This window comes from Pseudomonas flavescens, from assembly GCF_013408425.1.
Classification (GTDB): domain Bacteria; phylum Pseudomonadota; class Gammaproteobacteria; order Pseudomonadales; family Pseudomonadaceae; genus Aquipseudomonas; species Aquipseudomonas fulva_A.
In genome coordinates this window covers 4,520,185-4,577,136 of record NZ_JACBYV010000001.1, presented here as the reverse complement: position 1 = coordinate 4,577,136, position 56,952 = coordinate 4,520,185, and the positions used below count along the sequence as shown (strand labels likewise).

Annotated in this window: 48 protein-coding genes and 2 riboswitches (2 of these 50 cut by a window edge); of the genes, 20 read left to right on the top strand and 28 right to left on the bottom strand. The window is 64.9% G+C overall.

The features are described from left to right. Positions 1–1,210: the 3' portion of a patatin-like phospholipase family protein gene (locus tag FHR27_RS20520; RefSeq protein ID WP_042555852.1), read on the top strand. 977 nt of this gene lie to the left of the window's left edge; only the last 1,210 of its 2,187 coding nucleotides appear in the window; its start codon lies beyond the left edge, outside the window; the stop codon is at positions 1,208–1,210. A gap of 6 nt (positions 1,211–1,216) precedes the next feature. Here FHR27_RS20520 and FHR27_RS20515 read toward each other — a convergent pair whose 3' ends face one another. Continuing rightward, complete coding sequence (locus FHR27_RS20515) at positions 1,217–3,931, bottom strand: DEAD/DEAH box helicase (protein ID WP_042555853.1); 2,715 nt, start codon at positions 3,929–3,931, stop codon at positions 1,217–1,219. A gap of 211 nt (positions 3,932–4,142) precedes the next feature. Between FHR27_RS20515 and FHR27_RS20510 the strand changes: the two genes are divergently transcribed. The 3 genes from FHR27_RS20510 to FHR27_RS20500 are packed head-to-tail and all read left to right on the top strand — an operon-like array spanning position 4,143 to position 9,723. Further along, the gene (locus tag FHR27_RS20510) at positions 4,143–5,279 is read left to right on the top strand and encodes an efflux RND transporter periplasmic adaptor subunit (RefSeq protein ID WP_156152773.1); all 1,137 of its coding nucleotides are present in this window, start codon (positions 4,143–4,145) and stop codon (positions 5,277–5,279) included. After that, positions 5,279–8,362: an efflux RND transporter permease subunit gene (locus FHR27_RS20505; RefSeq protein ID WP_179540130.1), complete on the top strand. Its 3,084-nt coding sequence runs from the start codon at positions 5,279–5,281 to the stop codon at positions 8,360–8,362. The genes FHR27_RS20510 and FHR27_RS20505 overlap by 1 nt, the downstream gene beginning before the upstream one ends. Next, a complete protein-coding gene (locus FHR27_RS20500) occupies positions 8,359–9,723 on the top strand; it encodes a TolC family protein (RefSeq protein ID WP_179539416.1) in 1,365 nt (454 codons plus the stop codon). The genes FHR27_RS20505 and FHR27_RS20500 overlap by 4 nt, the downstream gene beginning before the upstream one ends. Positions 9,724–9,792: 69 nt before the next feature. On the opposite strand, the gene FHR27_RS20495 is transcribed toward FHR27_RS20500, so the two are convergent. Then, positions 9,793–10,182, bottom strand: coding sequence for a response regulator (locus FHR27_RS20495; RefSeq protein ID WP_042555856.1), 390 nt, complete (start codon positions 10,180–10,182; stop codon positions 9,793–9,795). A 28-nt stretch (positions 10,183–10,210) separates the two neighbouring features. Continuing rightward, positions 10,211–10,444: a Flp family type IVb pilin gene (locus FHR27_RS20490; protein WP_042555857.1), complete on the bottom strand. Its 234-nt coding sequence runs from the start codon at positions 10,442–10,444 to the stop codon at positions 10,211–10,213. A 394-nt stretch (positions 10,445–10,838) separates the two neighbouring features. Here FHR27_RS20490 and cpaB point away from each other — a divergent pair, with 394 nt between their 5' ends. The 8 genes from cpaB to FHR27_RS20450 are packed head-to-tail and all read left to right on the top strand — an operon-like array spanning position 10,839 to position 19,092. Further along, a complete protein-coding gene (gene cpaB, locus FHR27_RS20485) occupies positions 10,839–11,789 on the top strand; it encodes a Flp pilus assembly protein CpaB (RefSeq protein ID WP_179539415.1) in 951 nt (316 codons plus the stop codon). An 18-nt stretch (positions 11,790–11,807) separates the two neighbouring features. Then, positions 11,808–13,055: a type II and III secretion system protein family protein gene (locus FHR27_RS20480; protein WP_179539414.1), complete on the top strand. Its 1,248-nt coding sequence runs from the start codon at positions 11,808–11,810 to the stop codon at positions 13,053–13,055. A gap of 9 nt (positions 13,056–13,064) precedes the next feature. Then, complete coding sequence (locus tag FHR27_RS20475; RefSeq protein ID WP_042555860.1) at positions 13,065–14,234, top strand: pilus assembly protein; 1,170 nt, start codon at positions 13,065–13,067, stop codon at positions 14,232–14,234. Then, a complete protein-coding gene (locus tag FHR27_RS20470) occupies positions 14,231–15,472 on the top strand; it encodes a CpaF family protein (RefSeq protein ID WP_042555861.1) in 1,242 nt (413 codons plus the stop codon). Before FHR27_RS20475 ends, FHR27_RS20470 begins: the two co-directional genes overlap by 4 nt. A 31-nt stretch (positions 15,473–15,503) precedes the next feature. Beyond that, complete coding sequence (locus FHR27_RS20465) at positions 15,504–16,385, top strand: type II secretion system F family protein (RefSeq protein WP_042555862.1); 882 nt, start codon at positions 15,504–15,506, stop codon at positions 16,383–16,385. Continuing rightward, complete coding sequence (locus FHR27_RS20460; protein WP_042555863.1) at positions 16,385–17,275, top strand: type II secretion system F family protein; 891 nt, start codon at positions 16,385–16,387, stop codon at positions 17,273–17,275. The genes FHR27_RS20465 and FHR27_RS20460 overlap by 1 nt, the downstream gene beginning before the upstream one ends. Continuing rightward, positions 17,272–18,777, top strand: coding sequence for a tetratricopeptide repeat protein (locus FHR27_RS26735; RefSeq protein ID WP_218878508.1), 1,506 nt, complete (start codon positions 17,272–17,274; stop codon positions 18,775–18,777). The genes FHR27_RS20460 and FHR27_RS26735 overlap by 4 nt, the downstream gene beginning before the upstream one ends. 36 nt (positions 18,778–18,813) lie before the next feature. Then, a complete protein-coding gene (locus FHR27_RS20450) occupies positions 18,814–19,092 on the top strand; it encodes a DUF3613 domain-containing protein (protein ID WP_179539413.1) in 279 nt (92 codons plus the stop codon). Between the two features lie 122 nt (positions 19,093–19,214). Here FHR27_RS20450 and FHR27_RS20445 read toward each other — a convergent pair whose 3' ends face one another. Further along, a complete protein-coding gene (locus FHR27_RS20445) occupies positions 19,215–19,931 on the bottom strand; it encodes a response regulator transcription factor (protein ID WP_042555865.1) in 717 nt (238 codons plus the stop codon). Positions 19,932–20,114: 183 nt separating this feature from the next. Further along, positions 20,115–20,588 carry a prepilin peptidase gene (locus FHR27_RS20440; RefSeq protein WP_179539412.1) on the bottom strand — a complete coding sequence of 158 codons (474 nt, stop codon included), beginning with the start codon at positions 20,586–20,588 and terminating at the stop codon, positions 20,115–20,117. 103 nt (positions 20,589–20,691) lie between these two features. On the opposite strand from FHR27_RS20440, the gene FHR27_RS20435 reads away from it, so the two are divergent. Together FHR27_RS20435 and FHR27_RS20430 are read left to right on the top strand one after the other, a co-directional pair. Next, positions 20,692–23,415, top strand: a complete 2,724-nt coding sequence (locus FHR27_RS20435) for a PAS domain-containing protein (RefSeq protein ID WP_179539411.1) — start codon at positions 20,692–20,694, stop codon at positions 23,413–23,415. Position 23,416: 1 nt separating this feature from the next. Continuing rightward, on the top strand, positions 23,417–23,731 hold the full coding sequence (locus FHR27_RS20430) for a hypothetical protein (RefSeq protein WP_179539410.1): 315 nt from the start codon (positions 23,417–23,419) through the stop codon (positions 23,729–23,731). On the opposite strand, the gene cobM is transcribed toward FHR27_RS20430, so the two are convergent. The 4 genes from cobM to FHR27_RS20410 form a co-directional block, all read right to left on the bottom strand. Further along, complete coding sequence (gene cobM, locus FHR27_RS20425; protein WP_179539409.1) at positions 23,694–24,467, bottom strand: precorrin-4 C(11)-methyltransferase; 774 nt, start codon at positions 24,465–24,467, stop codon at positions 23,694–23,696. The genes FHR27_RS20430 and cobM overlap by 38 nt on opposite strands. Before the next feature lie 127 nt (positions 24,468–24,594). Next, complete coding sequence (locus tag FHR27_RS20420; RefSeq protein ID WP_042555870.1) at positions 24,595–25,002, bottom strand: cobalamin biosynthesis protein; 408 nt, start codon at positions 25,000–25,002, stop codon at positions 24,595–24,597. Next, a complete protein-coding gene (locus FHR27_RS20415; RefSeq protein ID WP_179539408.1) occupies positions 24,999–25,718 on the bottom strand; it encodes a CbtA family protein in 720 nt (239 codons plus the stop codon). Before FHR27_RS20415 ends, FHR27_RS20420 begins: the two co-directional genes overlap by 4 nt. Positions 25,719–25,728: 10 nt before the next feature. Then, positions 25,729–25,914: a CbtB domain-containing protein gene (locus FHR27_RS20410; protein ID WP_179539407.1), complete on the bottom strand. Its 186-nt coding sequence runs from the start codon at positions 25,912–25,914 to the stop codon at positions 25,729–25,731. Between the two features lie 100 nt (positions 25,915–26,014). Next, positions 26,015–26,216: riboswitch (cobalamin riboswitch) on the bottom strand. Positions 26,217–26,334: 118 nt separating this feature from the next. Further along, positions 26,335–26,518, top strand: a riboswitch (cobalamin riboswitch). Between the two features lie 96 nt (positions 26,519–26,614). On the opposite strand from FHR27_RS20410, the gene cobW reads away from it, so the two are divergent. Together cobW and cobN are read left to right on the top strand one after the other, a co-directional pair. Beyond that, entirely contained in the window at positions 26,615–27,664 is a 1,050-nt protein-coding gene (gene cobW / locus FHR27_RS20405; protein WP_179539406.1) for a cobalamin biosynthesis protein CobW, read from the top strand. Between the two features lie 72 nt (positions 27,665–27,736). Continuing rightward, on the top strand, positions 27,737–31,465 hold the full coding sequence (gene cobN / locus FHR27_RS20400) for a cobaltochelatase subunit CobN (RefSeq protein ID WP_179539405.1): 3,729 nt from the start codon (positions 27,737–27,739) through the stop codon (positions 31,463–31,465). Between the two features lie 333 nt (positions 31,466–31,798). Here cobN and FHR27_RS20395 read toward each other — a convergent pair whose 3' ends face one another. From FHR27_RS20395 to FHR27_RS20385, 4 genes are all read right to left on the bottom strand, one after another. Then, positions 31,799–32,887, bottom strand: a complete 1,089-nt coding sequence (locus tag FHR27_RS20395; protein ID WP_042555875.1) for a 3-deoxy-7-phosphoheptulonate synthase — start codon at positions 32,885–32,887, stop codon at positions 31,799–31,801. Between the two features lie 271 nt (positions 32,888–33,158). Then, positions 33,159–33,290, bottom strand: a complete 132-nt coding sequence (locus FHR27_RS26995; RefSeq protein WP_013793507.1) for a hypothetical protein — start codon at positions 33,288–33,290, stop codon at positions 33,159–33,161. Between the two features lie 27 nt (positions 33,291–33,317). After that, positions 33,318–33,746 (bottom strand): NUDIX hydrolase, encoded by a 429-nt coding sequence (locus tag FHR27_RS20390; protein ID WP_179539404.1) that lies wholly within the window; start codon positions 33,744–33,746, stop codon positions 33,318–33,320. After that, positions 33,746–34,324 (bottom strand): LOG family protein, encoded by a 579-nt coding sequence (locus FHR27_RS20385; protein WP_179539403.1) that lies wholly within the window; start codon positions 34,322–34,324, stop codon positions 33,746–33,748. Before FHR27_RS20385 ends, FHR27_RS20390 begins: the two co-directional genes overlap by 1 nt. Before the next feature lie 122 nt (positions 34,325–34,446). Between FHR27_RS20385 and FHR27_RS20380 the strand changes: the two genes are divergently transcribed. The 3 genes from FHR27_RS20380 (at position 34,447) to FHR27_RS20370 (ending at position 37,899) form a co-directional block, all read left to right on the top strand. Continuing rightward, on the top strand, positions 34,447–35,454 hold the full coding sequence (locus tag FHR27_RS20380) for an ATP-binding protein (RefSeq protein WP_179539402.1): 1,008 nt from the start codon (positions 34,447–34,449) through the stop codon (positions 35,452–35,454). Between the two features lie 26 nt (positions 35,455–35,480). After that, the gene (locus FHR27_RS20375) at positions 35,481–36,164 is read left to right on the top strand and encodes a vWA domain-containing protein (RefSeq protein WP_179539401.1); all 684 of its coding nucleotides are present in this window, start codon (positions 35,481–35,483) and stop codon (positions 36,162–36,164) included. 367 nt (positions 36,165–36,531) lie between these two features. Then, positions 36,532–37,899: a leucine-rich repeat-containing protein kinase family protein gene (locus FHR27_RS20370; protein ID WP_179539400.1), complete on the top strand. Its 1,368-nt coding sequence runs from the start codon at positions 36,532–36,534 to the stop codon at positions 37,897–37,899. Positions 37,900–37,909: 10 nt separating this feature from the next. Here the strand turns inward: FHR27_RS20370 and FHR27_RS20365 are convergent, their stop codons facing one another. From FHR27_RS20365 to FHR27_RS20315, 11 genes are all read right to left on the bottom strand, one after another. Beyond that, positions 37,910–38,668, bottom strand: coding sequence for a hypothetical protein (locus FHR27_RS20365; RefSeq protein WP_156152775.1), 759 nt, complete (start codon positions 38,666–38,668; stop codon positions 37,910–37,912). A 45-nt stretch (positions 38,669–38,713) separates the two neighbouring features. Beyond that, entirely contained in the window at positions 38,714–40,030 is a 1,317-nt protein-coding gene (locus tag FHR27_RS20360; protein ID WP_179539399.1) for an MFS transporter, read from the bottom strand. 430 nt (positions 40,031–40,460) lie between these two features. Next, positions 40,461–42,041, bottom strand: coding sequence for an aldehyde dehydrogenase (NADP(+)) (locus FHR27_RS20355; RefSeq protein ID WP_179539398.1), 1,581 nt, complete (start codon positions 42,039–42,041; stop codon positions 40,461–40,463). A 316-nt stretch (positions 42,042–42,357) separates the two neighbouring features. Next, on the bottom strand, positions 42,358–43,305 hold the full coding sequence (locus FHR27_RS20350; protein ID WP_179539397.1) for a dihydrodipicolinate synthase family protein: 948 nt from the start codon (positions 43,303–43,305) through the stop codon (positions 42,358–42,360). A gap of 356 nt (positions 43,306–43,661) precedes the next feature. Continuing rightward, positions 43,662–44,699 carry a trans-3-hydroxy-L-proline dehydratase gene (locus FHR27_RS20345; RefSeq protein WP_042555883.1) on the bottom strand — a complete coding sequence of 346 codons (1,038 nt, stop codon included), beginning with the start codon at positions 44,697–44,699 and terminating at the stop codon, positions 43,662–43,664. Between the two features lie 13 nt (positions 44,700–44,712). After that, positions 44,713–45,435 carry an amino acid ABC transporter ATP-binding protein gene (locus FHR27_RS20340; protein WP_042555884.1) on the bottom strand — a complete coding sequence of 241 codons (723 nt, stop codon included), beginning with the start codon at positions 45,433–45,435 and terminating at the stop codon, positions 44,713–44,715. After that, on the bottom strand, positions 45,428–46,078 hold the full coding sequence (locus FHR27_RS20335) for an amino acid ABC transporter permease (protein WP_042555885.1): 651 nt from the start codon (positions 46,076–46,078) through the stop codon (positions 45,428–45,430). Before FHR27_RS20335 ends, FHR27_RS20340 begins: the two co-directional genes overlap by 8 nt. A gap of 12 nt (positions 46,079–46,090) precedes the next feature. Further along, on the bottom strand, positions 46,091–46,756 hold the full coding sequence (locus FHR27_RS20330; RefSeq protein WP_042555886.1) for an amino acid ABC transporter permease: 666 nt from the start codon (positions 46,754–46,756) through the stop codon (positions 46,091–46,093). Further along, on the bottom strand, positions 46,749–48,560 hold the full coding sequence (gene lhpI / locus FHR27_RS20325; protein WP_257026959.1) for a cis-3-hydroxy-L-proline dehydratase: 1,812 nt from the start codon (positions 48,558–48,560) through the stop codon (positions 46,749–46,751). The genes FHR27_RS20330 and lhpI overlap by 8 nt, the downstream gene beginning before the upstream one ends. A gap of 136 nt (positions 48,561–48,696) precedes the next feature. Beyond that, positions 48,697–49,515 (bottom strand): ABC transporter substrate-binding protein, encoded by an 819-nt coding sequence (locus tag FHR27_RS20320; RefSeq protein ID WP_042555888.1) that lies wholly within the window; start codon positions 49,513–49,515, stop codon positions 48,697–48,699. Between the two features lie 219 nt (positions 49,516–49,734). Next, the gene (locus tag FHR27_RS20315) at positions 49,735–50,484 is read right to left on the bottom strand and encodes an AraC family transcriptional regulator (protein WP_042555889.1); all 750 of its coding nucleotides are present in this window, start codon (positions 50,482–50,484) and stop codon (positions 49,735–49,737) included. A gap of 211 nt (positions 50,485–50,695) precedes the next feature. On the opposite strand from FHR27_RS20315, the gene FHR27_RS20310 reads away from it, so the two are divergent. Continuing rightward, positions 50,696–53,113 carry a glucose/quinate/shikimate family membrane-bound PQQ-dependent dehydrogenase gene (locus FHR27_RS20310; RefSeq protein ID WP_042555890.1) on the top strand — a complete coding sequence of 806 codons (2,418 nt, stop codon included), beginning with the start codon at positions 50,696–50,698 and terminating at the stop codon, positions 53,111–53,113. Between the two features lie 925 nt (positions 53,114–54,038). Here the strand turns inward: FHR27_RS20310 and FHR27_RS20305 are convergent. The 4 genes in view from FHR27_RS20305 to FHR27_RS26990 are tightly spaced (each overlapping or abutting the next) and all read right to left on the bottom strand, a layout consistent with a single transcriptional unit that may run on beyond the window. Continuing rightward, positions 54,039–55,301 (bottom strand): NAD(P)/FAD-dependent oxidoreductase, encoded by a 1,263-nt coding sequence (locus tag FHR27_RS20305; protein ID WP_179539396.1) that lies wholly within the window; start codon positions 55,299–55,301, stop codon positions 54,039–54,041. Further along, a complete protein-coding gene (locus FHR27_RS20300; RefSeq protein ID WP_042555892.1) occupies positions 55,298–55,534 on the bottom strand; it encodes a 2Fe-2S iron-sulfur cluster-binding protein in 237 nt (78 codons plus the stop codon). The genes FHR27_RS20305 and FHR27_RS20300 overlap by 4 nt, the downstream gene beginning before the upstream one ends. Continuing rightward, positions 55,527–56,651, bottom strand: a complete 1,125-nt coding sequence (locus tag FHR27_RS20295; RefSeq protein ID WP_179539395.1) for an NAD(P)/FAD-dependent oxidoreductase — start codon at positions 56,649–56,651, stop codon at positions 55,527–55,529. The genes FHR27_RS20300 and FHR27_RS20295 overlap by 8 nt, the downstream gene beginning before the upstream one ends. After that, on the bottom strand, positions 56,648–56,952 hold the 3' portion of the coding sequence (locus FHR27_RS26990; RefSeq protein WP_042555894.1) for a proline racemase family protein. 769 nt of this gene lie beyond the right edge of the window; the window shows 305 of its 1,074 coding nt (coding positions 770–1,074); its start codon lies beyond the right edge, outside the window — the gene reads right to left on this strand; the stop codon is at positions 56,648–56,650. The genes FHR27_RS20295 and FHR27_RS26990 overlap by 4 nt, the downstream gene beginning before the upstream one ends.

Here is a 56,952-nt window from a genome sequence, read left to right as displayed (position 1 = left end):
CAGTGCCGAGCGGCGCACCCCGGTGATCAACGCGATCCAGGTGGATAACGATTCCAAGGTCGGCGACGAGGTGATCCGCAACTACATCCGCCAGCCCCTCGGCGAGCCTCTGGACATGGCCGGGCTGCAGCGTGACATGGGCACGCTGTACGGTCTCGATTACTTCGAGCGGGTGCAGTACCGGGTGGTCAGCCACGAGGGAGAAAACACCCTGGTGATCGATGCGCGGGAGAAACGCACTGGCACCGATTACCTGCGCCTGGGCCTGAATCTCTCCGACGACTTCAATGGCGACAGCGTCTTCAATCTGGGCGCCAGCTTCCGCAAGAACGGCATCAACCGGCTGGGTGCCGAATGGCTGACCCGGGTGCAACTGGGCGATCGCCAGGAGCTTTACAGCGAGTTCTACCAACCGCTGGACGTCGGTTCGCGCTGGTTCGTGGCGCCCAACCTGTATGCCGAAGCGTGGAACGTCGACGCCGTGCTCGACAATGACCCGATCGCCGAATACCGGGTGCAACGCTACGGCTACGGGCTCAATGTGGGCCGGCAGATCGCCAACAACGGCGAGATCCGTTTCGGTATCGGCCAGGCCTGGGGGGAAGCGGAGGTACGTATCGGCGAGCGCGATCAGCCGGAGTTCAGCTTCACCGAGGGCTACTACGAAATGCAGTACTCCTTCGACACCCTCGACAACGTCGACTTCCCCCACGACGGCGAAGAGATCGGCCTGCACCTGCGCCAGTACGATGCCAGCCTCGGTGCCGACGACCGCTATCGGCAATGGGAGTTGAAACTGGACAAGGCCTTCAGCCAGGGGCCACATAGCCTGCTGCTTGGTGGCCGCTACGGGCGCACGCTGGACGACGCCGAGGTGGTCACCTCGAGCTTTCAGCTGGGCGGCGCCCAGCAGTTGTCCGGTTTCCGTCAGGATGCCCTGGCGGGGCAGAACATCAGCCTGGCACGGGCGGTGTACTACCGGCGCATGACGCCGCGCTCGTTCCTGCCGCTGGACTTCCCGATCTACCTCGGTGCCTCCCTGGAGCGCGGCCGGGTGTGGAACAACGACAATGCCTTCGACAGCGGCTACATCAATGCGGCAAGCGTTTTCCTCGGCTACGAAACGCCGCTGGGGCCGCTCAACTTCAGCTACGGGCTGAATGACCAGAACGAAAAGGCGCTGTACCTGAATCTGGGCAGCAGCTTCTGATTCCGCCTAGAGGCGCTGCAACAGCGCCTGCAGGGCCAGCTCCGGTTCCTGGCGCCACAGGCCATAGCTCAGTGGCACGATTTCCAGGCCTGCGCGCGCCAGCACACGGTAGCGCTCGAGCTCGAGGAAGCCCTCGCCTTCGCCCGGAAAGCCGATCAGGTCGATGGCCAGGCACTTGTCGCCGCGCTGGCAGAATACGTCGAGAAGCAGGCCGGCCAGGGGATAACGCGTCCAGGTGGAGACGCCCTGCGCCTGCAGCGCCGTGCACAGGGCGCGTTGGAAGTCGTCCTGGTCGGGCTGGCCATGCGGCGCCACCGCCTGATCGGCCAGGCTTTCCAGATAGCGGCGCAGCAGGTGTTCGCTCGGTAACTGACGCTCGTCGCCGCTGAACAGCAGCACCTGGCGCTCCCGGGCACGGGTGATGGCGACGTTGAACATGTCCTGGCGGTTCAGATAGGCCGCGGCCTGGCTGGAGCTGGCATCGATGGCGAAGCTGATGATCATCAGGTCGCGTTCCTCGCCCTGAAAACCGTAGGGCGTATCCACCAGCAGGCGAAAGTCGCGCAGGCGCTGCAGGTCGAGGCCGGCGATACCCTGACGGATCGCCTCGACCTGATCGCGAAACGGCGACAGTACGCCAATCGCCGGTTTGACCGGGCTGTCGGCGTAGCGGCTCATGTGTTCGTCGATCAGTTGCAGCACGCGCTGCACTTCCTGTTCGTTGACGCCGTTGTGCCCGCGTTCGCCAGGCAGGCGCTGCAGTTGCAGACTGTCGCAGTGGCTCAGCCCCGGGCGCTCCTTCATCACCCGCAGGCGGCTGTCGTAGAAGCGCTGGTTGCTGAACCGGATCAGTGCCGGGCGACTGCGGAAGTGCTCGTCGAGAAAGGTCAGCGCGGCCTGCTCGGGGAGGTGCAGGCCAACCAGATCCAGCACACTGTTGTCGCGGTAGCTCCAGCGCTCGCGCTGGTCGACCGGCAACCCGCAGCGCTGCAGCAGTTGCGTTTCACGATTGCGCGAGAGGAACGACAGGTGCCGCAACTGCCTGGCGTCCCCGGTGATCACCGCTCGACGGCAGCGCTGGAAGGCCGGCAGCGCCGAGGCGATATCGCACTGGGTGGCTTCGTCCATGACCATCACGTCGAACAGGCCGGCCTTCAGGGGCAGCAGGCGGTGCAATTCATCCAGCGTCACCACCCAGATAGGGAAGGCAGCCAGCAGCCGCTGTGGATCGATGTCCTCGAACAGCGCCAGCTGGCGTTGCGACTGGCGTGCGCGAATCGCCTGGTTGTACTGCACGAACAACTGCCGATCGGTTGCCAGCAGACGCTGCAGGCGCGAGGTGCGGCGGGTATTGAGGTAATCGCGGCTGAGGCGCTCGCGGCGCTGCTGACATTCGCGCAGTTCATCGAGCAGTAGCCAGGGCCGTACGCTGTCACGCACGCGCCGACGCACCCAGGGCAACAGCAGGTGGCGACGCCAGAACCCCAGGGCGCCGCGATCGGCACGCAGAATCAGCCGGCTCCAGCGCAGCGCCTGGTCACCACGCTTGCCGAGCGCCGCTGCCAGACGGCGTTCTTCGTCGATCAGGCGCCGCAGCGCCTGCTCCTGTTGGCGTTCCGCATCCTGATCGATTGGCGTCAGTTCGCCCTGCAAAAGGCTGCTCAGACGCTCGCGCAGGTTTTGCTGAAGGCTGCGGCCATCGCCCTCGAGTACCGCATCACGCAGGCCGAAGTCTTCACGCAGCTTCTGCCCGATGACCCGCACCGCCTGCTCGCTGCGACTGACCAGCAATACCGTTTCACCGTGCAGATAACGATCCAGGGCCAGTGCAGCCAGGGTGTAACTCTTGCCGGTTCCGGGTGGGCCGGATACCTGGCTCAGCGGATAGCGAGCCGCGTTGGCCAGGGCCTGGCTCTGTGCGTTGCTGAGCTGGGCCGGCAATGCGTAAGGGCTGCTGGCGCCCTGGCTTGCGCTGGGCACCGGTGCCCCGAGCAGTTGGCGCAATGGCGCAGACCAGTCCTTGCCCTCCTGCAATTGCTGCAACTCGTGGACGATGCCACGGCTGCCGCTGCCCCGCGGGACCAGCGCGACCATGGCCGCCGAGCGCAGTGACAGGCTGCGACGACGCAGCGCCTTGTCCACCGCCTGCTGGTCCTCCAGGGCTGGAAAGCCACTGGCGGCGAGCACATCGGCAACCCGGGTGCGGCGGCTGATCCAGCCGAGCAGATCGCCGAGCCCGTGAGCATCGAGTGGTGCATCGGCCAGTGGCAGGTCATCGAGCGAGCCGCTGTCGTCGTCGGCCAGCAGCTGGCGCAGCAGCCGCCAGTTCGCCAGAGGCTGCGCGGTATCGATGGCCAGCAGGTGCGCATCGCCTTCGCTGCCGTTGCTCAGGTTGGCCTCGTAGTACACCAGCGGAGCGCAGAACGCGGTGGCCGGCCCTGTGCCCGTGCTCAGCCGACCGCATACCGGCAGTACGCCGTAGATCAGTTGCAGCTCGCGCTGATAAAGCTGCTGCTGACGCTCCAGCTCGGCGCCGATACCCGGCGGCAGTGCCAGCAGCGGCAGGGCGCCGCTGGCCAGCTCTTCGCGGCCGTCCAGCCAGGCACGGCGCTCGGCGGGCAGAGCGACCAGATTGTCGAGGTTCAGGTCACGGCTGTCGGCCAGGTAGGCGCTGCGATAGAAGGTCAGCAGTTGGGCGATCCGTACGTCGTGTTCCTGCATCGTGTTTCCGTCGCGGCCGGTATGGTCAGGCGGCGACTCTACAGCCGTGGCCGCGCTGGTGTCACCGATGCGCATGCAGGCGCTGTAACTCGCGGTTATGTAAATTCGGCAAGCGATAGGGATATTGCCGGAGAAATCCGTTAAAACGTTTGATCCTGAGCGGATCTGCCTGTGCCGCCGGCTCCCCGCTCCCTGACTGTGAAGAAACGGCATGCTCCTGTCCCGAACATCGTTGCTCGTGGTTTCCGTCCTGCTGCTGGGCGCCCTGATCGGGTGGTGGCTGCGCCCGACCACGGCCATTACCGATCAGGCCCCCGGCGCAGTGCCGGTGGTGGTCCACGAAGTGACCCCGGCCGACATCCCGGTGCTGCTGCGAACGCTGGGCCGTGTGCGGGCGCTGAACAGCGTGGAAATTCGTGCCCAGGTCGATGCCACCCTGGTCGAACTGCCGGTTGCCGAAGGGCAGCAGGTGCGCAGGGGCGAGCTGCTGGCGCGCCTCGATGATCGCAGCCTGCGCGCCGCCTTGCAGCAGGCGGAGGCCGAGCGCGGGGTGACCCGTGCGGAGCTGGATATCGCCCGTCTCGATCTGCAGCGCTACCAGAATCTGGTTCGCGAGCGTGCCTCGCCAGCGCAGACCCTGGATCAGCAGAAGGCTCTGGTCGCGCGCCTGCAGGCCACGCTGGCGACCCGCGAGGCGGCGGTGACTGCCGCTCAGGTGCAGCTTTCCTATACACGCATCCAGTCGCCCATCGATGGTCGCCTGGGCATCCGCAACGTGGATGTCGGCAGCCTGCTCAGGGCCAATGACACAGCCAGCCTGTTCTCGGTGGTGCAGACCAACCCCATCGATATCGAGGCGACCCTGCCGCAGCGGCGCCTGCCGGAGCTGCAGCGCCTGCTCGCCGCGGCGGACAGAACCCCGGTTCAGGCATTTCGCGAGGAGGGCGGCACGCTGCTCGGTACCGGCCAACTGGCGCTGATCGACAACCGTGTCGCGCTGGATACCGGCACGCTGCGCTTCAAGGCCCGCTTCGATAACGCCAGTGAGCAGCTGTGGCCGGATCAGTCTGTGGTGGTCACCCTGCAGACCGATCTGCTCGCCCAGGCGTTGTCGGTCCCGCTGGAGGCGATCCGTCAGCGTACCGAGGGCACCTTCGTGTGGCGTTTGCAGGGTGACAAGGTGCAACCGGCAGCGGTGAAGGTGCTGCACGAAGACGAGCAGCGCGCGGTGGTCGAAGGACTGGCTGCAGGTGATCGGATCGTCACCGATGGCCAGTCGCGGCTGCGCCCGGGCGTTACCGTCAGGCGCGTCGAGCCGGCGCCTGTCGCGTCTGGAGATGTACCTTGATGCAGCCGCGCGGGTTCTACGCGCTGTGCATCGCTCATCCGGTCGGCATGATTCTGCTGTCCCTGGCGCTGATTCTCGGTGGCATCATCGCCTTCGTTCGCCTGCCCCTGGCGCCACTGCCGGAGGTGGATGCGCCGACCATCGAGATCTCCGCGCAGATGCCCGGTGCCAGCGCTGAAACCATGGCTTCCTCGGTGGCCACGCCACTGGAAGTGCAGCTCAGCGCCATCCCTGGCGTCGACGACATGACCTCGACCAGCTCGCTGGGCCGTGTCGAGCTGATCCTGCAGTTCAATCTCGACAAGGACATCGACGCCGCTGCCCAGGAGGTCCAGGCCGCGATCAACGCCGCTTCGTCACGCTTGCCCAGCCAACTGCCGGAGTTACCGGTGTGGCGCAAGATCAACCCGGCAGACACGCCGATCCTGATCCTTTCGGTCACCTCCGATACGCTCTCGCCCTACGAAGTCAGCGATCTGGCCGAGTCGGCCATCGCCCGCCAACTGAGCCAGATCGAAGGTGTGGGGATGATCCGCCTCAACGGCCTGCAGCGTCCTGCGATCCGCATCCAGGCACGGCCGGAGCGGCTGGTGGCGGCCGGCGTCACCCTGGCCGACATACGCGCGGCGGTGCAGCGTGCCAGCGGCAATCGGCCTACCGGGGCGCTGGTCGGCGAACATCGGTTGTCGACCCTGGACAGCAATGGCCAGTTGTTCGAGGCCGGCGATTACGCCGAGCTGATCGTCGCCTACCGCAACGGCGCCGCGGTGCGCCTGGGCGATGTGGCGAGCGTGGTAGCCGGCGCGGAAAACGCCTACACCCAGGCCTCGCCGGATGGCAAACCAGGTGTCGCGGTGGTCGTGCGCCGTCAGCCGGGTGCCAACATCGTCGCCACCGCCGATGCGGTGACGGCAGCGCTACCGGAGCTGACTGCCGGCCTGCCGGCGGATCTCGAGGTCAAGGTGCTCAACGATCGCACCCGAACCATCCGTGCGTCGCTGCACGAGGCCGAGCTGACCTTGTTGATCGCCGTGGCCCTGGTGATCGGCATCATGGCGCTGTTCCTGCGCCAGTGGTCGGCGACCCTGGTGGTGTTCGCCGTGCTGGCGACCTCGGTGATCGGCTCCTGCGCGGCCATGCTGGCGTTCGGGTTGTCGCTGAACAACCTGACGCTGGTGGCGATCATCGTCGCCGTGGGTTTCATCGTCGATGACGCCATCGTCGTGGTGGAGAACATCCACCGGCATCTGGAGCGCGGCGTCGGCCGGGTCCAGGCGGCCCTCGACGGGGTGCGCGAGATCGGCTTCACCGTGGTGTCCATCAGCCTGTCGCTGGTGGCGGTGTTCATTCCGCTGTTCTTCATGAGTGGCTATGTGGGCCGGCTGTTTCGCGAATTCGCCCTGGCGGCCACCTCGGCGATCATGATTTCCGTGGTCATCTGCCTGACCCTGGCGCCCGCCCTGGCCGCGTTGTGCATGCGCCCGCTGGCCAACCATGGCGGCCCGGGGCCGACCATGCGCCGCGTGCTCGGCGGTTACGAGCGCGTGCTGGTCTGGGCACTGGATCACCCGCGCAGCATCCTCACGGTGTTCTTCGCCTGCATCGCCATCAGCGTGGGTGGTTTCGCGCTGATGCCCAAGGGCTTCTTTCCGCTGCAGGACACCGGCTTCATGAATGGCACGGTGCAGGCTTCGGCGGACATTTCCTACGAGGCGATGCGTACCAAGAACCGGCAACTGGTGGACATCCTGCGCAACGACCCCGACATCGTCGCCTTCAATACCGATATCGGTAACGACGGCAGCTACAGCGTCGGCGGCCTCGCCGTGGTGCTCAGCGACCCGGACGACCGTGACGTCAGTGTCGAACAGATCATCGACCGGCTGCGTCCGCAGTTCGCCGCCATCCCCGATCTGCGCGTGACCCTGCGCGCCGCTCAGGACATCAACCTCGGTTCGCGGGCATCGCGGGCCCAGTATCAGTACGTGTTGCGCAGCCGCTCGCTGGAGGAGCTGGCCACCTGGACGCCACGCCTGACCGAAAGGCTGCAGGGCCATGCGCTGTTTCGCGACGTCAACAACGACCTGCAGTTCGACGCCTCGGTAACGCCGGTGCAGATCGACCGCGAGGCGGCCTCGCGCTATGGCTTCTCGGCAGCGGATGTCGATGAAGCGCTGTACGACGCGTTCGGGCAGCGCCGAATCAACGAGATCCAGACCGCGTCCAACCAGTATCAGGTGGTGCTTGAGCTGAGCAGCAGCCAGCGCCAGCGGGTGCAGAGCCTGGAGCTGTTCCAGCTGCGTTCGCCGGCAACCGGGCAACTGGTGCCGCTGAGCACCTTCGTGCGGATATTGCCGGCCAAGCCGGCGCCGGTGAGCATCAACCACAGCGGCATGCTGCCGTCGGCCAACCTGTCGTTCAACCTGGCGCCCGGCGTGGCCTTGGGCGACGCGGTGGCGGTATTGCGTCAGATCGAGCAGGACATCGGCATGCCGGCCAGCATCGGCGGGCGCTTCAGCGGTGCCGCCCAGGCATTCCAGCAGACCCTGGCCTCGCAGCCCTGGCTGATCCTCGCGGCGCTGATCGCGGTGTACATCATCCTCGGGGTGCTCTACGAGAGCCTGGTGCACCCCTTGACCATCCTGTCGACCATTCCTTCAGCGGGCATCGGTGCCTTGTTGCTGCTCTGGTTGTGGGGCCTGGATTTTTCCATCATGGCGCTGATCGGCCTGATTCTGCTGATCGGTATCGTCAAGAAGAACGGCATCCTGCTGGTCGATTTCGCACTCCAGGCCCAGCGTCAGGGCATGGCGCCGCGGGAGGCGATCCATCAGGCCTGCATGACGCGCTTCCGGCCCATCCTGATGACCACCCTGGCCGCCATGTTCGGAGCGGTGCCGCTGATGCTGGCGTTCGGCACCGGTGCCGAGTTGCGTGAACCGCTGGGCGTTGCCGTGGTGGGTGGCCTGCTGTTCAGCCAGGTGCTGACGCTGCTGACCACGCCAGTGGTTTACCTGATGATGGATCGCCACCTGGCCAGACGCCGTGGGCCGGTTGCCCGACATCAGGAGCTCGCGCCATGAAGCCGCTGCTGCTGATCCTCGTCTGTTTCTCACTGCTGGCCTGTAGCAGCCGCGAGCCGTTGCCGCCTGCGCAATTGCCGGCGCAGGCCGTGGCAGCCCTGCCGCAAGCCTGGTGGCAAAGCCTGCAGGACCCTGCCCTCGATCAACTGATCGCACTGGCGCTGCGCGACAACCTGGATCTGGCGACCGCAACACAGCGTATCCGCGAGCAGCGTGCGCTGCGTCGTCAGGCGACCGGCAACCGTTATCCGAACCTGAGCATCACCGGCAGCCACGAAAAGGGTCGCAGTGCCAGCGATGGCCATGACGAGGACTATTTCTACGGTCTCGACCTGAGCTGGGAGGCCGACCTGTTCGGGCGCCTGAGCGCCTTGCAACGGGCTGCCGATGCCAATCTGCAGGCGGCGGCTGCAGACTATCAGGCGCTGCGCGTCAGCCTGATTGCCGAGGTGGCAGGTACTTATTTGAACTATCGCCTGGCCGAGCGTGAGGCAGAGATCGCTGGGCGTGCCGCCGACAGCCAGGCGCAGATCGCCCGTATCACCCGGGTACGCTTCGATCAGGGCACAGCCAGTGGTTTCGATGTCGAGCGCCTCGATACCCAGCTCGCGGTAACCCGGGCGGCCATCCCCGAAGCGCGGCAGCGTGCTGACGCGGCGCGCTACTCGCTGGCCTATCTGCTCAACGCCGAGCAACCGCGCATCGACGCGCTGCTGGCCGAACAGGCGACTGCGCAGGCGCCCCGTGACGAGCGCCTGCTGCCGCTGCTCGAACTACCCGCCAGCAGCCTGCGTGCTCGCGCTGACGTGCGCGCCGCCGAACTGCGCCTGCTGGCCGCCGACAGCAGTCTGGATGCGGCCAAGGCGTTGCGTTATCCACAGCTGACCCTGGGTGCCCTGGTGGGTTTCGAGCAGGGGATCGGCGTGCCCGCCTGGACCCTCAGCGGGCAGGCATTGCAACCGCTGTTCGACTTCGGCCGGATTACCGCCGGTATCGAAGCCGGCGACGCGCTGCGCGAGCAGGCCTGGCTGGGCTATCAGGCGAGCCTGATTCAGGCGCTGCGAGAAACCCGCAGTGCGATCAGTGCCTATGTGCAGGGGCTCGATCGTCAGCGTCTGCTGGACAATGCCGGTCGCTCCGCTGCCAACGCCACGGCGCTGGCGCAACGGCAATACGACGCCGGTACCGTGTCCCTCATCGAGGTGCTGGATGCCGAGCGTACCCAGTTCGACACCCAGCTCGAACAGCAGCGTGCCTTCACCGATGTGGCGTTGCGATGGGTGGAGATCTATCGAACGCTGGGGCTGGCACCCGCAGAGCCGGCAGATTCGTCAGGCGAGTCGCTACGGACGCGGGAGTGAGCGGTGCCACCGAGAAGAGGCGATAGGGCGGGGCATGGTTGCTGAAAGCTAAAGATCTTTCTGTGGCGCTCAGGAATTGACGGCCTGGGAGACCGGGAAACGCTGATTGAGCACTTCGATCAAGCGCTCCTGATAGATGGGTTTGGGCAGGAAGTCGACCACCTGCAGTGGCAGCAGGCCAATCACATCGTTCATGTCGGCATGGCCCGACATGACGATCACCGGCAAGGTCGCATAGTGCGGATTGGCACGCAGATTCTGGATCAGACGCAGGCCGCTTTCCTCGGGCATGCGCAGATCGGTGATCACCAGTGCGATGGCGGGCCAGGTGGCCAGGCACAGCATCGCGGCGCTGACGCTGTTGGCGCAATGACAGTGGAAACCCTCACCCTCGAGCAACTCACCGAGTTCTTCGAGGGCTTCGGTCTCATCATCTACGAGTAAAATATGTTGGCGCATATCGGCTACTCACAATGAATGATGAATATTAGCCGCCACCACCAGCAGCGGCACCGCCACCCGTGCCGGTCCCCGTTGCACCCGGCAAGGTATTCGCTATCGATGTAAACACCGCATTTATATCGGTGCCCAGCGCTGTAGCACCGCTGACGATAACTACCGCGATCAAGGCCGCAATGATCGAATATTCAATAGCCGACGCGCCGTCTTCGTTAGCGAAGAACTCGCGGACTCTTTCACGAAGGATAATGAGTTTTAACATGTTGGTACTTCCTCTGTAGCCATGCAGGCAGGGACGCCTGTTCATGGGGCTTGCAAGGGGAAGTGTAGAAATGGCGTGCGGCAGTTCGCAAACTCACCTTGGTATTATATAGAAAGTATTAATTACAAGTATAAGTCCTAATGAATTCAAGGCTTAAGATCATAGTCATGAAGCGCTATTGTATAAGCGTCAGTGCTCTGACTACTATGCAGCGACGAACGGCATGATCTATTGATAGTTGGGTTCGCTATAAGTTTCCGGAAAATCTTATTAAAGTGGAAAGCCGAGTTGCCGATATTCAACACGGTTCGATTTCCCCGCCTATCGTTATCCAGCATGAACATCGCGTTGTGCCGAGGTCTTGCAGTTCTATGGCTACAAGGAGTGTGCTGTCATGAATAGCCGATTGACGCTGGTGCTGGCCGGCGTGCTGCTGGTCGGTGCCGTAATCACCGGGTATTGGGGGCTGAGCCTGAGCCGAGGCCCCGTGCAGCCAGCGCCCGCGCCAGAGGCTTCAACCGCGCCCGTTCCGACCGAGGTCAGGAGCCAACTGCAGACCCAGGTCGACGATCAGCAGCGCAGCAGCGTCGTGGTGCTGGCTCGTGATGTACAGCCAATGACCCCGATCACCCGCGACGATCTCGCCGTGGAACGTCTGCGCATCGCGCCGCCGGGAAGTTTCGCCAAGCCGGAGGCGTTGCTGGGGCGTACGTTGTGGCGACACACCACGGCCGGTACGGTCTTGAATCAGGCCACGTTCGAGATGGGCGGGCCGCTGGCCCGCATGATTCGCCCTCAGGAACGGGCCATTGCCGTGGCGGTGGATGAAGTCATCGGTGGCGGTGGGCATCTGAGCCCCGGCGATTACGTGGACGTGCTGCTGTATCTGCGCCAGGACGAGAACAATCAGGACCAGACCGCTCAGGTGCTGATCCCGGCGCTGCGGCTGCTTAGCGTAGGGGGCGTACTGGGGGCCACCAATCAGGGGGAGGCGGCGCAACCGCCGGTGGACGACGATGAAGAGCGCCGCCGGCGTCGTTCACCCACCACCGCCGTTCTGGCCGTTCCCGAGGCGCTGCTGACACGCTTCATGCTGGCCACTCAGGTCGGCAGCCTGCGCCTGGCCGTGCGCAGCGCGGATGAAAAACTGCTCGCCGGTTACTACGCGGGTGATGAGCCGAAGGCGGCAATCGCCGAGGCGCAACGGCAACTGTTCCAGTTCGAGAAACTGGCGCTACGTGGCACGACGCCTCAACCGCAGCCTGGGGTGGCGGTACAGCGTGCCTCCGCGCCTGCCGGCATTCCGGTGTATCGCGGCAATGATGCCACTCGGCAAACTCCCTGACGGGCAAGGACTCGACCCATGAACGATGCCAACCGTAGTCCGTGCCGCTCGCACCTGGCGTTATGCCTGGTGGGCGCGCTGCTGGGCCTGCCATCCGGGGCATTCGCTTCCTGTGCGGGCCTCGAGCCGGTGCCGGCGGTGCTCGAGGTGACACAGGGCATGCAGCGCGAGCTGCGCTTTGCGGTCCCGATCACGCGCCTGGCCATCGCCGATCCGGAGGTCGCCGATGTGAGCCTCAATGGCAAGGACAGCTTTCTGCTACTGGGCAAGCGTGGCGGCACTACCAGCCTGATGGTATGGACACGTTGCGACCTCGAACCCAGGCAGAGCATGGTGGCCGTGCAGGGCGCGGCGACCGCTGCGGTCGCCGAGCCGGTTGTGCGTCACGATGACGACATGGTGCCGAGCCAGGTGCAGACCGATATCCGCTTCGTCGAGGTCAGGCGCAGCAAGCTGCGTGAAGTCGGGCTGCGTATCTTTGGCACGGCCTCGAACAACTTTCTGATCGGCGCCCCCGGTACCGGGCCGGCGACGGTGCCCGTAGGTGGGGTTGGTGGAGTGGGGCCTGGGGCTGCTTTCCCGCTCTCGCGCGATGGCTTCAATATCGTTTGGGGCGGTGGCAGCAGCAAATTTCTGCTGGGGTTGGATGCGTTGGAGAACAGCGGCTTCGCTTACACCCTGGCTCGCCCGAGCCTGGTGTCTCTCAATGGCCAGAGCGCGAGTTTTCTCGCTGGCGGCGAATTTCCCATACCGGTGCCCAGCAGCGGCAGCGATTCGCTCTCCATCGAGTACAAGGAGTTCGGCGTACGCCTGACGCTCACGCCGACCGTGGTCGGCCGCAACCGTATCAGCCTCAAGGTCGCCCCCGAAGTCAGCGAACTGGACTTCACCGCCGGCATTACCATCGCCGGTACGCAGGTGCCTGCGCTGAACGTACGGCGCACCGACACCAGCGTTTCCCTGGCCGATGGCGAGAGCTTCATCATCAGCGGGCTGATCTCCACCAACAGTTCCTCGACTGTGGATAAGTTGCCTTTCCTTGGTGACGTGCCAGTGCTCGGCGCGTTCTTTCGCTCCTCGCGAATCGAGCGCGAGGAGCGTGAATTGCTGATGGTGGTCACGCCGCGTCTGGTGCAACCGATGGCGGCCGACGCCGAGCTACCGGAATTGCCGGGCGAGCAATTGCGTAACTACGACCCGGGCGTGTTCCGGCAACTGTTCCTCGAGAACGGCGACTTTCACCGGGCTGACGGCTTGTCGCGTTAGGGAGTGGGCATGGAACAGATTTTTCTCGCACAGACCCGCCGCAAGCAGGACCTCGAATGGCTGCAGGCCGCCCTGGCTGGTCAGGGGCAGGTGCTCAATGTCGGCGAGACGCTCGACGAAGTGCTCGGGTTGATGGACATGACCGGCAGTTGCCTGGTGTTCGTCGGCCTCAGTCGTGAAGGGCAGACGGCCCAGAGCGCGCTGATCGAATCGCTGCTCGACGCGCGGCCGATGGTCGTGGTGGTGGCCCTGGGCGATGGTCTGGACAACCAGCTGGTACTCAACGCCATGCGAGCCGGAGCCCGGGATTTCATCGCCTACGGTTCACGCAGCAGTGAAGTGCTGGGGCTGGTTCGCCGTCTGACGCAGCGCCTGCCGCAATTGCCGCCGTCCCGCGACCAGGGCGAACTGACGCTGTTGTGTGGCCTGCAACCGGATGCCGACGCCGCGCTGCTGGCCGTGCACCTGGCGCTACAGGTTCAGGCTCGCGGCCAGCGCACGTTGTTCATCGACCTCGGGGTGCCGAGAGGAGAGAGCCTGGAGCTGTTCGGGCTGGAATCATCGTTCTGTTTTGGCGATGCGCTGCGCAATATTCGTCGTCTCGATTCGAACCTGATCGAAAGCGCCTTCGCCCGGCATCCCGATGGCCTGCGCGTGCTGCCCCACGGGCCGGATGACGATGCGCTGGAGCGGTTCAGCCTTGGCGAGCTGTTCCTGCTGCTGGGCAGTTTGCGTCAGCATTTCCAGCACGTGGTAGTGAACCTCTGCGGTCAGCCGGACTGCGATGGCCTGCGCTCCTTCGCCACCCACGCCCAGCGCCTGTTCTGGTGCATCGATCAGAGCGTGCCCAACTGCCGCCGCAACCTGGCTCTGCTGGCGCTCTGGCGTGGCAAGGGCATCAAGCTCGACCATGCACGGCTGCTGGTCGACCGCTATCAACCAAGCGTGGCGCCTGGCCTGCAGGAGTTGAGCAGAACCTTTGCGCTGCCCCTGGAAGCTGGCCTGCCGTTGAGCCCGGTCACTCGCCTCAAGGCCAAGAATCAGGGCGTGCCCCTGTACGAGTTCGCCCCCCGTGATGGCCTCACCCAGGGGCTGCTGGCGCTCGCCAACGGCGTGGTCGAGCACAAGCAGGGTGGCTCCGGGCGCTGGTGGCAACGCATGTTGAGGGTCGGCTCATGACGATTGGTCCGTTCGGTGGCGATGGTGCGCGAATCGGTGTGCAGGATCTCAAGCCGGTGCTGCACCGTTACCTGATCGACGCCCTGGAAGAGAAGGGCGAAAACCTTCTGGAGGGTACCCGCACCTCGCTGGCGAGCTTCGTCAGCGAGCAGGTCAGCGACTATGTCAGTCGTCGGCAGATCGCCATCTCCCGCTATGAGGTGGATCGTCTCGCCGAGGAGCTGGTGGACGAACTGACCGGTTTCGGCCCGCTGGAGATCCTCCTCAAGGACGAAGGCGTGACCGAGATTCTGGTCAACGGGCCACACCGGGTGTTCATCGAGCGCGGCGGTGTGCTGCAGCTCAGTGACCTGCGTTTCATCGACGATCAGCACGTGCTGCGGGTAATCCAGCGCATCCTGGCCCCGGTGGGCAGGCGGCTCGACGAATCCTCGCCGATGGTCGATGCGCGCATGCCAGATGGCAGCCGTATCAACGCGATCATCCCGCCGGTGGCCCTGGACGGCCCCTGCATCTCGGTGCGCAAGTTCCGCAAGGACATGCTGCGCAGCGCCGACCTGCTGGCCAGCAACTCGCTGGATCAGGCCATGCTCAGTTGCCTGGAGCTGATGGTCAGGCGCCGCTGCAACATCATGGTCAGCGGCGGCACCGGTACCGGCAAGACCACCTTGCTGAACATGCTCAGCCAGATGATCGACCCACGCGAGCGGATCGTCACCATCGAAGACACCGCCGAGCTGGGGCTCAATCATGACCACGTGGTGCGTCTGGAAACCCGGCCGCCGAATGCCGAGGGTTACGGTGAGGTGGGCGCCCGGGAGCTGGTGCGCAACGCCCTGCGCATGCGCCCGGATCGCATCGTGCTCGGCGAGATTCGCGGCGTCGAAGTGCTCGACGTGCTGACCGCGATGAACACCGGTCACGATGGTTCGATGAGCACCGTGCACGCCAACAATGCTCAGGATGCCCTGCTGCGTCTGGAGACCCTGGTGGGTTTCTCCGGTGCCACGATGGCCGAGCGCACCCTGCGGCAGATGATCTGCGCGGCGCTGGACGTGGTGATCCAGCTGACCCGTCTGCCGGATGGCCGTCGTTGCGTCAGTGAGGTGGTCGAGGTGCTCGGCCTGCGCGAGGATCAGTACGTCACCAACACCCTGTTCCGGCTCGATCGCAGTGGTACCGGCACGTTCTGCCGGGATGCGCCGAACCCGGCTGGGCACAAGATGCGCCGCGACTGAGCGGGCGGCCCAGGTGCCAAGGAGAGCTTGAATGAACGCATCGATGCTGCTGGGGGTGATCTGCCTGATCTTGCTCGGGGCAGGCCTGCTGATGCTGCGCAGAAGCCGTGAGCAGGCCGCCTCCGAGCAGGTAATCCAGCGCTTGCTGATGGATCAGCCGGAGCCGCTGGGGATGGTGTCCATCGGGCATGTGGATAAGTTGTTCCTGCGTGCCGGTTTCAGCAAGCCGCGTCAGGGTCTTGGTCTCTGGTTGTTCATCTGGCTGCTTGGCGCGCTGATGGGCCTTATCGTCGGTCATTGGCTCGGCCTGCTGATCATGTTGCTGTTACCGCTGCTGCTGGGGCGTCTGTTCATCGCCTTGCGGTATCGCCGTCGGCTGTTGCGCATGATCGAGCAACTGCCGGTCTTTCTCGACCATGTGATCCGCAGCCTGAAGTCCGGGCGTGCGCTGGGTGACGCGCTGATGCTGGCCATGGAGACCGCCCCCGAGCCACTGCGTGGGGCGATGGCGCGCACTCGCCGTAACGTGCTGCGCGGTATGGGCCTGGGCGATGCCCTGCAGGATTTCGCCGACCTCTACGAGCGTGAAGAATTCCAGGTGCTGGCGCTCGGGGTCAGGGTCAATCAGCGTTATGGCGGCAACAGCACCGAGCTGCTGAACAACCTGATCCGGCTGATCCGCGAGCGCGAACAGAGCGCTCGCAAACTGCGCGCGCTGACCGGCGAAACCCGCATCAGCGCCTATGTGATGGGCGGCCTGCCGCTGGCGCTGGCCTGCTATATCTTCGTCACCAACCCGCAATTCATGCTGGGCATGTGGCAGGAGTCCACGGGGCGTATGGTGCTGCTGCTGGCGTTCGTGCTGCAGGCCCTCGGCAGCTTCTCGCTGTGGCGCATGCTGAGGAGTTTGTGATGGGTGGTCTTCTCCTGCTCAGCGCATTGCTGCAACTGCTGCTCGCAGTGCTGTTCATCTACCTGGCCTATGGCGATCTGCGTGCCCGCCGGCAATTCAGCCAGCGCATGGGCACAGTCTCGCGGGTGTCCGGTGGCGGCGTGATGCGCGGCATCGGCGGCAGTTCCCTGGGGCGGCGTACCCTGAGCATGGATAGCGAAACGGTGCAGTTGCTCAATCGCCTGGGCTGGCGCAAGCGCAATCAGCAATCGATGTTCTCGGCCATCCAGTTGGGCACGCCCATCGTATTGTTGCTATTGGTGGTGATCGTCGAGCTACTCTTGAACAAGGCACCGCAACCGATCTGGCTGGCGCCGGTGTTCGCGCTCGGTATCGGTTACCTGATCCCCAAGCGCTGGCTGGCCATGGCGGCCAGGCGTCGGCAGGAACAATTGGCCGAAGAGGTGACCACGTTCATTCCCCTGCTGCGCATCCTGTTCGATGTCGGCATGACCGTGGAGCAGGGGCTGCGGGTGCTCGCCAAGGAGTCCGAGGGCATCCTGCCGAACCTCAGTGCAGAGCTGCGTCAGGTGCTGGCGCGGGTCGATGCAGGGCTCGAACTGGGCCGCGAATTACGTGACATGGCGGCCCTGCTGGAAGTCTACGAGGTCACCGATTGCGTAGTGATCCTTGAACAGCTTATCGTCCAGGGCGGCGGGGCCATGGCCTCGCTGCTGCGGCTCAAGGAGCTGATCGATGATCGGCATCATACGGCTCTCGAAGAAAGAGTTTCCAAATTGTCCGGGAAGATGTCCGTGATCATGATGATCTTCCTGTTCCCGGCATTGTTGATCGTATTGGCAGGGCCCGGATTTATCGCGATCGTCGGGGCTCTTGGGGAGTTGAAATGAAGCGTGTAGTGACCGTGGTTGGGGTGGTGGGATTGTTGGCTGGTTGCGCGAGCAGCCCGGCCCAGTCCCCCTGGTTGATGAGCAGGGGCGCGGCGATCCCGATGACCTGTGCGCCGTTGTCCCAGGACCAGGAGCTGGCCCTCAATCTGGCTCAGAAAACCGCCGATGAAGGGCGGCTGCACGCTGCATTGGCCAATCTGGAGCGCCTGCCCGGCGGACTGCCCCAGGCGAACCTGTACAAGGCGCGCATTCTGCGCTCGCTGAACCGCCCGGAAGCCCAGGCGCTTTATACCAGCCTGCTCGGTACCTGCCTCAAGGCTCAGGGTGAACACGGCCTCGGCCAGCTCGCCAGCGCTCAGGGCCGTTACCAGGAAGCGCTCGAGCATCTGCGCCTGGCGGCCAATCTGGACCCGACCAGCGATACCATCCGCAACGACCTGGGTGTGGTGTACATGAACCTCGGTCGCATGGATGAAGCGCGCTTCGAGCTGCTGACCGCACTGGAGCTCAATGAGACGGAGAAACAGCCGGCACTCAACCTGCTGACCCTGCTGATCTTCCAGGGCAACCTGCCGCAGGCCAGTGCGCTGGCCCAACGCATGGGCTTCTCCGCCAGTGAGTTTCGCACGGCGGAGCAGCGTGCCCAGACATTGCGCAGCCAGATCGGTGTAGCCGGTGCCGCTGCGGCAAAGCCCGGCACCCCGACGCCAGCCAGCGGCGCTCAGCAGCGATCGCCTGCTGCCGAGACCCCGGCACCTAAGCCCGCCGAGACGCGGCCCGCACCGGCGCAACAGGCGGTGGCCCCTGTCGTTGCCGCACCTGTCGCGAAACCTGCCGATAAGCCGGTAGCGCCACAGCCGGTTGCTCAGCCCGCGGTGGCTCGTGCGGCAGAGAGCCCGGCGCGTCCCGCTCCAGCTGTTCCGGCACCGCAACTGTCCAATTTCCGTCCGGCCCCGGTCGTGCCGCTTTCCGTTGCCAGCGCCGCGAGGCCGCCAGCAGCCCCAGCGCCAGCCGTTGCTCCGGTGGTCGTGGCCGCTGCGCCGGCCCCTGCCGTCACGCGTACCGCCGTGGCTAGCGTAGCGCCGAGCCGCCAGGTAGCCGCTGCTCCGGTAGCGGTCAACCAGCCGGCAGCGCCTGCTGTAGCCGCCCCTGCGCCGGCCGCTGCCCCTGCGACCGTGGCCCAGGCGCCAGCCGCGAGTGTGGCGCCGACCCCGGTGGCGACACCTCGGATTGCCGCTCCGGCGGTAGTCCAGCCAGCGGCGCCTGCAGTGGCTGCCGCGCCAGCGGTGCCGGCTCCGGTGGCGTCTGTCGCCTCGGCTGCGCCGGCGAGCAGGAGCATCGCGTCTGCGCCAGGCTCCATACCAGCCGCCACGCCTGCCAGTCAGGCGCGGGCAAAGATCGAAATGCGCCCTGGCCGTCTGATCGTGCCTGACGATGGCGGCTTCATCCGCGTCGAGCCCGTTGGCGATCTGCAGGGCAATGCGGTGGCCAATCAGCGCTGATTGGACGGCGCAGCAGCTATAGAAGGAGAGCACACCATGAAGGGGATGATCGTTGGCGTTGCGCTGCTGGCCTGCCTGCCGCTGGTTGGCCAGGCGGCGGGCGAGGGTGGTTCGGGTGGCCTGGTTGGCGGCGAGGTGGAGACGCAGACGGGCCATTGGCTGCGCCTGCAGCGCGAGGGACGCCTGGCGTCGTCTCATCCTCAGACATCGACACCCGCAGAACGGGAGTTGGCGCTGCAGCGTTGGCTGGATAGCCACAAGCATCCCATCCCGGAATTCTTCGAGCAGGATGCGGGTGGGAAACTGGGCGAGTAAAGGATATTGGCCGAATAGTGTATCGACGGCGTGTTACGGACTTATTATCCGTATAAATAAACGTCACACGTGACGCGTCTGTATAAGTTTCAACGCAATGCTATACCGCGCTTTTACAAAATTTACCCGTGTGAAGGATATGACAACGCCAATTGTGTACGGTTGTGCACCCGCGTCAGTCTCAATATCTGGGACACATAAAGTTTCACGGTATTTTCGGTAATACCCAATTCACAGGATATCTGGTAATTGGTCATCCCTTTGGCGATCAACTGAGCGACTGCCAATTGCCTTCTCGACAGCTTGTCGAAGGGCTCGGGAATGATATCCACCGAAGCGGTCATTTGCGCGACGTTCTTTATCGGTGTGGCAGGTAGCAGGTCGCTGTGCATCTCGTGCAGCGATGCCGCCAGATCCTGAATGCGCTGACGAATCTGCTGTTCCTTGGTTCGCTGTTCGACGCGCTCGTACAAACGCGTCACGCTGGCCTGCAACTCCTGCAGGTCCACCGGCTTCTGGTAGTAGTCGGAAACGCCCGCCCGCAAGGCCAGGATGACGTCCTGCTTGTCCGTGCTGCCGGTGAATATAGCGGTTTCGTAGAGTCGACCCGGGCGGGCGATACGTGCCAGTTCGCCGACCAGCTGAACCCCGGTGAGCCCTGGCATGTGCATGTCGCTGAGCACGATGCCAATCTGCTCGTCCTGCTGGAATGCCAGCAATGCATCCTCTGCACAATGGCATGCCGTAACGCCGTAACCGAGTTGCTCGAGAAACTCCGCGAGTTCCTCGACAATGATCGGTTCGTCGTCGACTATCATTATCCGCAAAGGGATTTCCATGCCAAGACTCTATGGGGAGACGGTTGATATTGAAAAACGAGAATAGCTATGCCTTAAGTTATAGTCAAAGTTATGCAGTCGAGCAGCGTGTGATTAGAAGGGGTTATCAGTTGTTGTGTTGCCATGGGCAGATCGGTATTTGTCTTTAGGTTCGACTATAAGTTGCCAGTTTTATGGCACCTGTTATTTGGCTATGAACCACAAGGTTGTAAGTGCGAATCCCAAGCACAGAAAGGGTGCATAGGGCGGCGCTTTGGCACTGGTCGTTCTAAGCGCCACCAGGCGTTGTGGAAGGGCCTGACGGATGCCAGGCCAGATGCGCACCAGCGTGACCCATGTGATCTGTACGAGCGCGGCAGCAATCACGCTGAACAGGAGATGTGCGGCATCGCTGGAAGCACCGAGGGCCACGAGCAGTTTCACGTCGGCCGAACCCATTTGCCGGCTCAGGTAGCCGGGCAGCGACAACAGGCATGCGATAGCGATCGCCAGTGCCACCGCTGGCGGGCTGGCGCCGGTCAGGCTGTTGCCTGACCACAGCAAGTAGGCCAGGGCGACGCAGAGGCCGCCCAGGGTCAGCAGGTTGGCGATCTTGCGGTGCTGAGCGTCCTGGAATGCGCAGGCGCCGAGCCAGCAGAGCAATACGATATAGGCCATGGATGCGCTGGGTGTCCGGGTTCAGGAAGGGCGATGCAGCCCGATCATGTCGACAGATATTTCGATCCGTCTGCGGCGCTAATCATGGTAGGTGGGCCGGACAATGCAAGTGTTCAAGGATTGGTTCAAGCGTGACCCCGAAGCGCAGGCGGCGCCGGAGGCGACAGTTGCACCCGTAGCGGTTTCCGCCAACAGCCCGTGTCTGAATCTTTCCATCGACGCCCTCGGGCGGGTGTTCGAGGTGTCCGGCAGCCTTTCGTACCGCCTGCCGATCGCGGTTTCCCAGGTGCTGCCGCTGGAGCAGTTGCTGCACGGCCAGAGCCGCTATCTGGTGACGGATCTGGCGGCCTTCGTGCAGCAGATGCTCGATCTTTCCTTCGTCACCCGTGACGGCAGCATCCTGCATACCCGCGGCTGGTTGAAGGCCGAAGTGCAGGGCTGGTCCCTGCAGGCCTTCGAGATCGGCGACTTTCTGGCCCGCTTGCAGGCCTGCGAACAGCGCCTGCAGGTGTTCTCGCAAATCAGCGCCGTGGCGCAGAGCATACGGGGGGCCGACCGGGTCGAGTTTCCGCGGCATGCCCACGAGTGGCTGGGCGCGATGGCCCAGGCGTTGCGACTGGCCTGCACGGCGCTGGCCCTGCCGGATGCGCAGCGGGGCGGCTGGCAGATCGTCGGTCATTACCGCGACGCGCTGACGCCGGTGTTCTGGGACGATGGCCAGCACCTGCCCCGTGAGCTGCAGCAGTACGCTGGGGACCAGCCCGTCCAGTGGTTGCGCGGTGGTGCGGATGTCACCGAATGGCACGCCGCGGACTCCGTCTGGCTGGTGCCCTATGCCGATCACCAGGGGATCCGGGCCTGGCTGCTGTGCTCGCCCTACATCGCCCACCAGAGCATGCCCGAGCTCAACACCCGTGACTGGCTGGACCTCTTTGCCCATGTCGCAGCGCCCCTGCTGCAACGCCTCGACGAGCAGGGTCGCCGGGTGCATGGCGAGCGTGTGGATATCCTGCAGAATCTGCTCGGCACCGGCTGGTGGGAATACATGCCGCGCAGTGGCGCGTTTCTCCTGGCCCCCAGCCTGATGCAGCGCTTCGGTTTCGACCCACGCGCAGCGGTGGCCCTGGCCGACTGGCTGGAGCTGCTCAACCCGGCGGACCGCGACGAGTTCCGCATCCGCCTGGGGGATGCCGAGATGAGCGGTCGCGCCTTCGAACAGGTGGTGCGTCTGCGTGACGCCGCCGGGGAGCTGTGCTGGTTCCGCATCCATACGCGGATTCTCAATGCCAACGGCCAGCGGCGCATCGTCGGCGCGGTGCTGGACATCAACGACATGAAACTCAAGGAGGTGGAGGCGGATGCGGCGACCACTCGCCTGAAGAGTCTGGTCGCCAGCGCGCCAGCGCTGATCTACGTGAATCGCTACGAAGAGGGCGTCTTCGTGCCGGTGTTCTGCAGCGATAGCAGCAGCGCGTTGCTGGGCTGGACACTGGAGGATTTCGTGCAGCGCAGCATGGCCGACTTCATCCACCCCGATGACCGGGACATCTATTTCGCCCACACCCGCACGCTGCTCAGCCAGGGCGCCGCCAGCTCTCGCTATCGGCTGATCGACCGCGATGGCCGCTACCACTGGCTGCAGGACGAAGCCAAACTGCTGCGTGATGAGCGCGGTATTCCCGTGGAAGCGGTCGGCCTCTGCCTGGACGTGACCGAGGCTGCCCAGGCCGCCGAGCGGATTCGCGAGAGCGAGGAGCGCTATCGAATCCTGGTGGAAGACTCGCCGGCGATCATCTGCCGCTACCGACCCGATCTCACCCTGGTCTACGCCAACCGACCGTTGGCGCAGTATCTGGGCATCCGCCAGGAAAACCTGCCGGGCACCAGCCTGGCGACCTATCTGTCGGCCCAGGAACTGACCCAGTTTCGCGAGCGCCATCGGCAGCTGACGCCCGCCGAGCCGGTTTCCACGGCACTGGTGCGCATGGATTTGCCGGGGCGCGAACATATCTGGTGGGTGCTGGCCGAGCGTGCCGTGTTCGACGAGCACGGCAAGCTGCTCGAGGTGCAGGCTGTCGGGCGTGACGACACGGAACTGCAGAAGGCCCGGCAGATGCTCAATCAGAGCGCCAAGATGGCGGTGCTGGGCGAGATGGCCACCGGGCTGGCCCACGAGATCAACCAGCCGCTGAACGTCATGCGCATCGCCCTGACCAACACCCTGAAGGGTGTGGAAAACGGTTCGGCCAACCCTGATTACCTGAAGAACAAACTGGGGCGTATCGAACAGCAGATCACCCGGGCGGCGAAGATCGTCAACCACATGCGCATCTTCGGGCGGCGCTCCGAGGTCGAGGACGATCTGTTCAGCCCCGACGAGGCCATCGAGGGCGCCCTGACGCTGATTCGCGAAGGCGAAATCGCACGCGATATCGACCTGACCCTCGACCTCTGCGGTTCTCCACAAGTGCGTGGTCATGCCGACCAGCTCGAGCAGGTCATCATCAACCTGCTGGTCAACGCCAAGGATGCGCTGCTCAGCGCACGGGAAAAGCAGCCCGAACTGGAGCCGCGCATCCTCCTGCGCAGCGAGCTCAGCGAGGACAAGGTGGTCGTGCAGGTTCAGGACAATGCGGGCGGTATCGACCCACTGCTGCTGGATCGGGTCTTCGATCCGTTCTTCACCACCAAGCCAGTGGGCAAGGGCACCGGGCTGGGGCTGTCGGTCAGCTACGGGCTGGTCAACCAGATGGGTGGCAAGCTCAGCGTGAGCAACCAGGAGGGTGGTGCCTGCTTCCGTATCGAGCTGCCGGTGGTCGTCACCTGACATGAGTGACTGGGTGGATGCGTTGTATCGCTGTTGCGACGGCGTGCTGAGTGGCGATCAGGCGCTGATCGGGCAACTGCGCGACGCCGGCTTCGACTGCCGGGAGGGCTGCTGGAGTTTCCGTCTGCCCGCGCTGCATGCCTGGCTGATCGATCAAACGGCCACCCGTAACGAGCCTGATTACCCGAGCTTCCTGCAGCGCCTGTACGCCAGCGATCTCAACGCTCGTCTCGCCCGCCAGGGCGCGCAGATCGTCATCGCCGACAATCGCGGCAAGGTCAGCGAGAGTCTGTATCGTCTGCAACGCCAGCCCTGAACAGGTGGCGATGGCGCTCGTTGTACAGCGCCGAGTCGGCGAAGTCGTCGGCGCCCAGCACCCTGCCGACCAGAATCAGCGCGGTGCGACGAAAGCCCTTGGCGCTGACCTTGGCCTCGATATCGGCGAGGGTGCCGAGCACCCAGTCCTGATCCGGCCAGCTGGCGCGATGCACCACCGCGATCGGGCAACTGGCCCCATAGTGAGGCAACAGGTCGCCGACGATCTTCGGCAGATGCTGAACACCCAGGTGGATCGCCATGGTCGCACCGTGCCGCGCCAGATCGTGCAACTGCTCGCCTTCGGGCATTGGTGATTTGCTGGCATAGCGGGTGAGGATCACCGTCTGGGAAACGGCCGGCAGCGTCAGCTCGCTTTCCAGCAGCGCGGCGCAGGCTGCCGTGGCCGTGACGCCGGGGATGATCTCGAAGGGAATGCTCAGGGCGCGCAGGTGACGAATCTGCTCACCGATGGCGCCGTACAGCGATGGGTCTCCCGAATGCACCCGTGCCACGTCTTCGCCGCGTGCATGGGCCGCCTGCAGCAGGGCGACGATTTCATCGAGATGCAATTCGGCGGTGTTCACCACCAGGCTGGCCTGATGGCCGTCGAGCAACGCTTCCGGCACCAGGGAACCGGCGTAGAGAATTACCGGGCAGGAGCGAATCAGGCGCTGGCCCTTCACGGTGATCAGTTCGGGGTCGCCGGGGCCGGCGCCGATGAAGTAGACGGTCATGCGAATCCTGGGTGTAGGGTGGAAGACGCTTTTCTCTTCCACCGTGTTGTTCGGCTTATCCGGTCATTCGGCGGGGGATCGCCATCCGGCGGATCGAGAAAGCGTGGACTACGCGTCCCGATCCACCCTACGGATCGCTGCGGGCAACGGCCAGTGTGGCGTTGGCGCTCTTGCGCTTGGTTATCCACAGGCGAGCGGGGCGATTGCTCAAGCGCTCGACCAAGGCCAGGGCGCTGGCTTCGGCAACGCTCGGGCTGCCAGTGACATGCAGGGCGATGGCCGAGGTCTGGCTCAGGCGCTCATGGTAACCCGTCAGCGCATCGGTGGGCAGGAAGCTGATGGGCAGGCCCAGATGCTCGGCCAACTGCAGCAACCCGGGCTCGTCAGCCTTGTGGTCGCTGCTGGCCAGCGCCGTCAGCTCGGCAGTGCTCGAGCCATGCTCGGCCAGCGTATCGTCGAGCAAGGCCAGCAGCTCGCTCAGCGAACACCCGCGCCGGCAACCCAGGCCGGCGACGAGGGTCGAGCGCTCGTTCATTCTGCGTGTCGAGTGCGGCCATGGAACCAGGCGGCAGCCAGCCCCAGAGCAGCCCAGAACGCAGCGTTGGTGAGCAGCGAGGCAAGGATGAATTCGTGCTCCAGCGCTTCGGGTGCCAGGCTTTCATGCACCTCAGGCTGCGGTGCGCCGATCACATGGGGCAGCGCCAGAATCACCAGGCCAAGTATGCGCAGCAGCCAGTTGCCGCCAAATGCCAGCAGCGCCAGGCCTGCAGCGGTCGAAGCTGCGGTACCGATCCACCAGTACTGGCGCAGCAGCAATTCGGCCGCAGCGGTACCTGGCAGCTCCGGCGGCAAGCCGCTCGAGGGCGCGAGCACGAAAGTGGCGAAACCGGCCAGGCCCCAGAGCAGGCCCTGCCAGGTTCTCTCGGGGGCGCGCAGGGTGAACAGGCCGGCGAGCATCAGCGCGAAGCCCACACCTACCACCAGGTTGCTCAAGCCTGTGGATAACAGCCGTTGCCAGCCATCTTCCGGTGCCCATGCTTCACCGTCATGGCTGTGAGCGCCAGCGGCGCCATGATCGTGAGCGGCGCTTGCGGTGTCGTGGTTGTGTTCGATGCTGGCCGCGGGCTCGACGACTTCGAACGTCTCGGCATGCAGGATCAGCGGGGTTATCCACAGGCTCTGCAGCAAGGTCAGCACGATGGCAGCGAGCAGGCCGGCGAAGCCTGCGGTCTGGGCGATGCGCTTGATCATCCTGGCGTCCTCAGTGGCACGGGAACGCGGCGCTATGCCGGGTATCGTGGGCCGCATTGTGCAAGGCTTCGACGTGGGAGAAGCCGGCGAAGAAGATCAGCACGGCGCCCAGCACGCAGCTGCCAACGGCAAGCAGAATACGCTGTGACAGGGGAAGTGCAGGTGCGCTGGAGTGCGAGATGGCGCTGCTGGACATGGTCGTGAACCTTCACTATGAGGTGAACGGCACAGCAGGGACGCAGCGAGCCCGCCCGCATAACGGGCAGCTATCGGCGCGTGCCCGCCCACCGCGGGTTGCCAAACAGAGGATTCAGGCCGGTCTCCGGGCTCACGATGATCACTGGGCAGTGATAAGGATCGGCCTTCCCATGCTTTCGCACAGTGGCCACGACGATCCTGACATTCGCTTACCGTTGCGGGGGCAGCGCCGGACTCGAACCGGCTTCCCGTTTCACCTCACGCACGGCGGCGTGAGACACCTGAAACAACCGCGCAAGAACACCACGAAGCGGCAAGTGCGTCAATATGTTGCAGATTCAGGCTCTGTGGACGTTTCAGCACGACCGCGTTGAAACGTCCACGGACCCTAGCGATTGACCGTGTCGCAGGCTCTGCGTAGCCTTGTGCTCTTCGAGGTTCTCCATCGATAGGTATGGAGCTAAGAGGGAACACGGCAAGCCGTGGCTGCCCCCGCAACTGTAAGCAGCGAGCGCATCGCCAATCGCCACTGGGAAACCGGGAAGGCCGGCTACGCGCCATGACCTGTGAGCCAGGAGACCTGCCTCGATAACGCTTTCGACAACCGGGCGGGGTGATCCGGTGATGCCTTCGCCAGCCTCGGCTGGCGCCTGCCATCCTATTGCCCGCTCGCCGTTCATTCAGACGCAGGGCCAATCATGAAAACGCTCGCCAAACTACCCGTCACCATCGTCACCGGCTTTCTCGGTGCTGGTAAGACCACCTTGCTGCGGCACATGCTTGAAAACGCCGAGGGCCGTCGCATTGCGGTGATCGTCAACGAGTTCGGTGAACTGGGTATCGACGGTGAGATCCTCAAGCAATGCACCATCGGCTGCACCGAGGAAGAAGCCAACGGTCGGGTTTTCGAACTGGCCAACGGCTGTCTGTGCTGCACCGTGCAGGAAGAGTTCTTCCCGGTGATGCGCGAACTGGTGGAGCGTCGCGGCGACCTCGACCATATCCTGATCGAAACCAGCGGCCTGGCCCTGCCCAAGCCGCTGGTCCAGGCCTTCAACTGGCCGGAAATCCGCAACGCCTGCACCGTCGATGCGGTGATCACCGTGGTCGACAGCCCGGCGGTGGCTGCCGGCACCTTCGCTGCCTTCCCCGATCAGGTCGATGCCCAGCGTAAGCTCGATCCCAACCTCGATCATGAGTCGCCCCTGCACGAACTGTTCGCCGACCAGCTGGCGAGCGCCGATCTGGTGATCCTCAACAAGGCCGATCTGCTCGATGCCGAGACCCTGGCAGCGGTGCGCGCCGAAGTCGGCGAAGAGCTGCCGCCAGCGGTCAAGGTGGTGGAGGCCCATGGCGGCTCGTTGCCGCTCAATGTGCTGCTGGGCCTGAACAGCGAGACCGAGTTGCATATCGAAGGTCGTCGCACCCACCATGACGATGAAGGCGACGACCACGATCACGACGAGTTCGACTCGTTCCACGTGGAACTACCGGAAGCCGATGAAGCCCGCCTGCTGGCCGCGCTGAAGGATGTGGTCGGCAAACACGGCATCCTGCGCATCAAGGGTTTCGTCGCCGTGCCGAACAAACCCATGCGTCTGCTTCTGCAAGGGGTCGGCCTGCGTTTCGACAAGCATTTCGACCGCGCCTGGAAGGCCGATGAAGCGCGGGTTACCCGCCTGATCGTGATCGGCCAGGAGCTCGACCACACGGCCATCGCGGCTGAGCTGAAAGCTGCGCTGGTATAACCATGATCGCCCGCAAGGGGCTCCTGCGGTTCGCGTAGGAGCCCGCTTGCGGGCGATGCCTTAGGCGAGAATATGCACCTCCTGCGCACCCAGCCCGGCCAGTCGCTGCCGGCCGACAGCATCGCCGACCTCGGCCAGACCCCCGCCGAGCTGGTGGTGCTGTGCACCGGTGATTCGCACCTGTCGCTGCTGGCCGAGGTCGCCCGTCATCTGCCCGAGGATTACCCCAGCCTGCGCCTGGCCAGCCCGGCGCAGCTGAGTAACAACGCCTCGGTGGACTTCTACGTCGAGAAGGTCCTGCAGCATGCCAAGGTCATTCTGATTTCCGTGCACGGCGGTGTCAGTTACTGGCGCTATGGCATCCAGCGGCTGGTGGAGCTGGCGGGGCAGGGCAAGACGCTGATTCTCGTGCCTGGCGACGACAGCCCCGATCCGGAATTGACCGGCTTGGGCAATGTCGCCGGCGAAGACGCCGAGCGGCTCTGGCAATACCTGCGTCAGGGTGGTGTGGATAACGCGCGGCAGTTTTTCCATTGCATCGCTGATCGCTATCTTGGCGGGCATTACGGCAGCCAGCCTCCTCGAGCGCTACCGCGGGTCGGCCTGTATCACCCGCACCTGGGCAATGCGTCGCTGCAGGATTGGCGTGCCAGCTGGCAGCCGGATGCGCCCGTTGCCGCGCTGCTGTTCTACCGCACCCATGTGCAGGCCGCCAACACCGCCTTCGTCGACACCTTCTGCCAGCGGCTGCAGGCCCAGGGCCTCAATCCATTGCCCATCGCCGTGGCCAGCCTCAAGGAGGCTGCCTGCCTGGCGCAGGTCGAGGATTGGCTGGACGAAGCTGGCGTGAGCGTGATCCTCAACACCACCGGTTTCGCACAATCCAACCCGGAATCGCCCCAGGCGCGGCCGTTCCGCCGTGATGTGCCGGTGCTGCAGGCGCTTTGCGCGCTGGACAGCGAAGAGCAGTGGCAAGGTAACGCTCAGGGCCTTGGCCCCCGTGACCTGGCCATGCATATCGCGCTGCCGGAGCTGGACGGCCGACTGATCACCCGGCCGATCAGTTTCAAGGGCCTGGCCTGGCGCAGCGATCGCAGCCAGAGCGATGTGGTCTGCTACCGCGCGCACTTGCCTGGCATGGATTTCGTCGCCGAACTGGCGCGGCGCTGGTGCGAGTTGCAGCGCACGCCGGCTGCGCACAAGCGTGTCGCCCTGGTGCTGGCCAACTACCCAACCCGCGACGGGCGCATCGGCAACGGCGTCGGCCTGGATACCCCGGCGGCGGCCCTGAATATCCTCCAGGCCTTGCAGCAGCGGGGGTACCCGGTAGAGTCCTTGCCGGACAGCGGCACCGCGCTGATCCATCAGTTGCTCGGTGGCGTGACCAACGATCTCGACAACCTCGACCTGCGGCCCTGTGCGCAAAGCCTGGCCCTGGACGCCTACCAGACGTTCTTCGCAGCCTTGCCCGAGGCCAATCGCCAGGCGGTGCTGGAGCGCTGGGGCGCACCGGAAAACGACCCGATGTTCCGCGAGGGTCGGCTGATGATCGCCGGCCTGCGCTTCGGCCTGACCTTCGTCGGCATCCAGCCGGCGCGGGGTTATCAGGTGGATGCGGCGGCGGTTTATCACGACCCCGATCTTGTGCCACCGCATGGCTACCTGGCCTTCTATTGCTGGATGCGCCAGGTGTTCGCCGCCCAGGCGGTGATCCATGTCGGCAAGCACGGCAACCTGGAGTGGCTGCCGGGCAAGAGCGTCGGCCTGTCCGAAAGCTGCTGGCCGACGGCGATCCTCGGTGCCCTGCCGAACATCTACCCCTTCATCGTCAACGATCCTGGCGAAGGTGCCCAGGCCAAGCGCCGCACACAGGCGGTGATCATCGACCACCTGATGCCGCCGTTGACGCGCGCCGAGAGTTACGGTCCGCTGCGCGATCTGGAGCGTCTGGCCGATGAGTACTACGACGCCAGCCAGCTCGATCTGCGCCGCGCCGGTGAGCTGCGCGGCGAGATTCTGCAGAAGGTCCGCGAGGCCAGCCTCGATCGTGAGCTGGGCTTGCAGCTCAATGACGACCCCGCCAGCTGGTTGCCGCAGCTCGACGCCTACCTGTGCGACCTCAAGGAGTCGCAGATTCGCGATGGCCTGCATGTGTTCGGCGAATCACCGGCCGGCACGCTGCGCCGCGACACCCTGCTGGCCCTGCTGCGCATCCCTCGCGGCGATGGCCAGGGCGGCAATGCCAGCCTGCTGCGTGCCCTGGCCCATGACCTGGCGCTGGACTTCGACCCCCTCGATTGCGACATGGCCGCGCCGTGGACGGGCCCGCGCCCGAAAATTTTGGCTGATCTGAGCGATGAGCCCTGGCGCACTCTGGGCGATACCCGGGAGCGCCTGGAGCTGCTGGGGTTACGGCTGATCGAGGGTGAGCGGTCCGCTGGCCCGAGCAGTGACGCAGTGCTGCACACCCTGCGCAGCCATATCGCGCCGCTGCTGGACGCCTGTGGCGATGCCGAGATGCATGGCCTGCTCGATGCCCTCGATGGCCGCTTCGTGCCCTCCGGCCCCAGCGGCGCGCCGAGTCGTGGGCGCCTCGACGTGCTACCCACCGGGCGTAATTTCTATTCCGTGGACGTGCGCAACCTGCCTACGCCCACGGCCTGGCGCCTCGGTGTGCAGGCAGCCGACCGCCTGCTCGAACGTCACCTGCAGGACGAAGGCGACCACTTGCGCCAGCTCGGCCTGTCGGTGTGGGGCACCGCGACCATGCGTACCGGTGGCGATGATATCGCCCAGGCCATGGCCCTGATGGGCGTGCGCCCGGTATGGCAGGCGGGTAGCCAGCGGGTCGAGCGCTTCGACGTGCTGCCCCTCGAGCAGCTCGGGCGTCCGCGTGTCGACGTGACCCTGAGGGTCTCCGGCTTCTTCCGTGATGCCTTCGCCAACCTGATCCGCCTGTTCGATGACGCCGTGCAGGCGGTCGCCGATCTGGACGAGTCGCCGGACATGAACCCGCTGTCAGCGCGGGTCTGGCAGGAAGCCCTGGCGCTGCAGGATGGTGGGCTGGACGAGCTCGAGGCACGGCGTCAGGCCGGCTGGCGGATCTTCGGCTCCAAGCCCGGCGCCTATGGTGCTGGCGTGCAGAACGCCATCGAAGAGCGCCTCTGGGAGAGCCGCGCGGATCTTGCCGAGGTGTACCTGAACTGGGGCGGCTACGCCTACGGCAAAGGCAGCGAAGGTACGCCCGCACGGGGCCAGTTCGCCGAGCGCCTGGAGCATCTGCAGGCGGTGCTGCACAACCAGGACAACCGCGAGCACGACATCCTCGACTCCAACGACTATTACCAGTTTCAGGGCGGCATGCTGGCGGCGGTGGAAACCCTGCGGGGGGCCAAGGTAGCCAGCTACCACGGCGACAACAGCCAGCCCGATACGCCGCGCATCCGCACCCTCAAGCAGGAGCTGGCCCGCGTGGTGCGCGCCCGTGCGGCCAACCCGAAGTGGATCGAAGGCATGAAGCGCCACGGCTACAAAGGTGCGTTCGAGCTGGCCGCGACCATCGACTACCTGTTCGCCTTCGACGCCACCAGCGAGCTGGTCGATGACCATCAGTACGCCCTGCTCACCGACGCCTACCTGATGGACAGAGACACCCGCGACTTCATCCAGCAGCACAACCCCGGTGCCCTGCAGGACATCATCGAACGTCTGCTCGAAGCCCAGCAGCGCGGCATGTGGCAGGAGCCGGGCGACTATCGCGAAGCCCTCGAAAACCTGCTCCTCGACAGTGAAGAACGCTGAGGTTTTTGGCGCGTTGGCTGAAAAGTGGCGAAAGCGGACCTTCGATTTGGTGGGCTAAAGCCCACCCTACGGCTAGATGCGCGGCTGTAGGGTGGGCTTTAGCCCACCAATTGGCCCCCGACTACGAACGGCTGCTATCGCCTCGAAGCTGCCTTCAGGCGTAGGGTGGACGACGCTTCACCTACGCAGCCCGATCCGTCCACCGCTTCACGATCGCAAGGGTGGACGACGCAGGGCTGGGCGTTTCAGAGGGCCTGATCGATGAGCCGTCATTCGCTCGGGTCGAGTGCAGCGACACCCGGGAGAGTGTCCTGGGTATCGCTGCGCCTGGCGTTAGACCAGATGACGCATGCGCACGGCGGCGTCGATCAGCATGCGCTCGGTGCCGGTCCAGCCGAGGCAGCCGTCGGTGATCGATACACCGTAGCGCAGCTCGCCACCGAGGCTCTGAGCGCCATCGAGCAGGTGGCTTTCGATCATCACCGCACGCAGGGCGCCGTCGCCGGCCAGGCGCTGGTCGAGCACGCTGCGCAGCACGTCGGGCTGGCGCAGCGGGTTCTTGCCGCTGTTGGCGTGGCTGCAGTCGACCATGATCCGTGGCGCGATGCCCTGGCGCTCCAGCTCGGCGCGGGCAATGGCGATGCTGGCAGCGTCGTAGTTCGGCGCGCCGTGGCCGCCGCGCAGCACCAGATGGGTGTCCGGGTTGCCGTGGGTCTGCACCAGCGCTGGCCGGCCGTGGCCATCGACGCCGAAGTGCTGGTGCGCATGGGCCGCCGAGCGCATGGCGTCGCAGGCGATGCCGAGGCTGCCGTCGGTGCCGTTCTTGAAGCCCACCGGCATCTCCAGACCGCTGACCAGCTCGCGGTGCACCTGGGATTCACTGGTGCGTGCGCCAATCGCCGCCCAGCCGAGCAGGTCGTCGAAGTACCCAGCCACCAGCGGCTGCAGAATCTCGCTGGCCAGTGGCAGGCCAAGCTCGAGCATGCGCAGCATCAATTTTCGCGAGCGGCGCAGGCCTTCGGCCATGTCGCCGCTGCCATCCAGCGCCGGGTCGTAGACCAGCCCCTTCCAGCCCACCGTGGTGCGCGGTTTTTCGACGTAGGCGCGCATCACCAGTAGCAGACGATCACCCACTCGTTGGCTGAGGGCGGCCAAGCGCTCGGCGTATTCGAGTACGGCGGCGTCGTCGTGCAGGGAGCAGGGGCCGACCACTACCAGCAGACGTGGGTCGTGACCATCGAGGATGGCGCGGATCGAGTGGCGCTGTTGCTGCACCTGGCGCGCGAGCGCAGCGCAGAGTGGCAGCTCTTCGCGCAACTGGGTGGCGCTGGGCAACGGCGAGGTCTGGCGGCGGGTCTTGGTGTCGACCAGATGCAGATCGGCGGGTTTGGCGGTGGAGCGGGAATTGACGGCTACGGACATGGTGGTTTCCTCGGCCGGCGCGGACGTTACCGCGCGCGGCGCACTATCTGGCTCGATGGGATGTTCGATTGAGTGGTTGAGCGGCGTGAGCGCCGGTAAATCGCCAGCTGTAGCGGTAATCGTTTTGGTAGGTGGTGTAGGCGGTCATGGTGAAATCCTCTGTGAACAATCGATGTGCCGGAAAAAACAAAACCCCCGGTCGGGAGGCCGACCGGGGGTTTCGAGAAACTGTCTGGTGGCGACCCTGAGTTGCTAGGGCGCCTGTGGGGTATCAGGCGCGCCTGTGGCTAAACCAATACCCATAAAAATACGAGGCCGCTGCGACCACGGATGCCTGGGCACGCGCGATCACGATGCAGGCTGCATCGAGGCGGGTGGCGTTCAGAATCGGGGAAGTGGACATGTGCGGCTCCGTTGAATGGGCTCGACGTTAATTCATCGCGGTGGTCGATTGCAAGCGCCGTTCGCTGAGCGCGGGCAATGCACGGCGGGTCGCCACGGTCAGCGGCTCGGGCAGACTGTCCAGTGCGAACCAGCCGATGTCGTCGTGTTTGTCGGGCTCTACGTTGCGTACGTCACCCTCGAAGGTATCGGCCAGATAGACCGGCGCCAGCCAGTGTTCGCCGCGCTGCGCATCGATCTGATCGACCACGCAGAGCAGCCTCAGTGACGTCAGGCGGATGGCGAGTTCTTCCTCGATCTCGCGGCGTACCGCCTGCTCGACCGGCTCCAGCCAGTCCACCTTGCCGCCGGGCAACCCCCAGCAGCCGGCCTCCGGCTCACGCAGGCGGCGCACCAGCAGCAGGCGCCCGTCCTGCACGATGGCCGCCCCACAACCCAGGCGTGGTTGCTCGTTCATCAGGTTTCCTGCCGGCCGATCCATTTGCCCACCTGCGGCGCTTCATAGCCGTTGATCGCCTTCAGCAGTGCGTCGATGTCCTGTTCGACGATCAGCATCTCGCGGTGCGGCGCCTTGACGAAGGCTTCGTCGACCATGTGGTCGAGGAAGGCGCTGAGGCGGTCGTAGTAGCCATTGATGTTGAGCAGTGCGCAGGGTTTGCGGTGGTGGCCCAGTTGTGCCCAGGTCCATACCTCGAACAGTTCTTCGAGGGTGCCGACGCCGCCCGGCAGGGCGATGAAACCATCGGACAATTCGGCCATCAGCGCTTTGCGCTGATGCATGGAGTCGACGATTCGCAGGTCATCGAGGCCGGTGTGGGCCACTTCCTTTTCCCACAGCGAACGCGGAATCACGCCGATCACCTCGCCACCGGCCTCCAGCGCCGCGTCGGCCACGGCGCCCATCAGACCGACGGACGCGCCGCCATACACCAGGCCGATGCCGGCTTTGGCCAGCGTTTGGCCGAGGCGGGTAGCCGCCTCGATATAGACGGGATTGGTGCCCGCATTGGAACCGCAGAAAATGCACAGGCGCATCTGAGTCTCCCTGGATAAATCGCACGCGACAGCATCGCGAAACCGCCGACCATAGCAGAACAGCGGGGTGGGATTCGACCGCCCGCTGCTACAATGGCGGCTTTGCTCAGCCGGATTGCGCCATGACCGATAACGCCCACTTCCCCCTTGCCGCCGTGGTCGGTGCCGACTCGCTGAAGTTGGCGCTGTGCCTGGTGGCGGTCGATCCGGCAATCGGCGGGGTGCTGATCGAAGGCCCGCGGGGCATGGCCAAATCGACCCTGGCCCGCGGCCTGGCCGAGCTGCTGGAGAGCGGCGTGTTCGTTACCCTGCCGCTGGGTGCCAGCGAGGAGCGCATTGTCGGTACGCTCGATCTGGACGCTGCCCTTGGCGAAAGCCGCGCGCAGTTCTCGCCCGGCCTGCTGAGCAAGGCCGATGGTGGGGTGCTGTATGTGGATGAAGTCAATCTGCTGCCCGATCATCTGGTCGATCTGCTGCTCGATGCGGCAGCCAGTGGCGTCAATCATGTCGAGCGTGACGGTATCTCTCATCGCCACAGTGCGCGCTTCATCCTGATCGGCACCATGAACGCCGAAGAGGGCGAGCTGCGCCCGCAACTGCTCGACCGCTTCGGCCTCAACCTGGCGCTGGATGGCCAGCCGCAACCGGGGGCGCGGGCCGACATCGTCCGCCGCCGCCTGGCTTTCGATGCCGACCCCCAGGCGTTCATCGCGCAGTGGGCCGAGCAGCAGGCGGCACTGGCCGAGCGGTGTGAACAGGCCCGTGCTCAGGTAGCGCGCATCGCGCTCGACGATCAGGCATTGGAGGCGATCACCGAGCGCTGTTTCGAGGCCGGTGTCGATGGCTTGCGTGCCGATCTGGTCTGGTTGCGCGCGGCCCGTGCCCATGCGGCCTGGCGTGGCGCGACGGGTATCGAGCCTGTGGATATCGATGCGGTCGAGGACTTCGTGCTGCGCCATCGCCGTCGGCACACGCCCCCCCGGCAGCAGGCTCAGCCGCCGGCCAGCCCTCCCGCCCAGGCGCCGAGCGAGCAGCCCGCAGCGGGCGACGGTCAGTGGGGCGAGTTGCCGCCGCAAGCGCAGACCGCCGGCGAGCGCCGTGAACCGCCGCGCTGGGCAAAAAAGCCCTAGGCATCCCCCCGCGTGCCAGAGCGGGGATGGATGCGAAGCCGGCCCCCGGCAAACAGGCACAGGGCCGCCGTGGTGCCAGGCAGCGTGGTGCCAGCGGCGCCATCGACTGGCTTGCCACCTTGTTGCAAGGCAAGCCGAAGCGTCGTGCGGATTTGCAGCATTGGTCCCGAAGCAGCGCACCGACACAGCTATGGCTGATTGTCGTCGATGCTTCGGCCTCGACCCGGCGTCACGGTGCGCTGGGCAAGGCTAAGGGGTTGCTCGCCGAAGTCTTCGAGCGGGCCTACCGCGAGCGTGCGCGGATCGCCGTGCTGGACGCCCAGGGAACACGACCGCAATGGCACTGGCAGGGCCAGAAGGCGTGCGGCGCTCTGCAACAATGGCTGGTGGAGCTCGGGGCCGGTGGCGGCAGCCCGTTGATCCCGGCATTGCAGGACGCCCATGGCTGGCTGCAGCGGCGTCAGCGTCTCAAGCCGGGTGAGGAGCAACGCCTGCTGGTGGTCACCGACGGGCGCTTGCGGGAATGGCCAGCCCTGCCGCCCAGCCCCTGTCCGGCGACACTGGTGGATATCGAATGCGCGCCGATCCGTCTGGGCCGCGCTGCGCAACTGGCAGATGAGCTGGGCGCCGAGTACCGGCACATCGACTCGTTAGGGCCTGTTAACGCTACCGCGCAAGCCGCGTTGCTGCGCAAAATCTCGCCAGGCTAGGCGGAGGACGCAGGGAATGGTTGTTCCCTTGCCAAGTCCTCCAACAACGCATGGCGAGATTTTTCGCGCAACCCACAGGGCCGGGCCCGTTTTGCCGCGATACGGCGTTTCTCGCCGGCTCATTTAGCCCGCTAAACTTCGCGGCTCGTGCCTTGCCTCGCGGCAAAACGGGCTCCGGCGCGGTCGTGCGGTAGTGTTAACAGGCCCTAGGCCCGTGATACGGCGCTGACCCCGCCGCTGACCTGTCGCGATGCATGCCTTTGGACAACTGTTCGGCAAACGGGAAATTTTTCTTCTGGGCACTGGGTGGCCAAGGGCCATGATCGCTTAGAATGGCAGGCTCCTTCCTGCCCGAGCCTGCGCCAGCATGCATACCCTCGATCAATTGCGTGCCGGCCAGCTCCATGGCATCACCCGTCTCGACCTGTGCGCCGCGCTGGAGCGGTTTCCCGAGGAAATCTACACGCTGGCCGACAGCCTCGAAGTGCTCAACCTGAGCGGCAACCTGCTGAGCGATTTGCCCCACGACCTGCACCGGCTGCATCGTCTGCAGGTGTTGTTCTGCTCCAACAATCGCTTCGAGCATGTGCCGGAGTCGGTGGGTCGCTGCCTGTCGTTGCGCATGGTGGGTTTCAAGTCCAACCGTATTCGTGAGTTGTCCGAGAAGGCCCTACCTCCGCACCTGCGCTGGCTGATCCTGACCGACAACTGCCTGGAGAGTCTGCCTGAAGCCCTCGGCGACTGCGTCGAACTGCAGAAACTGATGCTCGCCGGCAATCGCCTGAGTGCATTGCCCGCCAGCCTGGCGCGCCTGGAGAAGCTGGAGTTGCTGCGCATCGCCGCCAATCGACTACCCGGCTTGCCGGATGCGCTGCTGGATCTGCCCCGCCTGGCCTGGCTGGCCTACGCCGGTAATCCTTTCGACAGCAGTGCGGCATTCGAGTCCCTGGCACCCGAGGTGCCGTGGCAGGAGTTGCAGGTGGGTGAGGTGCTGGGTCAGGGCGCGTCCGGCATCATTCACCATGCCCGCTGGCAGCGGCCGGATGGCGCGTGCGAGGCTGTGGCGCTCAAACTGTTCAAGGGCCAGATGACCAGCGACGGTACCCCGGACAGCGAAATGCGCGCCTGCCTCGCCGCCGGGCGCCACCCGAATCTGATCGACGTACTCGGGCGTCTCGCTGCGGCACCCGAAGGCGAGCAGGGGCTGCTACTGGGCCTCGTCGATCCGCGGTTCAGCACCCTGGCCGGGCCGCCGAGCCTGGAGAGCTGCAGCCGTGACACCTATCCGTCAGCCTGGCGGGCGCCCTTCGCTCAGGCGTTGCGAGTGGTCTGCGGCATCGCCTCGGCGTTGCGTCACCTGCATGCGCAGGGCATTTCCCACGGCGACCTCTACGGCCACAACATCCTGCTCGATGACGCTGGCGAGGTGCTGCTCGGTGACTTCGGTGCCGCGTCGTTCCAGCCCCCGGCGGCCCCCTGGCAACACGCAGCCGTGCAGCGCATCGAGGTGCGCGCCTTTGGCATTCTGCTCGAAGAGTTGCTCACCCGAAGCGAAGTGCCCGCGCTCTACGCGGCGCTGCTGGAAGAGCTGGTGATGCGTTGCCAGCAACCGCAGGTCAGTGCCCGACCCGACTTCATCGAAATCGATACGACGCTGGCGCGTCTGTTGGCCATGCAATCGGGCAACCGCGATGAGTCGAGCGCTGGCGTCGAGACGGATCTGCTGCCGATCTGATTTCACCCGGTCATTCGGTGTAGCGCAGCACCAGCAGCTCGCGGTTCTCGATACTGTCCGCGAACAGTGCCCGAACCTGCGCCCCATTGTCCTCGCGGGCATACAGGCGGCTCAGCAGATCGAGCAGGCTGGCGGTCTGCGCCTGATCCAGGGCCCGTGAGCGACGAAAGGCGATGAGGCTGGCGCCGATGCCGAACAGGGCATAGCCGTAGTGGTTTTCCAGATGCTCGGCCAGGCGGAAATTCTCCTGAGGCGACAGGTCGCTGGAAAAGTAGCCATTGGCGAAGCCGTAGATGGCCTCGCAGGCGCGCTGTACGGGAATCCGCAGCAGATAGCATTCATCATCAAGCACCGAGACCAGGTCGGTATTGGCAGCCACCAGGTCGGCGAGGCTGTCTTCATCCACACGCAGATCCTTGGCGAACAGGTCGTCGAAGGAGGTTTCCTGCATCGTGCGTTCAAACCCCTGGCGACGGATGTGCAGTCGCTGCTGCAGCGACAGGTCGTCCCGTGGATAGCCATCTTCCAGCCAGCTCGCGGCGATCCCCGCCTCCTGCAGCCAGTCGCCGCTGTCCAGATCATGGCGGTTGCTCGCATGCATCGCGGTGTAGAGCGCTTGACCCAGGTCATCCAGGGTGAACAGATGGCGATGTCCGTCGGGCACATCGTCATAGGCGCTCAGTAGCTCTTCCAGCGAGGCCGGCTGGTGCAGCCGGAAGCATTGGCCGAGCAGGCGGCCGTCGGGTTCATGTACGGGATCGAGTCGCATGGGGGCACCCATTGGAACGAGGAGGGCGCCCATCATAACGCTGCCTTACGACATCGGGTCTTCCAGCGAACGCTTCGACGACTCCGGTAGCGACAGGCCGCCTACCAGAGCCAGCAGGGCGATGGCGATCAGGTAGAAGGCCGGCGACATGCGGTTGCCGGTCACCTCGATCAGCCAGGTGGCGACCAGTGGTGCGGTGCCGCCGAACACCGTGTAGGCCAGGTTGTAGGTGAAGGCCGAGGCGGTGTAACGCACGCGGGTGGGGAATTGTTCGGAGAGCAGCACGGCGGTTACCACCCCGCAGATCACCGCGCCGACGGCCAGCAGCATGGCGCCGAGGGCCGAGGCCAGCAGGCTGCCCGAGGCAGCCAGGGTGAAGGCCGGATAGACCGCGACGATCAATGCCACGCCAGCGGTGAGGATGGTTCGGCGGCGGCCCACGCGATCCGAATAGCGGCCCACGAAGGGGCACAGCAAGGTGGCGAACAGCAGTGCCATGAGGCTGGCGAGCAGTGCCGTGGGCCTCGCCGCGCCGCCGACCACCTGCATGTAGGTGGTCAGGTAGGTGGTGAACATGTAGAACGACAGCGCCGTGGCGGAGATGAAGGCTGACAGGCACAGCACGGTGGCGCCGTGCTCACGCAAGGTTTCGCGCAGTGGCGAGTGCTCCGGGTGCGCTTGCGCGGCCAGGGCCTGGAATGCGGGCGATTCATCCAGGCGCAGGCGCATGTACAAACCCACCAGGCCCAGCGGTGCGGCGATCAGGAAGGGTACGCGCCAGCCCCAGGCCTGCATCTGCGTTTCGTCCAGCCACAGGCCCAGGCCGAACACCAGGCCCGCCGCACAGGCGAAGGCCGCGAAGGTGGAGACGGGTACGAAGCTGCCATAACGGGCCTTCTGTTCGGTTGGCGCGTGCTCCATGACGAAGGCGCAGGCGCCCGCGTACTCGCCGCCCGCAGAGAAGCCCTGCAGGCAGCGCGCCAGGGCCAGCAGCAGCGGCGCGACCAGGCCGATGCTGGCATAGGTGGGCAGTAGGCCGATCAGGGTGGTGGCGCCGGCCATCAGCAGCACGGTGATCGACAGCACGCGCTTGCGGCCGATGCGGTCTCCCAGGATGCCGAACACGATGCCGCCCAGCGGGCGCAGTGCGAACGACACGGCGAATACCGCGAAGGTCTGCAGCAACGCCAGGGCCGGATCACCCTGAGGGAAGAACAGCGCGGCGATGGTGACGGCCAGGAAGCCGTAGACGGCGAAGTCGAACCATTCGACGAAGTTGCCGATGGCCGAGGCGGCGATCACCTTGCGCAGAATGCCAAGATCGACGTGCGTCGCCTGTTGTGGATAAGTGGTCACGCTCATGGCTGCCTCCGCGCAGTTGCTCCAACATGCGAACGCGCCTGGCCCGGGCCTTTGCGTCCATCTGTGGATAACTTACGTGGCTCGCCCGCCGTGGCGGGATTCGAGTGCGACCTGGGGGTAGTCGTGAGCGACAGGGTTTTCGCGCAAGCGCCTCGAGGCTGGCAGTTGACTGCGCGCACGGCGCGATCGCTGGTGGATAAGCTTCGCGTTATCCACCCTACGAGTTGATCGGTGCGCATCGCACGTTCGTGGGAGCGGGCCATGCCCGCTCCCACAGTAGATCCGCGCAAATGCCCTCTGCCATAGCCCGGTTCGAGCGCGGCGGCACACGGGTACAACGCCAATCCACCATCCACAAAAAAGCCGACCCTGAGGTCGGCTTTCTCTTTACGGCGCAGAGCGGGCCGGCGCCGGAGCGCCGAGCCGTTTCTTACAGCGCGTCGCGGCTGCTGGCGCCATCGACCAGACGGGCGATGCCCAGCGGGTTGGTGTTCTTCAGGGCGTCGGGCAGCAGCGCATCCGGGCAGTTCTGGTAGCAAACCGGGCGCAGGAAGCGATCGATGGCCAGGGTGCCGACCGACGTACCACGGGCGTCGGAAGTCGCCGGGTACGGGCCGCCGTGGACCATGGAGTCGCAGACTTCCACGCCAGTCGGGTAGCCGTTGAACAGCACGCGGCCGACTTTCTGCTCGAGCAGCGCGAACAGCTCTTCGCTACCGGCCAGATCGCCCGGCTCGGTGAGCAGGGTGGCGGTCAGCTGACCATGCAGGCCATTGATGGCCGCCAGCAGCTCGGCTTTGTCAGCCACTTCGACGACGATGGTGGTCGGACCGAAGACTTCTTCCTGCAGCAGCTCGTCGCCGTTCAGCAGCAGGCTGACGTCGGCCTTGAACAGTTGCGGGCGAGCCTGGTTGCCTTCCTGCTTGGCACCGGTCAGGTGCGTGATGCCGGAATGTGCGTTGAGCGCTTCCAGGCCTTTCACGTAGCTCTTCAGGGTGCCGGCGTTGAGCATGGTCTGCGGCTGCTGCTCGGCCATCTTGGCGGTGAAGCTTTCCAGGAAGGCGCTGAACTCAGGCGAACGAACACCGATCACCAGGCCAGGGTTGGTGCAGAACTGACCGCAGCCCATGACCACCGAACCTGCCAGCTCGCCAGCGATCTTCTCGCCACGGGCCTTGATGGCTTCCGGCAGCAGGATGACCGGGTTGATGCTGCTCATCTCGGCGAACACCGGGATCGGTTGCGGGCGCGCTGCAGCCATGTCGCACAGGGCGCGACCGCCTTTCAGCGAACCGGTGAAGCCAACGGCCTGGATGGCCGGGTGCTTGACCAGAGTCTCACCGACGCCGCTGCCGTAGATCATGTTGAACACGCCCTTCGGCGCGCCGGTTTTCTCGGCAGCGCGCAGGATGGCTTCGCCCACGAATGCAGCGGTAGCCATGTGGCCGCTGTGGGCCTTGAATACCACCGGGCAGCCAGCGGCCAGCGCGGAAGCGGTGTCACCGCCAGCGGTGGAGAAGGCCAGCGGGAAGTTGCTGGCGCCGAACACGGCAACCGGGCCGAGGCCGATGCGGTACTGGCGCAGATCCGGGCGCGGTAGCGGCTGGCGATCCGGCAGGGCGCGGTCGATACGCGCGCCGTAGAAATCGCCGCGACGCAGCACTTTGGCGAACAGGCGCATCTGGCCGCTGGTACGGCCACGCTCGCCCTGGATCCGGGCGGTCGGCAGGGCGGTTTCGCGGGTAACGGTGGCAACGAAGTCGTCACCCAGGGCATCCAGCTCGTCGGCGATGGCGTCGAGGAAATCGGCGCGCTTGGCCGCGGACAGGCTGCGGTAAGCGGGGTAGGCGGCAGCGGCGGCTTTGGCAGCGGCATCGACTTCTTCAGGAGTGGCCTGGATGAAGTCGTAGGAAAGGGCTTCGCCAGTGGTGGCGTCGTGACTCTTGTGGACTACGGAGCCGGCTGCGCTGTACGCGCCGCCGATGATGTTGTGGCCGATGGTAGCGGGCATTGTTAGCTCCTGTTGGTGACGTATGAACACGTACGGAAAGGCTTTGATTGTACGATGTCTGATAAGTTGCGCAAGTCTGCCATGTCTGTGCACTGCACCGAGTCGCTCAATTCCGGTATCGCGATCGGAGGCGCAGGCGTTGGCAGGGCGTCAAACTCGGCAGTGTCAGGGCCTGACCGGTGAACGGTAAAGACGCGCGAACGGGATAGCGGCTGCCGGCAGGCAAACGAATCTGTTCGGCGAAATCGGCAAGCGGTCGATGGACACGAGCCCGCTCGGCCGGATGCGCTGGAGGCACCCGGCCGACTTGCAGCGATCAGGCGGCGTTGTTTTCGGCCGACCAGTTGGCGTACCACTGGCGGAACAGCCTGTACTGCGTCTCCGCATAGTTACGCTGGGCGTCGCTGAGGGCATCGGTTTCGTAGAAGTGCAGGGCGTATTCCTGGTCGCCGCCCAGTACCATCAGGTGCTTGTAGTAGAGAACCAGGTCGGTGCCTTCGTCGAAGGACGACAGCACGTTCAGCGCCTCGGACAGCTCCAGGGCAAGGCGGCGGGCAACGGCGTCGCCCTTGGCGGCCTTCTTGCTCAGCTCGACCAGTTGCAGCACTTCGCGCGGCAGGGCGTTGCCGATACCGGTGATGGCGCCAGTCGCGCCGCAATTGACGAAGCCGTGCACCACCTGGGTGTCGACGCCGGCCATGAGAATCACGTCCTCATCCTGCGAGGTGATGTGCTCGGCGGCGTAGCGCATGTCGGCGGCGCCGCCGAATTCCTTGAAGCCGATCAGGTTGGCGTACCTGCGACGCAGCTTGAAGAACAGCTCGGCGCGGGTCGCGAAGCCGTAGTACGGGCTGTTGTAGATCACCGCCGGAAGCTCTGGCGCGGCTTCGAGAATGGCGGCGAAGTGCGCTTCCTGAGCGGCCGGTGAAGCGCCACGGGACAACACGCGCGGGATGACCATCAGGCCGTGGGCGCCAACCTTGGCGGCGTGGGCGGCGTGGGAAACCGCCTCGCGGCTGTTCACCGCACCGGTGCCGACGATGGTCGGGATGCCGGCAGCGACCAGGCGTGCCACCCCTTCCTGGCGCTGGGCTTCGGTGAGCAACGGCCAGTCGCCCATGGAACCGCAGTAGACCACCGCGCTCATGCCGGTCTCGATCAGCTGCTTGCCCTTGCGCACCAGGGCGTCGAAGTCCGGCTTGCGGTCGGCGGTGCAGGGGGTCATCAGGGCGGGAATGGTGCCGGTGAAGATGTTGCTGCTCATGGTGTTGCCTCCTGGGCAGGGTAAAAGTATTTCGTATACGAAAGCAGATGGCCGTAGCAGGCCGTCCGTTTTCCGTTGTTGGGCATGGCGCCCGGTTCGTTGCGCCGGCGAACCGGCAGTTTCAAGTTTTCAACAGGTCTTGGAGCCTGTTCACGATCTTTGTTTACCTGAAGCGGCAGCTACAAGGCAGAAGCGTCCTTCGCTGGTCCATTGTGGGAACGGGCCATGCCCGTGATTTTTCGCGGGCATGGCCCGCTCCCACAGATACTGCGCCGATGGACGCTTTCGCCACTGAGCTGCCAAAATCGACGAGCCTGGGCTGAAAAAATCATGAACAGGTTCTCATGAACGGGTCCTTACAGCTTCAGCTCCACCGGCCAGGTATCCGACAGGCGATAGCCCGTTGGCCAGGGATCGCTCGGGTCGAGCAGGTGCTGGTGAGTGCCGGTGATCCACGCCCGGCCGGATAGGCAGGGGTAGATCGCCGCACGGCCGGCCACGTCGGTCAGCGAGTCGATGCGGCAGTGAAATTCGGAACCGATGATCGAGCGACCGATGAAGCGTTCGCCCACCGCCAGCTGACCTTTGGCATGCAGCACCGCCATGCGTGCCGAGCACCCGGTGCCGCAGGGTGAGCGGTCGATCTTGCCGGGGCGGATGACCACCGCATTGGCGCCCGTGGCGATGCCGTTCTCGTGAACCACCGGAGCGGCGATCTGGCAGAAGGAGATATGGCTCCAGTCCGGGTTCAGCGGATGCTGGAAGCCGAGCTGCTCGTTGGCGGCCTTGGTGATGCGCAGGCCCACGGCGACCAGATCGGCTGCTTCATCGGCCTGGATGGCAAACCCCAGGTGGCGCGCATCGGCGATGACGAAGCTGTCGCCGCCGTAGGCGGTATCGACCTGCAGCGAACCCAGGCCTTCGACCTCGATCCAGGCGTCGAGCTTGTCGGCGAACGAGGGTACGTTCTTCACTTCGACCCGCTCGGCCTTGCCGTCGCGACAGTCGGCGATCACTTCCACCAGGCCGCCTGGCGCTTCCAGGGTCAAGAAGGTCTGCGGCTCGGTCATCGGCAGGATGCCGCTGTCGAGCAGCACGGTGGCCACGCACAGCGAGTTGGAGCCGGACATCGGCGGCACATCGGCCGGCTCCATGATGATCCAGCCCATCTGCGCCTTGGGGTTCTTCGCCGGCACCAGCAGGTTGACGTGACGGAACACGCCACCGCGCGGTTCGTTGAGCACGAAGTTACGCAGGAAGTCGTCCTGTTCGATCCAGCGCGACTGCTGCCACAGGGTATCGCCAGGTGGTGGCGCGACGCCGCCGACGATGACGTCGCCGACCTCACCTTCGGCATGGCAGCTGACCACATGAATGACTTTGCTGGAGCGCACGGGGCAGTCCTCTTTAGTGAACCGACTTGAGGAAGTCGGCGGTTTCCGGTCGTTGCGGGTTGCCGAGCACCTGCTCGGGCGCGCCGATCTCGTGCACCAGGCCGTTGCGGAAGAACGCCACACGGTCGGACACGTCTCGGGCGAAGCGAATCTCGTGGGTCACCAGCACCATGGTCATGCCGTCTTCGGCGAGCATGCGCATGGTGTCGAGCACTTCACCGACCAGCTGCGGGTCGAGGGCGCTGGTGGCCTCGTCGAACAGCATGTAGTCGGGGCTCATGGCCAGGGCGCGGGCGATCGCCATGCGCTGCTGCTGGCCGCCGGACAGTTTGCCGGGGAACACCTTGAGCTTCTCGCCCAGGCCCACGTGGGTCAGTTGCTGCACGGCGATGGCCTCGGCTTCCTGCTTGCTCAGGCCGAGTACCTTGCGCGGCGCCAGCATGACGTTTTCCAGCACCGTGAGGTGCGGGAAGGCGTTCCACTGCTGGAACACGATGCCGATCTTCTGCCGCAGCTTGTTGATGTCGGTGCCCGGGGCGTGCACTTCGGTGCCGTCGACGCGGATGCTGCCGCTCTTGATCGACTCCAGGCCGTTGATGCACATCAGCAGGGTCGATTTGCCGGAGCCGGAGCCGCCGATGATCGATACCACTTCACCCTTGTTCACGGTCAGGCTGACGCCCTTGATCACTTCGAGGTCGCCGAAGGATTTGTATACGTTGTCGATCTCAATCATTTTCCTGCCACCTTCTTTCCAGACGGGCGCCCAGTTGGGCGACCACCAGGCTCATGACGTAGTAGATGAGGCCGGCGATGCACAGCACCAGCAGCGGCTCCTGAATGCGTGTAACGATGGTTTGCGAAGCGCGCAGCAGCTCGACGATGCCGATCCACATGACCAGCGCGGTGTCCTTCATCACGCTGAGCACCAGGTTCAGCCAGCCGGGGAAGGCCACCCGCGTGGCCATCGGCAGGACGATGTAGCGCAGGTCCTGCACATAGCTCATGCCCAGCGAGCGGCTGGCGCGGCGCAGGGTGAACGGCACCGACAGCACACCGGCCCGCACGATCTCGGTGAAGTAGGCGGCGGCGTAGATGCCCAGCACGATGCAGCCCACCGCGAAGGCACTGATATCGATGCCGGCGATGCTCTTGAACGAGTTGAACAGCACGAACTGGATGAGCAGTGGCACGCTGCGAAACACGTCGAGTACCCAGGCCAGCGGCAGGGTGGCGCGGGGCAGCAGGGCACGCAACAGACCGAACAGCAGGCCGGCGAAGGAGCCCAGCAGGATGGCCCAGAAGGTCAGCTGCAGGGTGACCCAGGCACCGTCGAGCAGGTAGAGGAAATCGTTCCAGGTGAAGCTGGTATCGAACATGTGCGTGCTTCCTCAGTAACGGAACAGGCGCCAGGCCAGCAGCCGGGCAACCGCTACGATCGCCTTGGCGATCAGGTAATACAGCACCGCCGCGATGGCGAAGAACTCGAAGGTGCGGAAGGTCTTGACGTTGTAGTCCTGGGTGACGCCGGTAAGGTCGTTGTTGAGGCCGACGATCACCCCCAGCGAGGTCATCAGCACGGCCCAGACCATCTGGTTGGTCAGTGGGTAGAAGACGATGCGCAGCAGCTGCGGCACGACGATCATCCGATAGGCCTGAAAGGCGCTCATGCCCAGCGAGCGGGCAGCACGCACCTGAGTGTCGGGTACCGCCTTGAGGCCACCACGGAAGTTTTCCGCCAGGTAGCCGGCGTTGTTGAAGGTGATGCCGGCCAGCAGGGCGACCCAGGAGCTGACGTGCCAGCCCATCGAGCCCAGGCCGAAGTACAGGATGTAGATCTGGAACAGCGACGGCGTGTTGCGCGCGATGGATACCCAGCCATTGGCGAAGCCGCGGGCCACGGGGTTCTTCAGCTCACGCATCACCGTCAGGGCGAGGGCGATGAACACGCCGAAGATCATCGACAGGGCGGCCGTTTCGAAGGTCACCCAGGCGCCGGCGAGCATGTCGGGCAGAGCCTTGAATGCCTGGCGCCAATGGAAGGTGTAATCAAACATGCGTGGGGTTCTCCACAGGGGAAGCCGGTTGCAGCCAGCGCGGCAGACGGCCGCTGGCCTGGCCCGAACAGGCGGCGTCGACGCACTCGGCCAAGCTGGCGAAGTGCACCGAACGGCCGACCAGCCCGGGCGCGTAATGGGCGTATTTGCCCGAGTTGGTCATCAGGGTGCGGCAACGGGTCGGCACCACCGGCTCGCCGAGCATGCACCAGCAGGTGTCGGTCACCAGCGTCGCACCGAATGCTTCCAGCACGCTCAGGTAGCCGGCCGCGCGGGCCTGCTCAAGAATCGCTCGACCGCAGGTGATCACCAGGCTTACCTGAGCACTCTTGCTGCGGCCCGCGCACAGGTGCGCGAGGTGGGCGAATTCGCTGAGCGAGAAGTGCGGATTACCGAGCGCGATCAGGCCTACCTCGGCTTCATCAGCGCTGTTGAGTTCGTCCCAGCTGCGCCGTAGATCGGCGAGGGTGACCGGCTCGGTGGGCGTCGATTCGGCGCTGTGGATAACGTTCTCCGGGTGCCTGGCTTCCGGCGTCACCCCGGCGATATGGAACAGTGGTGCTGCCGAGCTGGTGGCGAAGGCGGCGCCAAAGGCCTTGAGATCGTCCAGGCTCGGCTGAGCCTGTTCCAGGCCGCGTACCAGCGGAATGCCGCTGCCGCAGAGCAGGCCGACGTGGTAGCCGAGCAGCGGGTAGAAGGCATCGTCCAGCTCGGCGAGCTCTGGCAGTTGTATCTGCAGGCTGGCCATGCGGTGCTCGTCGAGGTGACAGCCGACCCTGGGCGCACGGCCGGTGAGGGCGATGCAGATATCCAGGTAATCGGGATATTTGAGGGTGCGTGCCCCAAGCACGCTGTTGGCGTAGACCACCGCATTGGATTCCGCCCAGACGATCTGCTCGCCTCTGGCGGGTGCGCTGTCCAGCAGGTAGGGCGCACAGGTGAAACTGAGCTGGGCGCCCATGGCCATGTAGGCGTCACCGAGTGCACTGGCTGGTTCGCCGAATGCGGCGTCGATGCCCAGTGCACGCCAGCGACGCTGGTCCACGGAGATTGAATTGAGGGTGGTGGGAACCCTTACCTTGGCCTCCCAGGCCACCAGTTGCTCGGCGAAGCGCAGGCTGGCCGGGCCGGTATAGATGCAACCGTCGATATGCGCCTGGGTGACATCCAGCAATTCGCTGGCGCCCTGCAGTTCGGCCATGCGCAGCACCAACTGCATGGCCACCTGTGCCGCCTTGCCATGGCTGCCATCTAGCAGGGCACGGTCGCTTTCGCTCAATTGCAGGGCGCTGGCGAACAGCGGCTGCTGATGTATCGAAGCCACACCTGTCGGCCGCGCATCGGCAGGGGGTTGTGGATAAAGGTGCAGCCGTTCTCCATCGAGTCGGGCGTAAGCCTGGCCGCGCAAGCGGGTGAAGGCTTCATGGCCGATGCACAGCACGGCGATGGAGCGCTGGAACAGCAGTTCGGCCACCAGCACACCCAGGGTAAGGATCTCGTCGGCCTCGGCCAGCACCAGCGCGGTAGGGGCATGCTCGCCACTGAGCAGCTCCATCATCACGCTGCTGCCGGTGCAGGAGCCGCGACCACTGGGAATCGCCAGTACGCGGCCCGCCAGGTTCTCGCCACTGAGCGGGTGGTGACGGTCGATCACCTCGCCCGTGAACGGGTCGACGCCGCCCCAGAAACTCAGGCCCATCTCGGCGAACAGCAACTCACCCTCGGCGCACCCGGCGACCAGGCTGCGGCCCTGAATGGCGCAGGCTGGCATGTGGGGCGAGGGATGGTCAGCGACTGTTGGCATCGATGGCTCCAGGCGTGAATGAAAAGCCCGGCGCCATGGGGCGCGCGAGCATGAAATCGTGGGTGTTGCTGGTCGGGTGGGGCGGGCCGCGCGGGTCAGGCGCTGCGCCTCGACCCACCCTAGGAATGGCCGTTGATCAGTAGTACACGCCCGGCACGGTCAGGTTGGCCGGCTTGATTTCGTCGCCGACCCACTTCTTCCACAGCTCGTCGTAACGGCCGCTGCGCACCTGCTGGTTGACGAACAGGTTGAGGTAGTTGATCAGGCCGTACTCGTCACGCTTGGCCGCCAGGGACACGTAGTCGACGACGTAGGGCGCATCGCCGACCACTTTCAGGCCCTTGTACTTGCCGGACTTGAGGGTGGCGGCGGCCACGGTGTTGGTCACTACGGTGGCAGCGATATGGCCCTGGGCGACGGCGAGGATGGTGTCGTTCTGCGACTGGTAGGCGCGGAATGTACCGTCGCCCCACGCCTTCACGTCCTTCTCGAGAGCGATGGCTTCGTAGGTGCCGCTGGTGTTACCCACAGGCTTGCCCTTGAGGTCGGCATAGCTGTTGATGCCGGTGTCGTCGCGGGTCAGCACGACCATCTGGAAGGCGAAGTAGGGCACGGTCAGGCCAACGGTCTTGGCACGCTCCAGGGTGTCGGAGGTGGAGGCTACGATCACGTCGGCGCGGCCGGAAACCAGCGCCGGGATGCGATCCGGGAACGGTGTCTCCACCACTTCGGCATCGACGCCGAGCACTTTCGCCAGGTCATTGCAGTAGTCGACGTCGAAGCCGACCGGCTGGTTCTTGTCGTCACGCGAGCCCATGGGTGGGAAATCCAGGGTCACCGCGCAGCGCAGCTTGCCGGATTCGATGATCGAGTCGAGCTTGTCGGCGTGTGCGGTGCCGATCAGTGTGGTGCTGAGTACTGCGCTGAGGGCTACGGCAAAAGCGGGGTTCTTCATAGGGGCCTCGAAACTGTGCAGACGCTGGTTATAGGAAATTTCGTATACGATATTTGATATGCAATGGCTGTGCCTGTTCTTTGGCTCGTCGCTGAGCGGCCCACGGGCCGAGGGATTGGCGGAAAATAGAGGGGAGGGTGCGGCGTTCAGTGCAGGCGGGGTGTTACATAAGGGAGCGATGTGTAGCGTCGAGCGCCCCGTTTCGGAACAGCGCCGGTATCAGTCCCTGTGCGAGTCCCGGAACTGGCTGGGTGTCAGCCCGGTCAGCGACCTGAACTGGCGGCTGAAGGCGCTGTGATCGGTGTAACCGCAGCGCAGGGCGATCTCGGTGATCGGCAGGTCCTGCAGCAGCAGGCGGCTGGCCTCACCGAGGCGTGCCTTGTGGATCATCTGCCGCGGAGTGAGCTGGAAGATGCGCTTGCAGTGGCGCTCCAGCTGCGCCACCGACAGGCCTGCCAGGCCGGTGAGCTCGGCCAGGCTGATCGGCCGGGCGAAATGCTCGCGGATATGGGCGTCCACCGCCGCCAGTTTCGGGTAGGCCGGGTGGCTCGATTGCGGCAGTTGCACATCCCGGGAAATACCCGCCACGCCGATGATCTCGCCCGCGTGGTTACGCAGTGCCAGTTTGTGGGTAAGGCACCAGACGGGCTGATTGCCGTAATAGAGATGCAGCTCCAACTGGTCGGCGAGTTGGCTGCCGTCCTTGAGTACCCGGCGATCCTGCGCCGTGTAGGAGGGGCCGAAGCTGGCCGGGAACACCTGTTCGGCGGTCATCCCGAGCAGCCTGGCCTTGCTCTTGAAGCCCAGCCGCTGCGTCAGCGTCTGGTTCACCAGCGCGTAGCGGGCTTGGCTGTCCTTGATGAAAAACACCACCTCGGGCAGGGCGTCGAGCAGCGGCTCGATCTGCCGCAGGCTGGTGATCAGCGCAGGCAAATCTTGATGTAGGGCGGTGGGCAGCAGAGTTTGCATGGCGGGTGGCGGCTGATCAGGTGGCGCTGAGCCTACCGCGTCGGATTGACGCAGGAAAATGTACCGTTTGGTTAATTTTCGGGTGCGACGCGTCCCGTTTCGGTGCACACTGGTACGCATACCAATTATTACAAACAGTATTGGCGACTATCCTCAGGGGTGGTGGCGTCGATGCTGTGTTTCTGTGTTCGTGACAAAACAGGATAAAACGATGAATGAGGGTAAAGGTGCCCAGCGCGGCACGCGTGCACTATTGCTGATCGTCGGCGTCTTGATCGCCCTGGTCGGCCTTGCCTTGCTGGGCGGTGGTGGTTATCTGGCCAGTCTCGGCGGCAGCTTGTACTTCCTGAGCATGGGCCTGGCCGTGCTGGCCAGTGGTGTGCTGATCGCCGCTCGCAAGCCCACCGGCGCCTGGCTGTTCGCCCTGGCGCTGCTCGGTACCGTGATCTGGGCGCTGGTCGATGTCGGCCTGGTGTTCTGGCCATTGTTCTCTCGCCTGTTCACCTTTGGCGTGATGGGCCTGGTCGTCGCGCTGATCTACCCGACCCTGAAGAAAGCGGCAGGCGCACGCGGCGGGCGTGGTGCCTACGGGTTGGCAGCCGTACTGGCGGTGGCGCTGATCGCCAGCTTCAGCGGTACCTTCCTGGCTCACCCCACCGTCGCGGCGAACGGCGATGGCCCGGCCGTGAAGCCGGTCGACCCGACCCAGGCCCAGAAGAACTGGGAACACTACGGCAACACCGCTGGCGGTAGCCGTTTCGCCGCCCTGGATCAGATCACCCGTGCCAACGTGAAGGACCTGCAGGTCGCCTGGACGTATCACACCGGTGACGTGGCGGAGAGCAATGGTAATGGCGCCGAGGATCAGCTCACTCCGCTGCAGGTGGGTGACAAGGTGTTCATCTGCACCCCACACAACAACATCATCGCCCTCGACGCCGATACCGGCAGCGAGCTGTGGCGTAACGACATCAACGCTCAGGCTTCGGTCTGGCAGCGTTGCCGTGGCCTGGCCTACTTCGACGCCGATGCACCGCTGCAGCAGCCTGATGCTGCGGGTGCCGTCGCGGTGCCGACCGTGGCTATCGCCGAAGGCGCCAATTGCCGTCGTCGTCTGCTGACCAACACCATCGACGCCCGCCTGATCGCCGTAGACGCCGACACCGGCGCGCTCTGCGAAGGCTTCGGCGAGAATGGCCAGGTCGACCTCAAGGCCGGTCTGGGTGCTGCGCCGGATCCCCACTACCAGCTCACCTCGCCGCCACTGCTGGCCGGTACCACCGTCGTGGTGGGCGGGCGTGTGGCCGACAACGTGCAGACCGACATGCCTGGCGGTGTGATTCGTGGCTTCGATGTGGTCACTGGCGCCATGCGCTGGGCGTTCGATCCGGGCAATCCTGAGGAGCGTCAGGCCCCGGCCGACGGCCAGACCTACGTGCGCAGCACGCCGAACTCCTGGGCGCCGATGTCCTACGATCCGGCCATGAACACCGTATTCCTGCCCATGGGCAGCCCGTCCACCGACCTGTACGGTGCCGAGCGTACCGAGCTGAACCACAAGTACGGCGCCTCGATCCTCGCCCTGGACGCCACCACCGGTGCGGAAAAGTGGGTCTACCAGACCGTGCACAACGATCTCTGGGATTTCGACCTGCCGATGCAGCCCAGCCTGATCGATTTCCCCAAGGCTGATGGCAGCAAGGTGCCTGCGGTGGTGATCGGTACCAAGGCCGGGCAGATATTCGTGCTCGATCGTGCTACCGGTCAGCCGCTGACCGAAGTGGCGGAAGTGGCGGTCAAGGCGGCAGACATCAAAGGGGAGCAATACGCGCTCAAACAACCCCTGTCGGTGGGCATGCCGCAGATCGGCGCGCAGACCCTGACCGAGTCGGATATGTGGGGCGCCACACCGTTCGACCAGATGCTCTGCCGCATCGCCTTCAAGCAGATGCGCTACGAGGGGTTGTACACCGCACCGGGCACCGACGTGTCGCTGAGCTTTCCCGGCTCACTGGGTGGGATGAACTGGGGTGGCCTGTCCACCGACCCGGTCAATGACTACATCTTCGTCAACGACATGCGTCTTGGCCTGTGGGTGCAGATGATTCCGGCGCAGAATCGCGGTCCGGCCTCGTCCGGTGGCGAAGCCGTCAATACCGGTATGGGCGCGGTGCCGCTCAAGGGCACGCCTTATGCGGTCAACAAGAACCGCTTCCTGTCGCTGGCTGGCATTCCCTGCCAGGCGCCGCCGTTCGGCACGCTGACCGCCATCGACATGAAGACCCAGCAGATCGCCTGGCAGGTACCGGTCGGTACCGTGGAAGACACCGGTCCGCTGGGCATCAAGATGCGCCTGCCGATGCCGGTGGGCATGCCGACCCTGGGCGGTTCCCTGGCCACGCAGTCTGGCCTGGTGTTCTTCGCCGGTACGCAGGACTACTACCTGCGCGCGTTCGATAGCGGCACTGGCAAGGAAGTCTGGAAACAGCGCCTGCCGGTAGGCAGCCAGGGCACGCCGATGACCTACGTGTCGCCGAAGACCGGCAAGCAGTTCATCGTGGTAACGGCCGGTGGCGCCCGTCAGTCGCCGGACCGCGGTGACTACGTGATCGCCTACGCGCTGCCGTAAGCTCACCTGCACGCTAACGAAGGCCGCATCGCCCGGAAGGGGATGCGGCCTTTTTCATGCCTGTGATTCGAGTGACCGAAAGCCTGAGGCATTCGCCTCAAAGCAGGGACATGAGAGTTACCCACATTGCTTGGTGCCCCGCCTCCCTGCAATGCGATGGCGGCTCCCAATAGAATCGCGTGAGTACTCCGCAATCTGTAGGAGCCCGCTTGCGGGCGATGCTGTGGTGGCCATAAGTAGATGCGCGTTATGGCCATCAATCGCTGGCAAGGGCTAGGCGCCCCGGCTCCTACGATAAGACCTGAGTTATCCACAAGACGCAGAGATGCGGCCCAGCGGCAATTCCTGGGGTACTTGGATTAGGAAAGGGAACTGGCCATAGCATGGAAGGGAAACAAGGCTGAGCGCCAGAAAGCAGAAAGGGGAGCCGAGGCTCCCCTAAATCTTGTTCGAATCATCGTTCTTATTAGTGCTACCGGCCTTTTGTTCTTGTTTTTAGCCGCGGCCCCCAATGGGGGCCAAGAGCGAACGGATTTGTTTGGACGCTGATGTTGCCGTGATCCTGAGATCCAACCCGTCTGTCGCTGCCTTGCAAAGCAGTTTTATTGTTCTCGACCCGGTTGCGGTACAAGCCCGAGGGCGGTCCTCTCCAAAGAAATCAGTTAGCTGCGTCTCTGCGATTTTGTCTTTCTTATGCTAGAGCCGTTGTCTTGTTCTTGTTATCAGATGTGTCTTGTTATTTTTGTTGTGCGGAACATAGAGCATATCCTGTGCCAATTTTAGAATATCTATATTTTTCAATTACTTAGTGTTTTCAGGTTTTTTCGGCTCGGGTTTTCGCTACAGAAAGCGTTACCGCACTACCCGGTTTGTTACCGTTTGATGGAGCGCTGGAACACCTTTTCGAAAATGAGATTCATTGCCACTATTGGTGGCTCTGGAATGGGCCTTCCAGCTGCATCAGCGTATCGATTCGGGTCGGTCCGAACGGTGGGCGGGGCGCCCCTGGCTGCCAGCCGAACAGGTATTGCGTGGCTGCACCGCATACCCGGCCCTGGCAGGCCCCCATTCCGCAGCGGGTCGCCAGTTTCGCTTCGCGCCAGTTGCCGTGCCTGGCGACGGCGGCGTAGGGCACGTCCTCGCAGCGGCACAGCAGGGTATCCGGCTCGGCCAGGCGTTTTAGTGCCGGGTCGAGGGCGAATCGCGTGTTCAGCTCATCGGCAAAGCGCTGCCAGCGTGCGCGCCCTTTCCAGAGGCGTTGCGCTGCCCCGCGGTTACCGGCGGCGGCATGGCCGGCGATGCGGCCTTCGACCAAGGCCAGTTCGCTGCCGCCGAAGCCGGTGCATTCCCCCGCGGCATAGATGCCGGCCACATCGGTGGCCTGCCAGGCATCCACCTTGATGGCGTGGTTATCCAGCGTGCAGCCAAGGGCCTGCCCCAATTGCCCATTGGGAATCAGGCCGAAACCGCAGGCCAGGCGCTCGCACTCCAGCTCTTCGATCTTGTCGCCGCGCTGCAGGCGTACGCCTTCCAGGCGATGCTGGCCCAACGCGGCGACGATCCGAGTGCCAGAGCGGTAACCGCCGTCGAACAGGCTGAAGGATTGCAACAGCTTTCGCGGCCAGCGCGGCAGTTGTAGGGCGAAGGCGGCGACCGAGCCGGCTGATGCCTGCTCGGCGATGCGCAGCACCCGGGCACCGTTGTGTTTCGCCGTACCCGCGCTGGCCAGCAACAGCGGGCCGCTGCCGGCGATCACGATGCGTTCATCGGCTACTGGCAAGCCGCCCTTGATCAGCGCCTGCAGGCCACCGGCACCGGTAACACCGGGCAATGTCCAGCCGGGAAACGGCAGTAACAACTCTCGCGCCCCGGTACACAGGATCAGCTTGCGGTAGGCGATCACCCAGCCGCGCTGGGAGTCTTCTACCAGCAGCCCATGGCTGCCTGACCGTGCCACCACACGAGTGGCGGCGTGGCGCTGGATATTGCTGTGCGTATCCACCGCATCGCGCAGGCGGCGTGCCTGGATTGGGATGCTTGCCTGAGCGCCGTCCCGCCAGATCTGTCCGCCCGGCAACGGGTTGTCGTCGAGCAGCACCACCTGGGCGCCATCGTTGGCCGCGGCCAGCGCTGCGGACATGCCCGCCGGGCCAGCGCCGATGATCAGTACGTCAGTCTGTTCGCTCATGGCCGCGTCTCCACGTGCATGCCATCGCGGCACAGGGTCTGGCAGGCCAGTCGGCGCAGGCCGTCGATGGTTACCCGACATTCCTGGCAGACGCCCATGCCGCAGAGGGGAGCGCGGCGCTGGCCGCTGACCGAGGTGCGCGTGCTGCCATCACCGGCCAGCGCCAGGGCTGCGGCGACCGTGGTGCCCGGCGCTACGCTGAGCGGGCGGCCATCGAGATGCAGGTCAGGCATGCGCGGGGTCTCCAGCTTGGCTCAGGTAACGTCGCGGCGAATATGCCGCGGCAGGGATTGGCTCGGCCTCGTTGAACAGCAGTGCAGCGAGCAGATCGGCGGTACCCGGCGCGGCGGTAACACCCAGCCCTTCGTGGCCGACCGCCAGCCACAGGCCGGGCTGTGCAGGGTGTTCGCCAATCAGCGGCATGCCGTCCGGGGTGGCGGCACGAAAGCCCGCCCAGGCGCGAATGCCATTGAGTTGCGCCAGGCCTGGCGCATAGCTCGCGGCATGCTTGAGCATGCGGGCCAGCAACCAGCCCTCGACCTCGGGGTCCAGCGTATCGAACTGCCTGGAGGTGCCGATGAACAGCTGGCCCGTCGGCCGCGGCTGGATGTTGCAGGCCACCGAGGCGCCGCTGCTGTTGTGCACGCTGGTCAGGTAGCTCAGCTCGGTGATGGTGTGAGTGACCGGATGCGGGTAGCGATCGGTGATCAGCAGATGGCCTTTCTTCGGCGCGATGGGCAACTCCGGGCACAATTCCACGGCCTGTATGCCATTGGCGAGCACCACGGCATCGGCGCTCAGCCAGCTGCCGTCTTCGAGGCGTACACGGTTGCCGTCCAGCTCCGTGACCTTGGCGCGGCGTTGTGTGATACCGGGAGCGTCGAGCATCCAGCGGGCGGTGTTCGGTGCATAGAGAATACCGTCGTCGGGTAGGCGCAGGGCGCCGTGCAGACCGTCGCGCAGGATCGGCTCCATCCCCTGCAGGGCGTGGCCGGGCACCATTTCGCAGCGTATTCCCTCGGCACGCAGGTTGACGCTCTTGGTTTCCGCCGCCGCCAGCTCCTGTTCGTTGGCGGCCAGCCACAGCGTGCCGTTGTTGCGATAGGCGCAGTCGTCCGGCAACTGGGGACCGAGCTCGCGCCAGCGGCGCACCGAGTAGCGGCTGATGTCGAGTTCGGCCTGGTTGTCGTCGAGTACCAGCAAGTGCCCCATGCCCGCGGCGGTGGCTCCATGCAGACCGGCATCGATCACCAGCACCTGCTGGCCGCGGCGGGCCAGTTCGCGGGCGCAGGCGGCGCCGATGATGCCAGCGCCGATGACGATCACATCAGCGACCCGCGTCGGGTTCACGGGCGGATGCCCCAGGCGAACGGGTCGTCCTGTTCGAGCAGCAGGGTCGCCTCGGCGCTGATATTGGCGCGACCACGAATGGTCGGAATCACTTTGTCGCCCTGCCATTCGAACGAGCCATCGAACAGGCTGCCGATCACGCTGGCCTGGCGCCAGATCTCGCCGGGTTGCAGCTTGCCATCGGCGGCCAGGCAGGCCAGCTTGGCACTGGTGCCGGTGCCGCAGGGCGAGCGGTCGTAAGCCTTGCCAGGGCAGAGCACGAAATTCCTGCTGTCGGCTCGCAGCGAAGCTGCTGCGCTCG

Excerpts from the sequence above, each read along its gene's own strand:
- FHR27_RS20350 (WP_179539397.1), bottom strand. The coding sequence starts at position 43,305 with ATGAGCAGCAACATCTTCACCGGCACCATTCCCGCCCTGATGACCCCC.
- FHR27_RS20505 (WP_179540130.1), top strand. The coding sequence starts at position 5,279 with ATGCAGCCGCGCGGGTTCTACGCGCTGTGCATCGCTCATCCGGTCGGC.
- cobM (WP_179539409.1), bottom strand. The coding sequence starts at position 24,467 with ATGACCGTCTACTTCATCGGCGCCGGCCCCGGCGACCCCGAACTGATC.
- FHR27_RS20355 (WP_179539398.1), bottom strand. The coding sequence starts at position 42,041 with ATGCCCGCTACCATCGGCCACAACATCATCGGCGGCGCGTACAGCGCA.
- FHR27_RS20305 (WP_179539396.1), bottom strand. The coding sequence starts at position 55,301 with ATGAGCGAACAGACTGACGTACTGATCATCGGCGCTGGCCCGGCGGGC.
- FHR27_RS20390 (WP_179539404.1), bottom strand. The coding sequence starts at position 33,746 with ATGAACGAGCAACCACGCCTGGGTTGTGGGGCGGCCATCGTGCAGGAC.
- cobN (WP_179539405.1), top strand. The coding sequence starts at position 27,737 with ATGCACCTCCTGCGCACCCAGCCCGGCCAGTCGCTGCCGGCCGACAGC.
- FHR27_RS26735 (WP_218878508.1), top strand. The coding sequence starts at position 17,272 with ATGAAGCGTGTAGTGACCGTGGTTGGGGTGGTGGGATTGTTGGCTGGT.
- FHR27_RS20490 (WP_042555857.1), bottom strand. The coding sequence starts at position 10,444 with ATGTTAAAACTCATTATCCTTCGTGAAAGAGTCCGCGAGTTCTTCGCT.
- FHR27_RS20445 (WP_042555865.1), bottom strand. The coding sequence starts at position 19,931 with ATGGAAATCCCTTTGCGGATAATGATAGTCGACGACGAACCGATCATT.
- FHR27_RS20470 (WP_042555861.1), top strand. The coding sequence starts at position 14,231 with ATGACGATTGGTCCGTTCGGTGGCGATGGTGCGCGAATCGGTGTGCAG.
- FHR27_RS20415 (WP_179539408.1), bottom strand. The coding sequence starts at position 25,718 with ATGATCAAGCGCATCGCCCAGACCGCAGGCTTCGCCGGCCTGCTCGCT.
- FHR27_RS20330 (WP_042555886.1), bottom strand. The coding sequence starts at position 46,756 with ATGTTTGATTACACCTTCCATTGGCGCCAGGCATTCAAGGCTCTGCCC.
- FHR27_RS20460 (WP_042555863.1), top strand. The coding sequence starts at position 16,385 with ATGGGTGGTCTTCTCCTGCTCAGCGCATTGCTGCAACTGCTGCTCGCA.
- FHR27_RS20385 (WP_179539403.1), bottom strand. The coding sequence starts at position 34,324 with ATGCGCCTGTGCATTTTCTGCGGTTCCAATGCGGGCACCAATCCCGTC.
- FHR27_RS20475 (WP_042555860.1), top strand. The coding sequence starts at position 13,065 with ATGGAACAGATTTTTCTCGCACAGACCCGCCGCAAGCAGGACCTCGAA.
- FHR27_RS20410 (WP_179539407.1), bottom strand. The coding sequence starts at position 25,914 with ATGTCCAGCAGCGCCATCTCGCACTCCAGCGCACCTGCACTTCCCCTG.
- FHR27_RS20380 (WP_179539402.1), top strand. The coding sequence starts at position 34,447 with ATGACCGATAACGCCCACTTCCCCCTTGCCGCCGTGGTCGGTGCCGAC.
- FHR27_RS20315 (WP_042555889.1), bottom strand. The coding sequence starts at position 50,484 with ATGCAAACTCTGCTGCCCACCGCCCTACATCAAGATTTGCCTGCGCTG.
- cobW (WP_179539406.1), top strand. The coding sequence starts at position 26,615 with ATGAAAACGCTCGCCAAACTACCCGTCACCATCGTCACCGGCTTTCTC.
- FHR27_RS20370 (WP_179539400.1), top strand. The coding sequence starts at position 36,532 with ATGCATACCCTCGATCAATTGCGTGCCGGCCAGCTCCATGGCATCACC.
- FHR27_RS20435 (WP_179539411.1), top strand. The coding sequence starts at position 20,692 with ATGCAAGTGTTCAAGGATTGGTTCAAGCGTGACCCCGAAGCGCAGGCG.
- FHR27_RS20335 (WP_042555885.1), bottom strand. The coding sequence starts at position 46,078 with ATGTTCGATACCAGCTTCACCTGGAACGATTTCCTCTACCTGCTCGAC.
- lhpI (WP_257026959.1), bottom strand. The coding sequence starts at position 48,560 with ATGCCAACAGTCGCTGACCATCCCTCGCCCCACATGCCAGCCTGCGCC.
- FHR27_RS20420 (WP_042555870.1), bottom strand. The coding sequence starts at position 25,002 with ATGAACGAGCGCTCGACCCTCGTCGCCGGCCTGGGTTGCCGGCGCGGG.
- FHR27_RS20360 (WP_179539399.1), bottom strand. The coding sequence starts at position 40,030 with ATGAGCGTGACCACTTATCCACAACAGGCGACGCACGTCGATCTTGGC.
- cpaB (WP_179539415.1), top strand. The coding sequence starts at position 10,839 with ATGAATAGCCGATTGACGCTGGTGCTGGCCGGCGTGCTGCTGGTCGGT.
- FHR27_RS20365 (WP_156152775.1), bottom strand. The coding sequence starts at position 38,668 with ATGCGACTCGATCCCGTACATGAACCCGACGGCCGCCTGCTCGGCCAA.
- FHR27_RS20310 (WP_042555890.1), top strand. The coding sequence starts at position 50,696 with ATGAATGAGGGTAAAGGTGCCCAGCGCGGCACGCGTGCACTATTGCTG.
- FHR27_RS20375 (WP_179539401.1), top strand. The coding sequence starts at position 35,481 with ATGGATGCGAAGCCGGCCCCCGGCAAACAGGCACAGGGCCGCCGTGGT.
- FHR27_RS26995 (WP_013793507.1), bottom strand. The coding sequence starts at position 33,290 with ATGTCCACTTCCCCGATTCTGAACGCCACCCGCCTCGATGCAGCCTGC.
- FHR27_RS20495 (WP_042555856.1), bottom strand. The coding sequence starts at position 10,182 with ATGCGCCAACATATTTTACTCGTAGATGATGAGACCGAAGCCCTCGAA.
- FHR27_RS20500 (WP_179539416.1), top strand. The coding sequence starts at position 8,359 with ATGAAGCCGCTGCTGCTGATCCTCGTCTGTTTCTCACTGCTGGCCTGT.
- FHR27_RS20430 (WP_179539410.1), top strand. The coding sequence starts at position 23,417 with ATGAGTGACTGGGTGGATGCGTTGTATCGCTGTTGCGACGGCGTGCTG.
- FHR27_RS20510 (WP_156152773.1), top strand. The coding sequence starts at position 4,143 with ATGCTCCTGTCCCGAACATCGTTGCTCGTGGTTTCCGTCCTGCTGCTG.
- FHR27_RS20515 (WP_042555853.1), bottom strand. The coding sequence starts at position 3,931 with ATGCAGGAACACGACGTACGGATCGCCCAACTGCTGACCTTCTATCGC.
- FHR27_RS20465 (WP_042555862.1), top strand. The coding sequence starts at position 15,504 with ATGAACGCATCGATGCTGCTGGGGGTGATCTGCCTGATCTTGCTCGGG.
- FHR27_RS20340 (WP_042555884.1), bottom strand. The coding sequence starts at position 45,435 with ATGATTGAGATCGACAACGTATACAAATCCTTCGGCGACCTCGAAGTG.
- FHR27_RS20450 (WP_179539413.1), top strand. The coding sequence starts at position 18,814 with ATGAAGGGGATGATCGTTGGCGTTGCGCTGCTGGCCTGCCTGCCGCTG.
- FHR27_RS20440 (WP_179539412.1), bottom strand. The coding sequence starts at position 20,588 with ATGGCCTATATCGTATTGCTCTGCTGGCTCGGCGCCTGCGCATTCCAG.
- FHR27_RS20395 (WP_042555875.1), bottom strand. The coding sequence starts at position 32,887 with ATGTCCGTAGCCGTCAATTCCCGCTCCACCGCCAAACCCGCCGATCTG.
- FHR27_RS20320 (WP_042555888.1), bottom strand. The coding sequence starts at position 49,515 with ATGAAGAACCCCGCTTTTGCCGTAGCCCTCAGCGCAGTACTCAGCACC.
- FHR27_RS20480 (WP_179539414.1), top strand. The coding sequence starts at position 11,808 with ATGAACGATGCCAACCGTAGTCCGTGCCGCTCGCACCTGGCGTTATGC.
- FHR27_RS20300 (WP_042555892.1), bottom strand. The coding sequence starts at position 55,534 with ATGCCTGACCTGCATCTCGATGGCCGCCCGCTCAGCGTAGCGCCGGGC.